The sequence below is a fragment of the Micrococcus porci genome, assembly GCF_020097155.1.
In the GTDB taxonomy this organism is placed as follows: Bacteria; Actinomycetota; Actinomycetes; order Actinomycetales; family Micrococcaceae; genus Micrococcus; species Micrococcus porci.
Window position 1 is genome coordinate 2,138,313 of sequence record NZ_CP083691.1, and the last position, 56,475, is coordinate 2,194,787.

Annotated in this window: 56 protein-coding genes and 1 tRNA gene (2 of these 57 running past the window's edge); 16 read left to right on the forward strand and 41 right to left on the reverse strand. The window is 74.0% G+C overall.

Annotated elements, in window-relative coordinates:
• On the forward strand, positions 1-1,075 hold the 3' portion of the coding sequence (locus tag KW076_RS10075) for an ADP-ribosylglycohydrolase family protein (RefSeq protein WP_224355208.1). Its footprint begins 50 nt before the window's first position; only the last 1,075 of its 1,125 coding nucleotides appear in the window; its start codon lies off the left edge, out of view; the stop codon is at positions 1,073-1,075.
• 29 nt (positions 1,076-1,104) lie between these two features.
• Here KW076_RS10075 and KW076_RS10080 read toward each other — a convergent pair whose 3' ends face one another.
• From KW076_RS10080 to clpS, 7 genes are read right to left on the reverse strand one after another with little or no spacing between them, the layout of a single operon-like run.
• Entirely contained in the window at positions 1,105-2,247 is a 1,143-nt protein-coding gene (locus KW076_RS10080; protein WP_224355209.1) for a 3'-5' exonuclease, read from the reverse strand.
• Positions 2,244-2,897: an RdgB/HAM1 family non-canonical purine NTP pyrophosphatase gene (gene rdgB, locus KW076_RS10085; RefSeq protein ID WP_224355210.1), complete on the reverse strand. Its 654-nt coding sequence runs from the start codon at positions 2,895-2,897 to the stop codon at positions 2,244-2,246. The genes KW076_RS10080 and rdgB overlap by 4 nt, the downstream gene beginning before the upstream one ends.
• Complete coding sequence (gene rph, locus KW076_RS10090) at positions 2,894-3,670, reverse strand: ribonuclease PH (protein WP_224355211.1); 777 nt, start codon at positions 3,668-3,670, stop codon at positions 2,894-2,896. The genes rdgB and rph overlap by 4 nt, the downstream gene beginning before the upstream one ends.
• Positions 3,671-3,690: 20 nt before the next feature.
• Entirely contained in the window at positions 3,691-4,503 is an 813-nt protein-coding gene (locus tag KW076_RS10095) for an MBL fold metallo-hydrolase (protein ID WP_224355212.1), read from the reverse strand.
• Positions 4,500-5,450, reverse strand: a complete 951-nt coding sequence (gene murI, locus KW076_RS10100) for a glutamate racemase (RefSeq protein ID WP_224355213.1) — start codon at positions 5,448-5,450, stop codon at positions 4,500-4,502. Before murI ends, KW076_RS10095 begins: the two co-directional genes overlap by 4 nt.
• Complete coding sequence (locus KW076_RS10105) at positions 5,447-6,181, reverse strand: DUF2017 family protein (protein WP_224355214.1); 735 nt, start codon at positions 6,179-6,181, stop codon at positions 5,447-5,449. The genes murI and KW076_RS10105 overlap by 4 nt, the downstream gene beginning before the upstream one ends.
• An 8-nt stretch (positions 6,182-6,189) precedes the next feature.
• Positions 6,190-6,501 carry an ATP-dependent Clp protease adapter ClpS gene (clpS, locus tag KW076_RS10110; protein WP_224355215.1) on the reverse strand — a complete coding sequence of 104 codons (312 nt, stop codon included), beginning with the start codon at positions 6,499-6,501 and terminating at the stop codon, positions 6,190-6,192.
• A 64-nt stretch (positions 6,502-6,565) separates the two neighbouring features.
• On the opposite strand from clpS, the gene KW076_RS10115 reads away from it, so the two are divergent.
• From KW076_RS10115 to KW076_RS10125, 3 genes are read left to right on the forward strand one after another with little or no spacing between them, the layout of a single operon-like run.
• The gene (locus tag KW076_RS10115; protein WP_224355216.1) at positions 6,566-7,915 is read left to right on the forward strand and encodes a nicotinate phosphoribosyltransferase; all 1,350 of its coding nucleotides are present in this window, start codon (positions 6,566-6,568) and stop codon (positions 7,913-7,915) included.
• Between the two features lies 1 nt (position 7,916).
• The gene (locus KW076_RS10120) at positions 7,917-8,609 is read left to right on the forward strand and encodes an isochorismatase family protein (RefSeq protein ID WP_224355217.1); all 693 of its coding nucleotides are present in this window, start codon (positions 7,917-7,919) and stop codon (positions 8,607-8,609) included.
• 59 nt (positions 8,610-8,668) lie between these two features.
• Positions 8,669-9,349, forward strand: coding sequence for an AAA family ATPase (locus KW076_RS10125; RefSeq protein WP_350354979.1), 681 nt, complete (start codon positions 8,669-8,671; stop codon positions 9,347-9,349).
• A gap of 41 nt (positions 9,350-9,390) precedes the next feature.
• Here the strand turns inward: KW076_RS10125 and KW076_RS10130 are convergent, their stop codons facing one another.
• From KW076_RS10130 to KW076_RS10160, 7 genes are all read right to left on the reverse strand, one after another.
• Positions 9,391-9,828, reverse strand: a complete 438-nt coding sequence (locus KW076_RS10130) for a hypothetical protein (RefSeq protein ID WP_224355218.1) — start codon at positions 9,826-9,828, stop codon at positions 9,391-9,393.
• A 2-nt stretch (positions 9,829-9,830) separates the two neighbouring features.
• A complete protein-coding gene (locus KW076_RS10135; protein ID WP_224355219.1) occupies positions 9,831-10,910 on the reverse strand; it encodes a DUF2599 domain-containing protein in 1,080 nt (359 codons plus the stop codon).
• Positions 10,911-11,008: 98 nt separating this feature from the next.
• The gene (locus KW076_RS10140) at positions 11,009-12,841 is read right to left on the reverse strand and encodes a DEAD/DEAH box helicase (RefSeq protein ID WP_434084319.1); all 1,833 of its coding nucleotides are present in this window, start codon (positions 12,839-12,841) and stop codon (positions 11,009-11,011) included.
• Positions 12,834-13,184, reverse strand: coding sequence for a DUF3039 domain-containing protein (locus KW076_RS10145; RefSeq protein WP_434084320.1), 351 nt, complete (start codon positions 13,182-13,184; stop codon positions 12,834-12,836). The genes KW076_RS10140 and KW076_RS10145 overlap by 8 nt, the downstream gene beginning before the upstream one ends.
• A 41-nt stretch (positions 13,185-13,225) precedes the next feature.
• On the reverse strand, positions 13,226-14,818 hold the full coding sequence (locus KW076_RS10150) for a Tat (twin-arginine translocation) pathway signal sequence (RefSeq protein ID WP_224355221.1): 1,593 nt from the start codon (positions 14,816-14,818) through the stop codon (positions 13,226-13,228).
• On the reverse strand, positions 14,809-15,579 hold the full coding sequence (locus KW076_RS10155) for an ABC transporter ATP-binding protein (RefSeq protein WP_224355222.1): 771 nt from the start codon (positions 15,577-15,579) through the stop codon (positions 14,809-14,811). The genes KW076_RS10150 and KW076_RS10155 overlap by 10 nt, the downstream gene beginning before the upstream one ends.
• A gap of 118 nt (positions 15,580-15,697) precedes the next feature.
• Entirely contained in the window at positions 15,698-16,651 is a 954-nt protein-coding gene (locus KW076_RS10160; protein WP_224355223.1) for a co-chaperone YbbN, read from the reverse strand.
• A 136-nt stretch (positions 16,652-16,787) separates the two neighbouring features.
• Here KW076_RS10160 and KW076_RS10165 point away from each other — a divergent pair, with 136 nt between their 5' ends.
• A complete protein-coding gene (locus KW076_RS10165) occupies positions 16,788-17,996 on the forward strand; it encodes an AI-2E family transporter (protein WP_224355224.1) in 1,209 nt (402 codons plus the stop codon).
• 42 nt (positions 17,997-18,038) lie between these two features.
• Here KW076_RS10165 and KW076_RS10170 read toward each other — a convergent pair whose 3' ends face one another.
• Positions 18,039-18,398, reverse strand: a complete 360-nt coding sequence (locus tag KW076_RS10170) for an Rv1322 family protein (RefSeq protein ID WP_224355225.1) — start codon at positions 18,396-18,398, stop codon at positions 18,039-18,041.
• Positions 18,399-18,439: 41 nt separating this feature from the next.
• Between KW076_RS10170 and nucS the strand changes: the two genes are divergently transcribed.
• Positions 18,440-19,135: an endonuclease NucS gene (gene nucS / locus KW076_RS10175; RefSeq protein WP_224355226.1), complete on the forward strand. Its 696-nt coding sequence runs from the start codon at positions 18,440-18,442 to the stop codon at positions 19,133-19,135.
• 11 nt (positions 19,136-19,146) lie between these two features.
• On the forward strand, positions 19,147-20,439 hold the full coding sequence (locus KW076_RS10180; protein WP_224355227.1) for an N-acetylglucosamine-6-phosphate deacetylase: 1,293 nt from the start codon (positions 19,147-19,149) through the stop codon (positions 20,437-20,439).
• Here KW076_RS10180 and KW076_RS10185 read toward each other — a convergent pair.
• The 20 genes from KW076_RS10185 to argS form a co-directional block, all read right to left on the reverse strand.
• On the reverse strand, positions 20,406-20,819 hold the full coding sequence (locus KW076_RS10185; protein ID WP_224355228.1) for a DUF2550 domain-containing protein: 414 nt from the start codon (positions 20,817-20,819) through the stop codon (positions 20,406-20,408). The genes KW076_RS10180 and KW076_RS10185 overlap by 34 nt on opposite strands.
• A 26-nt stretch (positions 20,820-20,845) precedes the next feature.
• Positions 20,846-21,118 (reverse strand): F0F1 ATP synthase subunit epsilon, encoded by a 273-nt coding sequence (locus KW076_RS10190; protein WP_224355229.1) that lies wholly within the window; start codon positions 21,116-21,118, stop codon positions 20,846-20,848.
• Positions 21,119-21,121: 3 nt separating this feature from the next.
• Positions 21,122-22,579 carry a F0F1 ATP synthase subunit beta gene (atpD, locus tag KW076_RS10195; protein WP_224355230.1) on the reverse strand — a complete coding sequence of 486 codons (1,458 nt, stop codon included), beginning with the start codon at positions 22,577-22,579 and terminating at the stop codon, positions 21,122-21,124.
• 50 nt (positions 22,580-22,629) lie between these two features.
• On the reverse strand, positions 22,630-23,523 hold the full coding sequence (locus KW076_RS10200) for a F0F1 ATP synthase subunit gamma (protein ID WP_224355231.1): 894 nt from the start codon (positions 23,521-23,523) through the stop codon (positions 22,630-22,632).
• Between the two features lie 83 nt (positions 23,524-23,606).
• On the reverse strand, positions 23,607-25,241 hold the full coding sequence (gene atpA / locus KW076_RS10205; RefSeq protein ID WP_224356834.1) for a F0F1 ATP synthase subunit alpha: 1,635 nt from the start codon (positions 25,239-25,241) through the stop codon (positions 23,607-23,609).
• Between the two features lie 97 nt (positions 25,242-25,338).
• Complete coding sequence (locus KW076_RS10210; RefSeq protein ID WP_224355232.1) at positions 25,339-26,151, reverse strand: F0F1 ATP synthase subunit delta; 813 nt, start codon at positions 26,149-26,151, stop codon at positions 25,339-25,341.
• Positions 26,151-26,705: a F0F1 ATP synthase subunit B gene (locus KW076_RS10215; protein ID WP_224355233.1), complete on the reverse strand. Its 555-nt coding sequence runs from the start codon at positions 26,703-26,705 to the stop codon at positions 26,151-26,153. The genes KW076_RS10210 and KW076_RS10215 overlap by 1 nt, the downstream gene beginning before the upstream one ends.
• 85 nt (positions 26,706-26,790) lie before the next feature.
• Positions 26,791-27,003 (reverse strand): F0F1 ATP synthase subunit C, encoded by a 213-nt coding sequence (locus KW076_RS10220; protein WP_135028225.1) that lies wholly within the window; start codon positions 27,001-27,003, stop codon positions 26,791-26,793.
• A 145-nt stretch (positions 27,004-27,148) separates the two neighbouring features.
• Entirely contained in the window at positions 27,149-27,949 is an 801-nt protein-coding gene (gene atpB, locus KW076_RS10225; RefSeq protein WP_224355234.1) for a F0F1 ATP synthase subunit A, read from the reverse strand.
• A gap of 211 nt (positions 27,950-28,160) precedes the next feature.
• Entirely contained in the window at positions 28,161-28,592 is a 432-nt protein-coding gene (locus KW076_RS10230; RefSeq protein ID WP_224355235.1) for a hypothetical protein, read from the reverse strand.
• Positions 28,589-29,722, reverse strand: a complete 1,134-nt coding sequence (locus KW076_RS10235; protein WP_224355236.1) for an MraY family glycosyltransferase — start codon at positions 29,720-29,722, stop codon at positions 28,589-28,591. The genes KW076_RS10230 and KW076_RS10235 overlap by 4 nt, the downstream gene beginning before the upstream one ends.
• Before the next feature lie 8 nt (positions 29,723-29,730).
• Positions 29,731-30,432 (reverse strand): L-threonylcarbamoyladenylate synthase, encoded by a 702-nt coding sequence (locus KW076_RS10240; RefSeq protein ID WP_224355237.1) that lies wholly within the window; start codon positions 30,430-30,432, stop codon positions 29,731-29,733.
• On the reverse strand, positions 30,429-31,361 hold the full coding sequence (gene prmC / locus KW076_RS10245) for a peptide chain release factor N(5)-glutamine methyltransferase (RefSeq protein ID WP_224355238.1): 933 nt from the start codon (positions 31,359-31,361) through the stop codon (positions 30,429-30,431). The genes KW076_RS10240 and prmC overlap by 4 nt, the downstream gene beginning before the upstream one ends.
• Complete coding sequence (gene prfA / locus KW076_RS10250) at positions 31,358-32,452, reverse strand: peptide chain release factor 1 (protein ID WP_224355239.1); 1,095 nt, start codon at positions 32,450-32,452, stop codon at positions 31,358-31,360. Before prfA ends, prmC begins: the two co-directional genes overlap by 4 nt.
• Positions 32,453-32,557: 105 nt before the next feature.
• Positions 32,558-34,609 (reverse strand): transcription termination factor Rho, encoded by a 2,052-nt coding sequence (rho, locus tag KW076_RS10255; RefSeq protein WP_224355240.1) that lies wholly within the window; start codon positions 34,607-34,609, stop codon positions 32,558-32,560.
• Between the two features lie 233 nt (positions 34,610-34,842).
• The gene (gene thrB, locus KW076_RS10260) at positions 34,843-35,796 is read right to left on the reverse strand and encodes a homoserine kinase (protein WP_224355241.1); all 954 of its coding nucleotides are present in this window, start codon (positions 35,794-35,796) and stop codon (positions 34,843-34,845) included.
• 4 nt (positions 35,797-35,800) lie between these two features.
• Positions 35,801-36,913, reverse strand: a complete 1,113-nt coding sequence (gene thrC, locus KW076_RS10265; RefSeq protein WP_224355242.1) for a threonine synthase — start codon at positions 36,911-36,913, stop codon at positions 35,801-35,803.
• A 3-nt stretch (positions 36,914-36,916) separates the two neighbouring features.
• Positions 36,917-38,263: a homoserine dehydrogenase gene (locus KW076_RS10270; RefSeq protein WP_224355243.1), complete on the reverse strand. Its 1,347-nt coding sequence runs from the start codon at positions 38,261-38,263 to the stop codon at positions 36,917-36,919.
• Positions 38,264-38,394: 131 nt separating this feature from the next.
• Complete coding sequence (lysA, locus tag KW076_RS10275; protein WP_224355244.1) at positions 38,395-39,867, reverse strand: diaminopimelate decarboxylase; 1,473 nt, start codon at positions 39,865-39,867, stop codon at positions 38,395-38,397.
• Positions 39,868-39,896: 29 nt separating this feature from the next.
• Positions 39,897-41,567: an arginine--tRNA ligase gene (gene argS / locus KW076_RS10280; protein WP_224355245.1), complete on the reverse strand. Its 1,671-nt coding sequence runs from the start codon at positions 41,565-41,567 to the stop codon at positions 39,897-39,899.
• 159 nt (positions 41,568-41,726) lie between these two features.
• Between argS and KW076_RS10285 the strand changes: the two genes are divergently transcribed.
• Positions 41,727-42,497, forward strand: coding sequence for a metal-dependent hydrolase (locus tag KW076_RS10285; protein ID WP_224355246.1), 771 nt, complete (start codon positions 41,727-41,729; stop codon positions 42,495-42,497).
• 22 nt (positions 42,498-42,519) lie between these two features.
• On the opposite strand, the gene KW076_RS10290 is transcribed toward KW076_RS10285, so the two are convergent.
• The 4 genes from KW076_RS10290 to KW076_RS10305 are packed head-to-tail and all read right to left on the reverse strand — an operon-like array spanning position 42,520 to position 45,940.
• Positions 42,520-43,701, reverse strand: a complete 1,182-nt coding sequence (locus KW076_RS10290) for a HesA/MoeB/ThiF family protein (protein WP_224355247.1) — start codon at positions 43,699-43,701, stop codon at positions 42,520-42,522.
• Positions 43,698-44,534 carry a thiazole synthase gene (locus KW076_RS10295; RefSeq protein WP_224355248.1) on the reverse strand — a complete coding sequence of 279 codons (837 nt, stop codon included), beginning with the start codon at positions 44,532-44,534 and terminating at the stop codon, positions 43,698-43,700. Before KW076_RS10295 ends, KW076_RS10290 begins: the two co-directional genes overlap by 4 nt.
• Positions 44,535-44,537: 3 nt before the next feature.
• On the reverse strand, positions 44,538-44,780 hold the full coding sequence (gene thiS, locus KW076_RS10300; protein WP_224355249.1) for a sulfur carrier protein ThiS: 243 nt from the start codon (positions 44,778-44,780) through the stop codon (positions 44,538-44,540).
• On the reverse strand, positions 44,777-45,940 hold the full coding sequence (locus tag KW076_RS10305; protein ID WP_224355250.1) for an FAD-dependent oxidoreductase: 1,164 nt from the start codon (positions 45,938-45,940) through the stop codon (positions 44,777-44,779). The genes thiS and KW076_RS10305 overlap by 4 nt, the downstream gene beginning before the upstream one ends.
• 145 nt (positions 45,941-46,085) lie before the next feature.
• Here KW076_RS10305 and thiE point away from each other — a divergent pair, with 145 nt between their 5' ends.
• Together thiE and KW076_RS10315 are read left to right on the forward strand one after the other, a co-directional pair.
• The gene (gene thiE / locus KW076_RS10310) at positions 46,086-46,829 is read left to right on the forward strand and encodes a thiamine phosphate synthase (protein WP_224355251.1); all 744 of its coding nucleotides are present in this window, start codon (positions 46,086-46,088) and stop codon (positions 46,827-46,829) included.
• Positions 46,830-46,918: 89 nt separating this feature from the next.
• Positions 46,919-46,994 (forward strand) — tRNA-Arg (locus KW076_RS10315).
• Between the two features lie 74 nt (positions 46,995-47,068).
• Here the strand turns inward: KW076_RS10315 and thiD are convergent.
• The gene (gene thiD / locus KW076_RS10320) at positions 47,069-47,998 is read right to left on the reverse strand and encodes a bifunctional hydroxymethylpyrimidine kinase/phosphomethylpyrimidine kinase (protein ID WP_286670218.1); all 930 of its coding nucleotides are present in this window, start codon (positions 47,996-47,998) and stop codon (positions 47,069-47,071) included.
• A gap of 119 nt (positions 47,999-48,117) precedes the next feature.
• On the opposite strand from thiD, the gene KW076_RS10325 reads away from it, so the two are divergent.
• From KW076_RS10325 to KW076_RS10345, 5 genes are all read left to right on the forward strand, one after another.
• A complete protein-coding gene (locus tag KW076_RS10325) occupies positions 48,118-49,275 on the forward strand; it encodes a YkvI family membrane protein (RefSeq protein WP_224355252.1) in 1,158 nt (385 codons plus the stop codon).
• Positions 49,276-49,454: 179 nt separating this feature from the next.
• Entirely contained in the window at positions 49,455-51,275 is a 1,821-nt protein-coding gene (gene thiC / locus KW076_RS10330) for a phosphomethylpyrimidine synthase ThiC (RefSeq protein WP_286670219.1), read from the forward strand.
• Positions 51,276-51,334: 59 nt separating this feature from the next.
• Positions 51,335-51,934, forward strand: coding sequence for a hypothetical protein (locus KW076_RS10335; protein WP_224355253.1), 600 nt, complete (start codon positions 51,335-51,337; stop codon positions 51,932-51,934).
• 93 nt (positions 51,935-52,027) lie between these two features.
• Positions 52,028-52,711 (forward strand): DNA-3-methyladenine glycosylase I, encoded by a 684-nt coding sequence (locus KW076_RS10340; RefSeq protein ID WP_224355254.1) that lies wholly within the window; start codon positions 52,028-52,030, stop codon positions 52,709-52,711.
• Positions 52,712-52,729: 18 nt separating this feature from the next.
• The gene (locus KW076_RS10345; protein WP_434084322.1) at positions 52,730-54,193 is read left to right on the forward strand and encodes an NAD-dependent succinate-semialdehyde dehydrogenase; all 1,464 of its coding nucleotides are present in this window, start codon (positions 52,730-52,732) and stop codon (positions 54,191-54,193) included.
• A gap of 101 nt (positions 54,194-54,294) precedes the next feature.
• Here the strand turns inward: KW076_RS10345 and putP are convergent, their stop codons facing one another.
• Positions 54,295-55,905, reverse strand: a complete 1,611-nt coding sequence (putP, locus tag KW076_RS10350; RefSeq protein WP_224355256.1) for a sodium/proline symporter PutP — start codon at positions 55,903-55,905, stop codon at positions 54,295-54,297.
• Positions 55,906-56,010: 105 nt separating this feature from the next.
• Here putP and hrpA point away from each other — a divergent pair, with 105 nt between their 5' ends.
• A protein-coding gene (hrpA, locus tag KW076_RS10355) for an ATP-dependent RNA helicase HrpA (RefSeq protein WP_255612571.1) crosses the window boundary here: on the forward strand, positions 56,011-56,475 show its 5' end (the start). It continues 3,618 nt past the right edge of the window; the window shows 465 of its 4,083 coding nt (coding positions 1-465); it begins with the start codon at positions 56,011-56,013; its stop codon lies off the right edge, out of view.

The following is a 56,475-nucleotide window of genomic DNA, read 5'->3' on the forward strand; positions in this document are numbered from 1 at the left end:
CGTCCTGGGCCTGCTGGCCGCCGGGGCCGCCGGCGACGCCCTCGGCTACGCCGTCGAGTTCGACTCGGTGGACCGGATCCTCGGCCGCCTCGGCGCCGCGGGGGTCACGGACGGCCCCGCCCTCGCCGCCGTCTCCGGCGTCTCCGCCCTGCCGGTCTCCGGTGACACGCAGATGACGCTCTACGTGCTGGACGGGATGCTCGAGTGGATCGAGTGGCAGAACGCGGGCCAGGCATCGGACCCCGCGGCGTGCGTGTGGCTGGCCTGCCTGCGCTGGCTGCGGACCCAGGACGGCGCGCTGCCCGACGGCGCCCCGCCCGCCCAGGACCGCTGGATCGACGCGCACACGGAGCTGCACGCCCAGCGTGCCCCGGGCATGGCGTGCCTGTCCGGGCTGCGCTCGTCCGGCATGGGGGTGGTGCCGGACCCGAAGAACCCGGACTCCAAGGGGTGCGGCGCGGTGATGCGCTCGGCGCCCTACGGGATGGTCCCGGGGCTGGAGGACCATCACGTTGCCTCGTTCGCCCGGCAGGGGGCCGTGCTCACCCACGGGCACCCCACGGGGTGGACGGCCGCGGCGGCGTTCGCGCTGACGGTCTCCGCGCTGTTCGACGGAGCGGAGCTGCGCGGCGCGCTGGAGCACCCCCGGACCTGGCTGGACTCCACCGGGGAGGACGGCGCCGAGACCCGCGCCGCCCTGGACGGCGCCCTCGCCGAGGCGGCCCGAGCCGTCGAGGCCGGGGACGACGTCGGCGCACCCGGCACGCTGCCGGCCTCCCTCGGGGAGGGCTGGGTGGCAGAGGAGGCCCTGGCGATCGCCGCCTACGCCGCACTCGTGGCCGAGGCCCGCGCGGAGGACCCCGCCGCGGCGCTGGGCCTGGCCCTGCGGATCGGAGCGAACCACGACGGGGACTCGGACTCCACGGCCGCCCTGGCCGGCCAGCTGGTCGGCGCCCGCCACGGCATGGCGGTGTTCGGGTCCAGGGGCCAGGACGCCGACTCCGTGCCGGCGTGGATCACGGAGCGCGAGGTGGTGGCCGAGGCCGCGCGTCGCTGGATCGCCGCCACCACCTGAGCGACGGCTGATCCGGTCGGCGGGCCGGGTCAGCGGGCCCCGGCCGGCCAGGCCCCGTCCACCATCTGCAGGAACTCCGCCTCGGACACCAGGGCGATGGCCTGGCCCTTCGCGCGGCGCTGCAGCGCCTCCCGGGTCTTGCGGTGCGTCACCGCGCCGCCCGGGTCGACGCCGCGCCCGGCGGGGTCGGTCGCCCCGGGGTCTACGACGACCCCGTGGACCTCCGGCGCCCCCACCAGCTCGGCCGGGTCGACGCCGTCGCCCACCACGAGCATCGTGGTGCGCCCGTTCACCCGGTTGGCGGTGGCGGCCCCGCGCTGGGCGGCCCGGTTCTTGGCCTCCTGCCGGGACATGCCGATCCCGCCGGTGAACACGACGACCTGCCCGTAGAGCGGGTGGCCGGGGTCGGCGTCGGCGGCCGGCTCGGGGTTCACGCCCTCGTCCGGCCAGCGCATGAGGTCGGGCAGGGTCCGGTCGTCGGCCAGGGGGATCGTGGCGTCGAAGAGCCCGGGCATGGTCCGGGCCTGCCGGGTCGCACGCGACTCCCGCCCGGTCCCGGCCGCGCGGGCCGTCAGCCGGCTGCGCCGCAGCCCCTGCGAGGCCAGCAGGGCGTCCACGGTCGCCTCCCCGGGCGGGCACACGCGGCGGGCCAGGTCCACGAGGATCGCGGCGCACGCCTCCGCGTCCGCGAGCGCGTCGTGGTGGCGGCCCGGGACGAACCCGGCCTCGCGCGCCGCGGAGGGCAGCGAGTAGGAGGGCAGGTCGTAGATCCGCCGCGCGAGGGTGAGGGTGCAGGCGTAGTCGTGGGCGGGCACGTCCCGGCCGGAGACCTCCAGGCCGGACTCGATCACGCCGAGGTCGAAGCCGGCGTTGTGCGCCACGAGGACGTCGTCCCCGGCGAACGCCGCGAACGCATCGTACACCTCGGCGAACCGCGGGGCGTCGACCACCCGGTCCGCATGGATCCCGTGGATCCGCACGTTGCGGGGGTCGAACCGGTCGAAGCCCGCGGGCGGCCGCATGAGCCACACGGCCCGCGACGCGGGCAGGCCGTCCCGGACGCGCACGGCGCCGAGCTGGCAGGCGGAGCCCCGGAACCCGTTGGCGGTCTCGAAGTCGATCGCCGTGAAGTCCAGCCCCGGCTGCCGCACCGGGGCGATCCCGGCGGTCACGAGTCGGCGGAGAGCGCGGCCACGAGATGCGGCAGCAGGGCGCGGAAGGCCTGCCCGCGGTGGCTGATCGCGTTCTTCTCGGCGGAGCTGAGCTGGGCCGTGGAGCGGTCCTCACCCGCGGGGCGCAGGATCGGGTCGTAGCCGAAGCCGCCGTCCCCGACGGGCTCGCGCAGCAGCATGCCGGGCATGCGTCCGAGCTCCACGTGGTCGCCGCCCCGCGGCGTGGCCAGGGCGGCCGCGCAGACGAAGGCCGCCCCGCGGTGCTCGTCCGGGACGTCCCCGAGCTGGGCCAGCAGCAGCTCCAGGTTCGCCTTGTCGTCGCCGTGGCGCCCGGCCCAGCGGGCCGAGAAGATCCCGGGCGCGCCGCCCAGGACGTCCACGGCCAGGCCGGAGTCGTCGGCGACGGCGATCAGCCCGGTGTGCGCGGCCACGGCGCGGGCCTTCTTGAGGGCGTTCTGCTCGAACGTCACGCCGTCCTCGACGACGTCCGGGGCGCCCACGGCGCCGGCGTCGACCACGGCCGTCTCGACGTCCAGCGCCGGCAGCGCCTCGGCGAGCAGGGAGCGCAGCTCGCGGACCTTGCCGGCGTTGTGGGTCGCCAGCACCACGCGGGCCCCGGCCGGGGCGACGGGGGCGGTCGGGGTGCTCACGCGCGGCCCGCCACGTCACCGGCGAGGGTCTCGGCCTGGATGCGGGACAGCTCAGCGGTGCCGGCCAGGGCCAGGTCCAGCAGGACGTCCAGCTCGGCGCGGCGGAACGGGACTCCCTCGGCGGTGCCCTGGACCTCCACGAAGTCGCCGGAGCCGGTGACGACGACGTTCATGTCCGTCTCCGCCTTGACGTCCTCCACGTAGGGCAGGTCGAGCATGGGGACCCCGTCGATGATGCCCACGGACACCGCGGACACGGAGTCGGTCAGCACCCTGGCATCCTTCTTCAGGATGCCCCTGCCCTGGGCCCAGGCCACGGCCTCGGCCAGGGCCACATAGGCGCCCGTGATGGAGGCGGTGCGGGTGCCGCCGTCGGCGTCGAGGACGTCGCAGTCGAGCACGATCGTGTTCTCCCCCAGCGCGGAGAGGTCGATCACGGCGCGCAGCGAGCGGCCGATCAGGCGGGAGATCTCGTGCGTGCGCCCGCCGATGCGGCCCTTGACCGACTCGCGCTGGCTGCGCTCGTTGGTGGCGCGCGGGAGCATCGCGTACTCGGCGGTGACCCAGCCGGTGCCCTCTCCCTTGAGCCAGCGCGGCACGCCCTCCGTGAAGGAGGCGGTGCACAGGACGCGGGTGCCGCCGAACTCGATCAGCGCGGAGCCCTCCGCCTGCCGCGAGAACCCGCGGGTGATGGTGATGGGGCGCAGCTCGTCGACGGCGCGGCCGTCCTGGCGGGTCACGGACGGGGAGGTGCTCGGGGAGGACTCGGTCATGGCCCCAGTCTAGGACGGGCTCAGAGGCCGTAGCTCAGCCCGGAGACCGCCACCGCGAGCGGCCCGACGTAGGCCTCGCGGGCCTCCTGGGCGCACCGCTGCGGGTCGTTCCACACCGGCAGGTGCGTCAGCAGCAGCTTCCGCGCGCCGGCTTCGGCGGCCATCTGGCCGGCGCGGCGGCCGGTGAGGTGCACGCCGTCGATGTGGTCGTCGCGGCCCTCGTGGTACGCGGCCTCGCAGAGGAACAGGTCGGCGTCGCGGGCCGCCTCCACGAGGCCGTCGCAGGTGTCGGAGTCCCCCGAGTACGCGAGCACGCGGGTCACCGGCTCGCCGTCGGGGCCGGGCTCGGTGGTCTCCACGCGGATCGCGTAGGCCTCGTCGATGGGATGGCGCACCGCGAACGGGGTGAGGCGGAACGGCCCCAGCCCCTCGGTGCGGCCGGCCTCCCACGCGCGGAAGTCGAAGTCCTCCTGCATGCCCGGCTCCGGGTCCATGCCGTACGCCTCGGCGATGCGCGTGGCCGTGGCCGCGGGCCCGTACACGGGGATCCTCCCGGCGTCCCAGCCCTCGGGGTTCCAGCGCACGGCCACGTGCAACCCGCACAGGTCGATGCAGTGGTCCGGGTGGAGGTGCGAGAGCAGCACGCCGTCGATCTGCTCCAGCTCGATGTGCCGCTGCAGCACGCCCAGGGACCCGTTGCCCAGGTCCAGGAGGATCCGCCAGGGGCGGGTGCCCCCATTCCCGTCCGGGCCGTCGGCGGTGACGAGGTAGCAGGACGCGGGCGAGCCCGGCCCGGGGAAGGAGCCGGAGGCTCCGATCACGGTCAGCTTCATCGGGCTCCGTCCTCCTCCATCTCGGCGCGCAGCCGCGCCAGCACGTCCGGCGTCAGCGCGGTGAGCGCCGCGGTGGGGTACCGCTCGCGGATCTCCTGGATCTGCCGCACCGGTCCCACCTCGGGGCCGAGGAACCGACGCGCGAGGGCCGCGAAGTGCTCCGGGTCGCCCGTGGCGGCGAAGCGGTGCTCGGGGGCGGCGGCGGAGCCGGCCGCCGAGTGCGGGTGCTCCAGGCCGTGGCGCACCAGGGCCCGGTACAGGTCCTTGGCGGTCTCCTCGGCGGAGGAGACGAGCGTGACGTCCTCCCCCATCACCAGGGAGAGCGCGCCGGTGAGCAGCGGGTAGTGGGTGCAGCCCAGGACCATGGTGTCCACGCCGGCGGCCTTGAGCGGGGCCACGTACTCCTCCGCGGTCTCCAGCAGCTCGGGGCCCGTGGTGATGCCGGCCTCCACGAACTCGACGAACCGCGGGCACGCCACGGACGTGATCTGCAGGTGCGGGGCCGCGGAGAACGAGTCCTCGTACGCGCGGGAGCCCACGGTGGCCTGGGTGCCGATCACGCCGACCCGCCCGTTGCGCGTGGCGGCGACGGCCCGTCGCACGGCCGGCTGGATGACCTCGACGACGGGGATGCCGAGCCGGCCGGTGTAGCGCTCCCGCGCGTCGCGCAGCACGGCCGCCGAGGCGGAATTGCACGCGATGACGAGCGCCTTGACGCCGGCCTCCACGAGCTCGTCCATCACGCCCAGGGCCAGGGCGCGCACCTGGGCGATCGGCCGCGGCCCGTACGGGGAGTGCGCCGTGTCGCCGACGTATATGATCGGCTCGTGCGGCAGCTGGTCCATGATCGCGCGGGCCACGGTCAGCCCGCCCACGCCGGAGTCGAACACGCCGATCGGCGAGGAGGGGCCCGCCCCCGTCTGCGCGGTGTCTGCGGTCGCGCTCATGCGCGCTCCTCCTCGTCGGGGCCGGCCGCGCCCTCGAGGGGCAGCTCGGAGAGCATCTCCGCCATCAGGGTCTCCTGCAGCCAGGTGGTGAAGTTGTACAGGAGGGCCATCGTGGCCTCCACGTCCTGCGCGTCGCGCCAGTCGTCCACGGCGTGGACCCGGGCGGCGTCCTGCTCGGTCTCGATGCCCAGCCGGGCGGCGAGCACCAGGCGGACGTCGTTCAGCGCCCGCCCGAAGGAGACGGCGTGCTCGTGGGGCACGGTGACCCGCACGGAGCGCAGCGCCTCGAGGGCGCGGCGGGCGTCGGCGAGCTTGGCGGCGGTGAGCGCGTCCTCGGTGAGGGCCCGCTGGCGGGCGCGCTCGGCGGGCTCGGCGTGGGGCATCGCGTCCGGCAGCAGGCGGGCGACCGCGGGGTCCTCCGGCGCGGACCGCTCGGCCACGGGGTCCGCGACGAGGTCCAGCCCGCCCACGAGCGCCCAGAACGCGGCGTCGTGGGGGGTCTCCTCCCCCGGCCCGACGGCGTCGCCCGGCCGAGCGTCGGCGACCGGCTCGGCCCCGGCCTCCGGGGCGTCCTCGGCGGTCCCCGCGTCGCTCCCGGGCGGGGCGACCTCGTCCTGGCGGTTCTCCAACAGGGTCACCACGTCCTTCACGAGGCCGCGCAGCAGCCGCAGCTCGGCGTCCTCGAGCTCGGCGACGTACCCGCGCCGCGTCCAGCGGAATCGCTGTGCCATGCTCCTCCTCAGTCCTCGGCCTGTTCCAGGGTGGCCCACAGGCCGAACCCGTGCATCGCGGTCACGTGCCCCTCGGCGACCTCACGGGAGCCGGTGAACACCACGGACCGTCCGCGCTCGTGGACCTCGAGCATCAGGGACTGGGCGCGCGCCGCCGAGTAGCCGAAGTGCGAGCGGAACACGTACGCCACGTAGCTCATCAGGTTCACGGGGTCGTTCCACACCACCACATGCCACGGGCGGGCGGCGGCGAGGTCCTCGCGCGGGCGCTCCAACAGCGCGGTGTCCGCGCCGGGGGCGGGGGGGGCGGGGTGAGGCATGCCCTCCAGTCTACGGAAGCGCGGGGCCCCTGACGGGGCAGGGGCCGTCCGCTAGCCTGACGAGGTGACCCAGAACGCCTCCGCACCCGCCCCGTCCGCCGCGCCATGGCACGTGCCCACGTCCCTGATGACGGACCACTACGAGCTCACCATGCTCTGCGCCGCCCGCCGGGCGGGCACCGCCGAGCGCCGCAGCCGGTTCGAGCTGTTCAGCCGCCGTCTGCCGGACGGGCGCCGCTACGGCGTCGTCGCGGGCACAGGCCGCATCCTCGAGGGCCTCTCGCGCTTCCGCTTCTCCACGGCGGAGGTGGACTTCCTCGCGGACCACTCCGTGGTGGACGACGCCACCCTGCAGTGGCTGGCCGACTTCCGCTTCTCCGGCGACATCACGGGCTACGCCGAGGGCGAGGTCTACTTCCCGCACTCCCCCGTGCTCCAGGTCGAGTCCACCTTCGCGGAGGCCTGCATCCTGGAGACCTACCTGCTCTCCATCCTGAACTACGACTCCGCCGTGGCCTCCGCGGCCTCCCGCATGGCCTCCGCGGCCCAGGGCCGCCCGTGCATCGAGATGGGCGCCCGCCGCATCCACGAGGAGGCCGCCGTGGCCGCCGCCCGCGCCGCGGTGATCGCCGGGTTCGCCGCCACCTCCAACCTGGAGGCCGGCCGCCGGTACGGCGTGCGGACGGTCGGCACCGCCGCGCACTCCTTCACGCTGCTGCACGACTCCGAGCGCGCGGCGTTCGAGGCCCAGGTCGCCGCCCTCGGCCGCGACACCACCCTCCTCGTGGACACCTATGACGTCGAGCAGGGCGTGCGCACGGCCGTGGAGGTGGCCGGCCGCGCGCTGCGCAACGTGCGCCTGGACTCCGGGGACCTCGTCCAGCAGGCCCACGAGGTCCGCGAGCTGCTCGACTCCCTCGGCAACACGGAGACCGGGATCATGGTCACCTCCGACCTCGACGAGTACGCGATCGCCTCGCTGCGCTCGGCGCCGGTGGCCTCCTACGGCGTCGGCACCCGCCTCGTGACCGGCTCCGGCGCGCCGACCGCCTCCATGGTCTACAAGCTCGTGGCCCGCCAGGACGACGACGGCACCTGGGTCGACGTGGCCAAGGCCTCCTCCGGCAAGGCCTCCCACGGCGGCCGCAAGGACGCCGTGCGCCGCCGGGACGCCCGCGGCCGCGCCGTCGCCGAGCTGGTGGGCGTGAACCGCGCGCCCGCGGCCGACGCCGACGACCGCCCCCTGCTGCACACCTTCGTCAAGGACGGCGAGCTGCAGGAGGGCTGGACCGGACCGGAGGCCGTCACGCGGGCCGCCGAGCGCCACGCCGCCTCCCTCGCGGAGCTGCCCCGGGCCGCCGCCCGTCTGCAGCCCGGCGAGGCCCTCATCCCGACCATCTTCCAGGAGGACTGACATGAGCGAGCAGAACCGCGCCCTCGTGATCGTGGACGTGCAGAACGACTTCTGCGAGGGCGGCGCCCTCGCCGTGGCCGGCGGGGCCGACGTCGCCGCGGCGATCGCCGACCACGTCAACGAGGCCCGCGAGGACTACGCCGCCGTGGTGACCACGCGCGACTGGCACGTGGACCCGGTCGGGCACTTCGCCGCCGCCTCCCTCGAGGACCGCGACGCCGAGCCGGACTACGTGCGCACGTGGCCCGTGCACTGCGTGGCCGGCACCCCGGGCGCCGAGCTGCACCCGGGCCTGTCCGCCGAGGACCTCGAGATCGACGCGGAGTTCCTCAAGGGCCAGCACTCGGACGGCTACTCCGGGTTCGACGGCCACGCCGGGGACCCGGACGCGGTCCGCTCCGGCGACGAGGCGCGGGCCGCGGCCGGCCCGTACGGGGCCACGCAGGGCGCGGCCCACGCCGCCGACGGCGGCCTCGGGCTCGACGAGTGGCTGCGGGAGCAGGACGTGGACGCCCTCACCGTGGTGGGACTGGCGACGGACCACTGCGTGCGGGCCACCGTCCTGGACGGCCTGGAGGCCGGGTACGAGGTGACCGTGCGCACGGACCTGGTGGCCGGCGTCGACGACGCGGCGGGCGAGGCGGCGTTGCACGAGATGGAGGCCGCCGGCGCGCTGCTGCGCGCGGGCGACTGAGGGCCGTCCCCGTGCCGGAGGTCGGGATCGACGCGACGCCGACATGGCCCGTGCGTCAGGTGTCCGAGCACCCGCGCGCGCCGATGCCCCGGGAGAGCTGGCCGGCCACCGTGCCGGCCATCGCCCAGGTGCTGGACGCCGGGCTCGATCTCGGCCCGGCCACCGTGCTGGTGGGTGCCAACGGGGCCGGCAAGTCCACGCTCGTGGAGGGGATTGCCGAGGCGTTCGGCCTCAACGCCGAGGGCGGCACGCGGAACGTGCGGCACGAGACCAGGAGGACCACCTCGCCGCTGGCAGGGCACCTCCTGCTCACCCGGTCCGCGGGTGCTCCACGGGGCGGGGTCTTCCTGCGCGCGGAGACGATGTACGGGCTCTTCACCCACCTCGAGCAGAACCTGATCGGCGACGTACTGCACGAGCGCAGCCATGGCGAGGCGTTCCTCGACTACCTGCAGGAGCGGGCGGGGGTGCGCGGCCTGTGGGTGTTGGACGAGCCCGAGTCGGCCCTGTCCTTCGACGGGTGCATGGCCCTGCTGGTCCTGCTCGCGGATGTGCTCGAGGGCGGCTCCCAGGTGATCCTGTCCACCCACTCGCCGTTGCTGGCCGCCCTGCCCGGGGCGCAGATGCTCGAGGTCGGCCCGTGGGGCCTGCGGGACACCGCGTGGGAGGATGTCGAGGCCGTGCAGCACTGGCGCCGCTTCCTCGACTCCCCGGAGCGGTACCTGCGCCACCTGCGGTGACCGGCGGCCCCCGTCTACGAGGACGGGGGCCGCCGTGGACTTCACGTCCAGTCGCGGTCGTGGAAGAGCACGTCCACCGCATGACGCACCTGGTCCCGGTCGTATTTGCCGCCGGAGAAGTCGACCAGGACGCGGTCGTTCCGGCGCGCCTCGTCCCCGAGGACGACATGCCAGTATTCGGCGTCCCCCTCATGGCGGAACCCGACGAATCGACCGACCTCGGTCTCCCACGCGGAGAGGCAGTTGACAGGTGGACACACCTCGTCGGTGACCTCCCGCGGAGCGATCTCGGCGAAGACGCCCCCTCGCATCCTGTCAGCGAGGCTCGATGGACGGGAGAACAGACCGAGATGCGCGAGAAGGAGCAGAATGCCTCCCATCGCGACCACCGCCAGGACCACCGCTACCGCGCGCCGTGCCGTGAATCCTCGTGGTCCGTGAACGACCGCGCCGTCAGTAGTGGTCAGTGCGCCGTTCACGATCACACACCTCCATTCGAGTAATTCCAATTGCATCGATGGTTGGCGAGATTCGTCGTCCACGGCACCGTCAGATTCGGGCGGATGCGCTCAAGATTCCACTGCCCTGCAGCGACGGCCCCCAGCGCATGGCATGCGTATTGAGCATACATGCTGGCTTTCCCATAAAAGGCATCTCGAATGTCCTGCCCTCGGCTCAAGACCTCAGAAAGACCGGACGTGTTCAGAATCTGCTGGCCCTTCGCCGGACCCCCGACCGATGCCCCGGAATAGACCGACCATCCCCAGGCAGATAGAGAAGCATTGACCCGCGGGTGGTCCCTATAGGTGTCCTTGTAAACATGACCGAAGAGATTGATCCGCAACCACGGGTCAGCCGTCACCGGATACGCAAAAGATGAGTCGTGTTCCACGACCCGCGTCAGAGTGGCGCCATCGATCTCATAGTGCGTAGGGACGTCGTTCCCCACGGCATCCTTGGCCCACGCGGGAGCAATGCCACCCACCATGTCACCCTGGGCGTCGAGAATGAGGACGGACGTGCCGACCATCTCCAGGTGACCCCCCTCCGGGATATCTACGGTGTACTCGAACCGCGTCGGGGCGCCAGGAGTGTCGATGACCGTATGGGCCTGAACCGTCCCGTCGTCCCGGAGCACAGGGACGTAAGTGAACTCCTCCTCCGGTGATGCATAGGCAGCGATGCCACTCACCGGGTCCAGGACCACCGATTCAAGGTCATCGGCGCCGTCCAGTCCGAGCCCGATCATCTCGTCGGGCTTGTCGACGTGCTGCATCAACGCACGCCCGCCGTCATCAAGGTCCAGAACAGCTTCGGTCTTCTGATGGACGACACCCGCGGAATCCGCATCACGGGACGCCGGCGCCACCACAGCCTCGCTGAGCTGATCGTTGGCCTGAAAGACTGTGGCCACATCACTCGAGACCTGCGCCTCTTTCGTGTCGGACACCGAGTGCACCCCGGTGACCCCACTCAATACCAGGGCGAACGCCCTCCCATTGCGATGTATCGCATGATCAGCCGCCTTGCCGAGAATCGTGCCGCGCACCCTGCGTGGCACGTAAGGTGAACGTACGTAACCGATCAGCGGGACACCAGCGACTTTTGTACTGAACTCAAGCTCTGTCTTTGCAAAGGACTCTTACGGACGAGTAGCCGTCACCGACGCCCGACGAACCACCCGCGCAGCGTCTCCAGGCGCTTCTCCAGCTGCTCGCGCGAGGCCTGGGCCACGGCCGGCCCGCCGGAGATCTCCCGCAGCCGGTTGTGGATCACACCGTGGGGCTGGCCGGAGCGCGCGGACCACGCCGAGACCGTCGTCGAGAGTTCGGCCCGCAGCTCCTTCATGCGCCGGTGGTCGACGACGTCGCGGCTCTCCTTCGGGGCGGCGGCGGGCTTGCGACGGATCTGCTCGTTCTGGCGCTGTCGCAGCAGCTCCGAGACCTGCTCGGCGTCCAGGAGGCCGGGGATGCCGAGGAAGTCCAGCTCCTCCTCGGATCCGACGTCCCCGCCGAGGCCGAACTCGCCGCCGTCGAACAGGACCTTGTCGAAGCTGGCACGGGACTCGAGCGCCTCGAACGAGGCCCGCGTGAGGGTCTCCGAGCCGCGCTCGGCCCGGTTCGCCTCCGCGATCAGGTCCTCCTCGGGGGCCTGGGAGAGGTCCTCGAGCTCCTCCACCGTGACCGCGCCCTCCCGGCGGTCCAGGGCGTGGTCCCGCTCGAGCTCCATCTCATTGGCCAGCAGCATCAGCTGCGGCACGGAGGGCAGGAACACGGAGGCCACCTCGCCGCGCCGCCGCGAGCGCACGAAGCGCCCCACGGCCTGGGCGAAGAACAGCGGGGTGGACGTGCTGGTGGCGTACACGCCCACGCACAGGCGGGGCACGTCCACGCCCTCGGACACCATGCGCACCGCCACCATCCACCGCTCGTCCGAGGCGGCGAACTCCTCGATCCGGTCCGAGGCGCCCTTGTCGTCCGAGAGGATCACGGCCGGCGCCTGGCCGGTGACCGCCTGCAGCTGGGCCGCGTAGGCGCGGGCGTCCTCGTGGTCGGAGGCGATCACGAGGCCGCCGGCGTCGGGGATGCCCCGGCGGATCTCGGTGAGGCGCCGGTCCGCGGCGCGCAGCACCGAGGGGATCCACTCGCCCGCCGGGTCCAGCGCGGTGCGCCAGGCCGAGGCGGTGATGTCCTTGGTCGCGGCCTCGCCGAGCTGGGCCTCCATGACCTCGCCGGTGGAGGTCTTCCACCGCATCTGGCCGGAGTAGGCCAGGAAGATCACGGGCCGCACGACGTGGTCCCGCAGGGCCGGCCCGTAGCCGTAGGTGTAGTCCGCCCTCGAGCGCTCGAAGCCGTCCTCGCCCCGCTCGTACCGGACGAACGGGATGTAGGCGTCGTCCGAGCGGAACGGGGTGCCCGTCAGGGAGAGCCGGCGGCTGGCGGGCTCGAACGCCTCGCGGATGCCCTCGCCCCAGCTGCGGGCGTCGCCGCCGTGGTGGATCTCGTCCAGGATCACGAGGGTCCTGGCGGCCTCGGTGCGGTTGCGGTGCAGGACCGGCTTGTTGGCCACCTGGGCATACGTCAGGGCGACGCCGCGGTACTCGGGGCCGTGACGCCCGTCGGCGTTCTTGAAGTTCGGGTCGATCGCCAGGCCCACGCGGGCGGCGTTGTCCGCCCACTGCCGCTTGAGGTGGTCGGTGGGGGCCACCACGGTGAGCCGCTGCACCACGCCGGAGTCCATCAGGATCTTGGCCACGCGCAGGGCGAAGGTGGTCTTGCCCGCGCCCGGGGTGGCCACCGCGAGGAAGTCCTGCGGCGCCTCGCGCAGGTACTTCTCCAGCGCCTCCTGCTGCCACTGGCGCAGCTTGGGGGCGGTGCCCCACGCGGCGCGCTCGGGCAGGGCCGGCGGGAGGTCCTCGCCGACGTGGAACAGGTCCGGCTGGATGCCGTCCGGGGTGGGGGCGCCGCTCGTCTCGGAGCGGCCCTCAGCCACGACCGCGACCGAAGAACCCGCCGCGCCGGCCGCCGCCCGAGCCGGCGTCGTCGCCGTCCTGGGGATCGCGCAGGCCGTCGTAGATCTCCTGGCACAGGGGGCAGACGGGGAACTTGTTCGGGTCGCGGCCGGGCACCCACACCTTGCCGCACAGGGCGATCACGGGCTCGCCGGACAGCGCCGACTCCATGATCTTCTCCTTGCGGACGTAGTGCGCGAAGCGCTCGTGGTCCCCGGGCTCGACGTCCTGGAGCTGCTCTTCGCGCTCCAGCACGGAGGTGCCCCCGCCGGAGGGGGACAGCGGGTCGTTCTGGAACGGATCGGAGATGCTCATGGCCGTCATCCTACCGAGGACGACGCCGGCCGGCGGGCCCGCCCCGGGCCTCACCAGGACTGCACGGCCTGCAGGGTCTCGGCCTGGGCGCGGTCGTACCAGGCGGCGCCGGCGCGCACCCCCAGCCACAGGGCGAGGGCACCCCAGGCGAGGCCCACGGCGAGCGTGACCCAGCTCCAGACGGCCGCGCCGGTGACCAGCAGCACCACGAACGGCACCGCCATGGGCACGAGCAGGACGAGCGTGACGAGCAGGGACGTGCCCTGCACGAGCATGATCCGCATGGCCGCGCCCTGCGGGGTCTTCAGCGGGCTGTCGCCCGGCTTCGGCACGGGGTAGACCCACCGTGCGGAGACCAGGGCGCTCAGCCCCAGGCAGGCCCCCAGGACGCCGAGGGACACACCCAGGATCGCCGGCAGCACGGACCAGTCGCCGTGCATGGCCACGGTGGCCAGGGTCACCCCCGCGACGACGGGCAGCGCCCAGCCCAGCAGGCCCATGACGCGGCCGAGGCGGTCGTCGATCCCCTTCACGCCCGCGAGGACGTGGAGGTGGAAGGCCGTGTGGTCGTAGGCGATGTCCGCGGAGAGCGAGTAGCCCAGGGCCCACGCGGTGACGGGACCCGCCGCCAGGAGGATGGCCGTGGCCCCCTCGGGCCCGCTGGTGCCCATGAACCACAGGAGCACGAACATCAGCGGGACCGTGACCAGGGACGCCATGTAGCGCGGGTCCTTGAACCAGTACAGCTGCGCGCGGGCCGCGATCGCCGTGCGCGCGGACGTGGCCGGTCGGCCCAGCCAGCGCAGGTCCGTGGCGCGGTCCCCGCGCGGGGCGGCGGAGTCCGTGGAGCCCACCGCGGCCGGCTCCACGGTGCGGCGGATGGCGAGCATCCAGAGCGCTGCGGCGGCCACCGCCCACGCCAGGGCCACCAGCAGGCGCAGCCCGGCCAGCCCCCAGCGCCCCTCGGCCGCGGCCCAGCCCGCGCCGAGGCCGGCGCCGAAGGGGGTCCACACGGCCGCGTTTGCCAGCACGGGGCCGAGCCACAGCAGGTCGTCGATGGACTGCATCACCCGGGACAGCGCCACGCCGCCCAGCATGAGCGGGATGAGCACGAGCAGGGAGATCGCCTCCCGTACGCGGCGTCGGCCGGTGAAGGAGGACATCAGGCCGGTCACGCCGTAGCCCAGACACACGGCGGTGACGGCGCTGAGCACGGCGCCCACGGCGGCCGCCGCGAGCGCGGCCGGGGTGTCCCACCAGGACGCGGCGACGCCCAGCAGGCCCAGCAGCGTGAGGGCGCCGATCGGCGTCGTGAAGGTGGAGAGCAGCAGGCCGGCCACGAGGGTGCGGGCGGGCACCGGGAAGAGCACGAAGCTGGACGGGTCCAGGGTGGCGTCCACGCCCGTGACCAGCGGGGGCAGGATGGTCCACAGCAGCACGACGACGGCGGCGACCAGCACGGTGACCGCGCCGCGGACCGGGAGCTCGGCCTCGGGCAGGCCCACGACCAGCGCGGCCACGGCCATCGCCGCCATGCCGAAGAAGTACAGGGCGCCGAGGACCGACAGGACCAGGGTCAGCGTCGACCTGCGCCAGCCGTTGAGGGTCAGCGCCCAACGCAGGCGGGTGAGGGTCAGAGCCACGCCAGACCCTCCCCCGTGTGGCGGCCGCCGACGAGGTCCACGAAGCGCTCCTCCAGGTCCCGGCCGGCGCGCACCTCCTCGAGGGTGCCGGCCGCGCGCAGCACGCCCCCGGCGATCACGGCCACGTGCGAGCACATGCGCTGCACGAGGTCCATGACGTGGCTGGAGACGATCACGGTGCCGCCGCGCCCCACGTAGTCGTGCAGGATGTCCCGGATGTTCGCGGCGGAGACCGGGTCCACGGCCTCGAACGGCTCGTCGAGGACGAGGACGTCCGGGGCATGCACCATGGCGGCCGCCAGGTTGACCTTCTTGGTCATGCCCGCGGAGTAGTCCACCACGAGCTTGCGGCCGGCCTCCTCGAGGTCCATGACGCGCAGCAGGTCGGCGGTGCGGACGTCGACGGTGTCGCGGTCCAGGCCGTGGAGCAGGCCCGCGTAGGTGATGAGCTGGGCGCCGGTCAGGCGGTCGAAGGTGCGGACGCCGTCCGCGAGGACGCCGACGCGGCGCTTGGCCTCCAGGGGCTGTTCCCAGACGTCCACGCCGTGGATCCACACGCGCCCGGCGTCGGGGCGCAGCATGCCCGTGGCCATGGACAGCGCCGTCGTCTTGCCGGCGCCGTTGGGGCCGACCACGCCGAAGAAGGAGCCCGCGGGGACCTCCAGGTCCAGTCCGGCGAGGGCGACCTTCTCGCCGAAGCGCTTGGCCAGCCCCCGCGTGACGAGGGCGAGGTTCGGGTCCGGGGCATCCTGGGCACGCATGTCACACACGCTATCCGCACGCCTGAGGACGCCGCCTCCGCCCTGGGTAGGACATCGTGCGGCACCATCGGCCAGGCCTCGACCGTCCTGGGACTCGATTCCCCGCGACCCCGGTGGCTCAGTACAGCGCGGCGGCGAGGCGACGCCGGGAGGCGTGCACGCGCGGGTCCTCGGAGCCGACCACGATGTAGAGGTCCACGAGATGGGCGCGGGCCGCCTCCCGGTCCTCGCCGGGATGGGCGGCCACGAACCGGACCAGCCGGGCGAAGGCGTCCTCCACGTGACCGCCGAGCACGTCCAGGTCGGCCACGGCGGTCTGGGCGGCGAGCTCGTCGGGGCGCTCGGCGGCGGCGGCACGCACCGCGGCGGCATCCATGTCCCGGGTGCGCAGCATCAGGCGGGCGGCGGAGAGGCCCTGCCGGGCTGTCTCGTCCGCCGGGCTCTCCTTCAGGGCGTCCTCCCACGCGGCGACCGCGCCGGGCAGGTCGTCCGCGGCGAGGGCCTCATGGGCGCGACGGTGCAGCGGGGGCACGGGGGCGGGCTGCGGCGCGGCCGCGCCGTCGCGGGCCGGGGCCAGGGCGGGGACCCGCCCGGCGACGCCGTTCTGCCGCGCCACCTCGAGCAGCTGGCCCATGAGGCCGTCGAGGGCCTCCTGGGGCAGCTCCTGGTTGGCCAGCGGGACGGGCTGGCCGGCCACGACCGCGACGACGGCGGGGCCGGCCCCGATCCCGAACGCCTGCAGCAGCTGCGGCTCGGCGACGACGTCCAGACGCGCCATCACGACGGTCCCGGCCTGGGCGTCCGCGGCGTCGGCGAACTGGGTGGAGAGGGCCTCCGAGGTCGCGTCTCCCGGCACGTGCAGCACCAGGATCACCGGCACCTGGGTGGAGAGCTGGACGAGCTGCTCGAGCAGGCGGGAGTCGGCGTCGAGGACGGCCCAGGAGGCGGGCTCGCCGGGGGCGCCGGCACCCTGTGCACCCGCCCCCTGCGCGCCGGGCGCGGGGCGCGGGGTGCGCAGGGAGGAGAGGTCCACGGCCCCGCGCAGGGACGGGGAGGAGGGCTGGGAGGTCATGGCGGGTCCTTCCGGTCGACGGGCGGGGCCGGTCGCGGCGGCGGCCGCCCGGCTCCTGACTCGCCACCACGGTAGCCCCCGATACGGCGCCCGCGGGGCCCACGGCGGCCCCGCGCCCCTGCCGTACGCTGTCGGCGTGGACCACATCGAGGACTCCCCCGCCCCGTCCGGCCCGTCCCGCGGCGCCCGCCGCCTGCGCCTGGGCTCGCTGGTGCGCCGTCGGGAGGCGTTCCTGCCCAACGAGAGAGTGGACCCGCTGCCCCCCGGCTCCCCCGACGCGGCCCCCGCGGAGCCCGAAGTGCCCGAGTTGGCGCTCCGCGCCCCCGTGGCCGCCGGCTTCCTGCTGACCATGGGCGTCTGCCTCGCCGCCGTGCTCGTGTGGGTGGTGCTGGAGAACACGCAGCTGCTCGTGTGGATCGCCGCCGCCCTGTTCATCGCGCTCGGCCTGGACCCCGTGGTCCGGCTCGTGGAACGGTGGGGCGCCCCCCGCTGGGTCGGCGTCCTGCTCGCCGCCCTCGGGCTGGCGGCGGTGGCGGGCGCCGTCGTCGGGATGCTCGTCCCGGCGGTCGTGCAGCAGTCCACCCAGCTGATCACCGGCCTGCCCGACACGATCACCCAGATCATGGCCACCCCCTGGTTCCGGGAGGTCGACCGTCAGCTGCAGATCCAGCACGCCGTGCAGTCCTGGCTGGACGGGCTGACCAAGGACGGCGCGGCCGTCACCCAGCTCTTCGGCGGCCTCGTCGGCATCGGCCAGACCGTGATGAACGCGGTGTTCTCCACGATCGTCGTCGTGGTCCTCGCGCTCTACTTCCTGGCGTCCCTGCCGCACCTGAAGTACTGGGGCTACCGCCTGGCACCCCGGTCGAAGCGCCTGCGCGTGGAGGCCCTCGGCGAGGAGATCACCTTGTCCGTGGGCCACTACGTCATGGGCCAGACGGTGGTGGCGGTGCTCAACGGCACGGTCGCGTTCATCGCGCTGTCCGTGGCCGGCGGCCCGTTCCCCGTGCTCCTGGCCTTCGTGGCCGCCGTGATGGCGTTCATCCCGCTGGTCGGCGCGCTCATCGGCGGGACGATCCTCACCGCGGTCTGCCTGCTCGAGTCCTGGCAGGCGGCGGCGCTGTTCGCGGCGATCTACTTCGTCTACCTGCAGATCGAGGCCTACGTGGTCTCCCCGCGCGTCATGGCCCGCGCCGTCGCCGTGCCGGCGGCGGTGGGCGTCATCGCGGTGATCGCCGGCGGCACCCTGCTCGGCGTGCTCGGCGCCCTCATGGCCATCCCGACGGCGGCCGCCGTCCTGCTGATCGTCCGCGAGGTGCTGATCCCCCGGCAGGACGCCCGCTGAGTCCCCGGACGGCCGACGGCGATCGGTCCGCCGGCGGGGCCCTCAGCGGGAGGCGCGCGTGCGCCAGCAGGTGGGGTGCCAGTGGCGGCGGTCCGCGCCGGCGTCCTCGTCGCCCATGATCCAGTCCGAGCGCCAGGCCACCAGGTGCGCCTGCCCCTGCCGGATGGTCCGCCCGCAGCCGGGGCACGTGTAGTCCTTCACCGCCCGCCAGGAGGGGATGTCACGGACGTGCCAGCCGCCGTCGGACCCGGACTGGTGCGAGTAGCCGGGGTCCATGCCCAGCAGCTCCTCGAGCGGATCGGCCCGGCCGGGCCCGGGGCGGGAGCGCCGGGAGGCGCCGCCCGCGGCGCCCTCGCCCCGGCGGGGGGCGGCGGAGCGGCGGGGGCGGTTGGAGCGCGGCATGGTCACCATGCTGGCACACCCCCGGCCCCTAGACTGGGCCGGTGCGTCTCGTCATTGCCCGCTGCTCCGTCACCTACGAGGGGCGACTCAACGCCCACCTGCCCTCCGCCACGCGCCTGCTCATGGTCAAGGCGGACGGCTCCGTGCTGGTCCACTCCGACGGCGGCTCCTACAAGCCGCTGAACTGGATGTCCCCGCCGGCCACGCTGCACGTGGAGGAGCCCACCGAGGAGCAGGCCGCGGCCGGCGTGACCCAGGTGTGGCGGGTGCAGGCCAAGAAGTCCGACGACCGGCTCCTGGTCCTGCTCGAGGAGGTCCTGGCGGACGAGACCCACGAGCTGGGCGTGGACCCGGGCCTGGTCAAGGACGGCGTGGAGGCGGACCTGCAGCGTCTCCTCGCGGAGCAGATCGGTCTCCTCGGCGACGGGCACACGCTCGTGCGCCGCGAGTACATGACCGCGATCGGCCCCGTGGACATCCTCGCCAAGGGCCCCGGCGGGCAGACCGTGGCGGTGGAGCTCAAGCGCCGCGGTGACATCGACGGCGTCGAGCAGCTCACGCGTTACCTCGATCTCATGAACCGCGACCCCCTGCTCGCCCCCGTGACCGGCGTCTTCGCAGCCCAGCAGATCAAGCCGCAGGCCCGCACCCTCGCCGAGGACCGCGGGATCCGCTGCGTCACCCTCGACTACGACGCGATGCGCGGCGTGGACGACGCCGACGCCCGCCTGTTCTGAGCCGCCCGGCCATGACGGCGTCGGCCCTGCTCCGCACGACCGCCCCCTGGGTGGGGGCGGATCCGGGCGCCACCCCGGTGAGGGTGAGCGCCGTGTGGTCCGCCGGGCCGGACGGAGCGCTCCTCGTCTGGGCCGGGCTCGCCGAGCGGGTCCCGCAGGAGCTCTGGGAGACCGCGGTGGACGCGCCCGCCCTGCGGCTCAGTCCGGCGCTGACCTCCCACCACGTGCACGGCGGCGCAGGCGTGGACCTCGCCACTTCCCCCGCGGCGGACGTGCGGTCCTGGCTCGCGGCGCAGCGGCAGGCGGGCGTCGGGGCGGTGGTCGGGTCCCTGCCGACGCTCGCGGAGGACGCCCTCGCCGCGGCCCTGGACCGCCTGCGTCCCCTGTGGGCGGAGGGCCTGCTGGCCGGGGTGCACCTGGAGGGGCCGTTCCTCTCCCCCGCCCGCGCGGGGGCCCACGACCCCGCCCTGCTCCTGACGCCGCCCTCCCCCGCCGGCCGACGGGTGCGCGCCCTGATCGCCGCCCAGCCGGAGGGCTTCGTGCGCACGCTCACCCTGGCCCCCGAGCTCCCCGGCGCGGACGCGCTGACGCGGGAGCTGACAGGTACCGGCGTCGTGGTGTGTCCGGGGCACACGGATGCCGATGGGGCGACGACGCGCGCCTGGCTCCAGACCGCCGACGACGCGCGGGCGGCCGCGACCGCGGCGGGCCTCCCCGCGCCCACCCCGGTGGCGACGCACCTCTTCAACGGGATGCGGGGCTTCCACCACCGCGCCCCCGGGCCGCTGCCGGCGCTGCTGGGAGCCGCCCGCGCGGGCCGGGCCCGCCTGGAGCTCATCGGCGACGGCGTCCACGTGGACGACGAGGTCCTCACCGCGATCCTGGGCGACCCCGGCCTGGCCCCCGCGGCGTGCCTGGTCTCCGACGCCGTCGCGGCCACCGGCGCGACTCGGGGCACCGCGCACCGGCTGGGATCTCTCCCGATCCACGCGGCCCAGGACGGCCCGCGGGTCGGCGCCGATGAGCCGACGGGCCCTGCCGAAGCGGCCCTCGCCGGAGGGGCCGCCGACCTCCCGGAGATCGTGGGACGCCTCCTCCACAGCGACCTGGACCCCGACGCCGTGCTGCGCGCCGCCACGCACGTCCCCGCACGGACGCTGGGCGGGAGCCACGCCGTCCCCGTGGGGACCCCGGAGACGACGGAGCACGCCGCCCCCGGGGGCGACGTGCTCGTGTGGGCGCCAGACGGCGCCGTGACGGTGCTGCGGTCTCAGGCGGCGCCGGGCGGGCGCCACCACGACTGACCGGCCTGCGAGGGGCCGGCCTCGGTCCAGGCGCGGACGGCGCCGGCGACGTCGTCCTCCACCTCCAGGTCCACGGCGTCGTCCGAGCGCCCGGAGGCGTCCGTGATGCGCAGCCGCGTGTGGCCGGCCTCCGCGGCGGGCAGTCGGTCGACCTCCAGGCGCCAGCGCTCGGCGGACCACAGCCGACGCTCGGGCAGCAGGTGGTGGGACAGGACCAGCTCGTGCGAGCGGAAGCATCCGACGACCCGACACCGACGCCCGCCGTCCGTGACGAGGACCCCGGCGAAGCGCCCGGGTCCACGCACGAGGGCCCGGTGCCGTGCCCATCCGGCGAGCGCCAGCAGTGCGAACACCGCCAGCGCCCCGGAGAGCAGCAGCACCGGGCCCCTCATGTCTCGGCCTGAGATCAGGCCGCCGCCCCGCCCAGCTGGGCGGTGGCGGCCGCGATCACCACGCGGTCGTCGTCGACGGAGAAGAACCCGCCGTTGGCCTGCGCCGTGATCGTGCCGCCGTCGGTGGCGCGCACCACGACCTCGCCGTCGCCGAGGACGGCGAGCATCGGGGTGTGGCCCGGCAGGATGCCGATCTCACCGTTGATCGTGCGCGCCGAGACGGCGGACGCGGTTCCGGTCCAGATGGACTTCTCCTCGGAGACGATCTCCACGTTCAGCTCAGCCATGGATCAGCCCTCGGCCTGGATCTTGGCCCACTCGCGCTCGACGTCGTCCAGGCCGCCCACGTTGTAGAAGGCCTGCTCCGCCACGTGGTCCAGGTCGCCGTCGGCGATGGCCTTGAAGCCCTCGACGGTGTCCTTGATCGGCACGGTCGAGCCCTCGACGCCGGTGAACTGCTTGGCGGTGTAGGTGTTCTGCGAGAGGAACTGCTCCATCTTGCGCGCACGCGACACGGTGATCTTGTCCTCCTCGGAGAGCTCGTCCACACCGAGGATCGCGATGATGTCCTGCAGCTCCTTGTTCTTCTGGAGGATCTGCTTGACGCGGGTCGCGACGTCGTAGTGCTCCTGGCCCACGTACTGCGGGTCGAGGATGCGGGAGGTCGAGGCCAGCGGGTCCACCGCGGGGTACAGGCCGCGGGACGCGAGGTCACGGGTGAGGTTGGTGGTCGCGTCCAGGTGGGCGAACACGTTGGCCGGGGCCGGGTCCGTGTAGTCGTCCGCGGGCACGTACACGGCCTGCATCGACGTGATGGAGTGGCCGCGGGTGGAGGTGATGCGCTCCTGCAGCACGCCCATCTCGTCGGCCAGGTTCGGCTGGTAGCCCACGGCGGAGGGCATGCGGCCCAGCAGCGTGGAGACCTCGGAGCCGGCCTGCGAGAAGCGGAAGATGTTGTCGATGAAGAGCAGCACGTCCTGGTTCTGCACATCGCGGAAGTACTCCGCCATGGTCAGCGCGGACAGGGCCACGCGCAGACGCGTTCCCGGCGGCTCGTCCATCTGGCCGAACACGAGGGCGGTGTCCTTGAGGACGTCCGCCTCGTCCATCTCGACCCAGAGGTCGTTGCCCTCACGCGTGCGCTCGCCCACGCCGGCGAACACCGAGGTGCCGCCGAAGTTGCGGGCCACACGGGTGATCATCTCCTGGATGAGCACGGTCTTGCCCACGCCGGCGCCGCCGAACAGGCCGATCTTGCCGCCCTTGATGTAGGGGGTCAGCAGGTCGATCACCTTGATGCCGGTCTCCAGCATCTCGGTGGAGCCCTCGAGGGCGGCGAAGGACGGGGCCGGGCGGTGGATCGGCCAGCGCTCCTGGACGTCCAGCTCGGAGATCGGCATGTCCAGGGTCTCGCCGAGCACGTTGAAGAGGTGACCCTTCACGGCGTCGCCCACGGGAACGGAGATCGGGGCGCCGGTGTCCTGCACGTCGGCGCCGCGGACCAGGCCGTCGGTGGACTGCAGGGAGATCGCGCGGACCATGTTGTCGCCCAGGTGCTGGGCGACCTCGAAGGTCACGACGCGGGTCTGGCCGGCGAGCTCGACCGTCGCGGTCAGCGCGTTGTAGATCTCGGGCATCGCGTTCGCCGGGAACTCGGCGTCGATCACGGGGCCGATGACGCGGGCGACGCGCCCGGTGGCGCCGGCGGTGGGGGTGCCGGTGCCCTGGTCGGTGAAGGTGGCAGTCATCTCTCTCACTTCTATCGTGTGTGGATGGCGGGTCTGATGAGTCGAAGGGCTCAGGAGTTGTTGAGCGCGTCCGCGCCCGCGATGAGCTCGGTGAGCTCCTGGGTGATCTCGGCCTGACGGGCGTTGTTCATCCGGAGCGTGAACTCCTTGATGAGGCTCGAGGCGTTGTCACCGGCCGACTTCATGGCCCGCTGACGGTTGGCCAGCTCGGAGGCGGCCGACTGGAGCATGGCGTTGAAGATGCGCGACTCGATGTACTTCGGCAGCAGGGCGTCGAGGACCTCGTCCGCATCCGGCTCGAACTCGTACAGCGGCAGGACCTCCTCGGGGGAGACCACGTCCTGCTCCACGACCTCGAGGGGCAGCAGGCGGATCACGTGGGGGTTCTGCTTCACCAGCGAGACGAACTCGGTGAAGACCACGTGGATCTCGTCCACGCCCCCGGCGGCGGTGTCGGTGAGGAAGGACTCCACGAGGATCGTGCCGATCTCCTGGGCGCGCTCCGCCTTGGGGGCGTCCGTCTGACCCGTCCAGAGCTGCTTGTACTCGCGGCCGCGGAAGTCGAAGTACGTCTGCGCCTTGCGGCCCACGACGTAGACGTCGACGTCCTTGCCCTCCTCGTGCAGGGCGGTGAGCAGCTGCTCGGCCTTGCGCAGGACGTTGGCGGAGTACGCGCCGGCCAGGCCGCGGTCCGAGGACATGATGAGCACGGCGGCCCGGGTGGGGTTCTCCGGCTCGGTGGTCAGCACGTGGTCGATGTCGTGCTGGCTGGACACGGCGGTCACGGCGCGCGTGATCGCGTTCGCGTACGGCAGCGACTGGTTGACCCGCTCACGCGCCTTGGTGATGCGGGACGTGGCGATCAGCTCCATCGCCTTGAAGATCTTCTTCATCGACGTGGTCGATGCGATCTTCTGACGGTAGACCCGGATCTGGGCTCCCATGATGGTCCTTTCCGTGGCGGGAGGGCGGCCCGGCGCCGTCCCCGTGGGGTCCGACGCCGGACCGCTCCCTCACCGCAGCGCGGTCAGCGCTTCTGCTTGGTGATCTGCTCCTGCACGACCTGGTCCTGGCCGATCGCGGCGTGCTCCTCGTGGCCGGCGGCGACGCCGTCGTGGCCCGAGGCCTGGAAGCCCTTCTTGAAGGCGTCGATCTCGCGCTCCAGGGCGGAGACCGTCTCGTCCTCGAGCTTGCCGGTCGAGGCGATCTCGCCCAGCACCACATCCTTGCGGCGCAGGTGGTCGAGGAACTCGCGCTCGAAGCGCAGCACGTCCTCCACCGCCACGTCGTCGAGGTGGCCCTTGGAGCCGGCCCAGATCGCCACGACCTGGTCCTCGACGGGGTACGGGGAGTACTGCGGCTGCTTGAGCAGCTCCATCAGGCGCTCGCCGCGGGCGAGCTGGCGGCGGGTGGCCGGGTCCAGGTCGGAGGCGAACATCGAGAACGCCTGCTGGTCGCGGTACTGCGCCAGGTCCAGCTTCAGCGTGCCGGAGACCTTCTTCATGGCCTTGACCTGCGCGGCGCCGCCCACGCGGGACACCGAGATGCCCACGTCCACGGCCGGGCGCTGGTTGGCGTTGAAGAGGTCCGACTGCAGGAAGATCTGGCCGTCGGTGATGGAGATGACGTTGGTCGGGATGTAGGCCGACACGTCGTTCGCCTTGGTCTCGATGATCGGCAGGCCGGTCATGGAGCCCGCGCCCATCTCGTCCGAGAGCTTGGCGCAGCGCTCGAGGAGGCGGGAGTGCAGGTAGAACACGTCACCCGGGTAGGCCTCGCGTCCCGGCGGGCGGCGGAGCAGCAGCGACACCGCGCGGTAGGCCTCGGCCTGCTTCGACAGGTCGTCGAAGATGATCAGGACGTGCTTGCCGCCGTACATCCAGTGCTGGCCGATGGCCGAGCCCGCGTAGGGCGCCAGGTACTTGAAGCCGGCCGGGTCGGACGCCGGGGAGGCCACGATGGTGGTGTACTCCAGGGCACCGTGCTCCTCCAGGGTGGAGCGCACCGCGGCGATGGTGGAGGCCTTCTGGCCCACGGCCACGTACACGCAGCGGACCTGCTTGTCCACGTCGCCGGTCTGCCAGTTGGCCTTCTGGTTCAGGATGGTGTCCACGGCGATGGCGGTCTTGCCGGTCTGACGGTCGCCGATGATCAGCTGGCGCTGGCCGCGGCCGATCGGGATCATCGCGTCGATGGCCTTCATGCCCGTCTGCAGCGGCTCGTGCACCGACTTGCGCTGGGTCACGGTGGGCGCCTGCAGCTCGAGGGCGCGGCGGCCCTCGGCCTCGATCGGGCCCAGGTCGTCCAGCGGGTGGCCCAGCGGATCCACGACGCGGCCCAGGAAGCCGTCGCCGACCGGCACGGAGAGGATCTCCCCGGTGCGCTGGACCTCCATGCCCTCGCGGATGTCCTGGAACTCGCCGAGGACGACGACGCCGATCTCACGGGCGTCGAGGTTCTGGGCGAGGCCGAGGATGCCGTTGGAGAAGCGCAGCAGCTCGTTCGCCATGACGGAGGGCAGGCCCTCCACACGGGCGATGCCGTCCGCCGCGGAGATGACGCGGCCCACCTCGGTGCGCGTGGTGTCCGACGGTTCGTACGATGCCGCGAAGTCGTTCAAGGCATTGCGGACATCGTCGGCGTTGATGGTCAGTTCGGCCATCTGCAGTCCCTGCTCTCTGTGCTTGGTGATCATCGACGTGACGATGATGCTGGTGGTCTGTGTGGTCCGTGGGACGGCCCGACCGGCGTGAAGCCGGTCAGGCCGCCATCCGGCGCTGGAGGTCGTTCAGTCGGCTGGCCATGGAGCCGTCGATGACGTCGTCCCCGACCTGCACGCGGATGCCGCCCACCACGGTGGGGTCCACGTTCACGTCGAGCACGAGGTCGCGTCCGAAGGCGCGGCGCAGGCCGGCGGCGAGCCGCTCCCGCTGACCGTCCTCGAGCGGACGGGCGACCGTCACCTCGGCGATCCACTGACGCTGACGCGTGGCGACGACATCCGCGTAGGAGCGCAGCGCCGTGGCCGGCTTGACGCCGCGGCCGTCGGTCACCGCGCGCTCGACGAGCAGCACGGCGGCCGGGGAGGCCTGGGCGCCGAGCAGTCGCCGCGCCAGCCCCGAGCGGGACTCGCGCGGGGCGCGCTGATCGGTCAGGGCGCGCTCGACCTCGTGCGAGTCCTGGAAGACGCGCTGGAAGCCGAGGAGCTCGCCCGAGAGGGCGGCCAGGCCGGCGTGACCGCCACGGGCCGCCTCGCCGGCGGCCGCGTCCGCGGCCACCGCCTCGAGGGCGTCCCCGAAGTCACGCTCGGCCGACCAGCGCCGGCCGGCCAGGTCCTTGAGGACCTGCAGGGCACCGGGGCTCACCCGGCCGCCGAACAGGGAGTCCAGGACGCCGTGGCGGCGCTCGGTGCTCCAGGCGGGGTCCGTGAGGGCACGCCGCAGCGCGCCCTGCTGGTCCACGACGTCCAGCGCCGCGAACAGCTCGCGTGCCAGCGCGACGCCGCCCTCGTCCAGCACCGTGCGGACCGACTCCAGGGAGGCGGTCAGCGAGTCACCCGATGCGCCCGTCATCATTCGGACACACCCGCGCTCTGGTGCCGGTCGAGGTCAGCGAGGAAGCGGTCCACCACGCGCTGCGAGCGGGCGTCGTCGTCGAGGGACTCGCCGACGATCTTGCTCGCCAGGGTGGTGGCCAGCGTGCCGACCTCGCCCTTGAGCTGGGCGGCGGCCTGCGTGCGCTCGGCCGCGATCTGCGTCTGGGCCTGCTCCGTGATGCGCGCCGCCTCGGCCGCGGCGCGCTCGCGCGCCTCCGCGACGATCTGGGCGCCCTCGGTGCGGGCCTCCTCGCGGATGCGGTTGGCCTCCTGGCGGGCGTCCGCCAGCTGGCCCTCGTAGTCCGCCATCATCTTGTTCGCCTCGGCCTGGGCCTTCTCGGCCTTCTCGAGACCGCCCTCGATGGCCTCGACGCGGTCCGTGTAGGACTTCTCGAGGGCCGGGACGACGAACTTGACGACGATGAACATCAGGACGGCGAAGCCCACCGTGGTGACGAGGATCTCCCACGGGTTCGGGACGAGCGGGTTCGCACCCTCCGCCGACGCGAGGATCAGTCCATTGCTGATCATGTTCTAACCATCCTTCGTTCGGGTGTCCTGTCTGGCGTGGGCCGGGCCGCCGCGGACACGGCGGCCGGCCCTGGCAGGGACAGGATCAGTTGATGACGAAGGCGAAGACCAGGCCGAGGATGGCCAGGGCCTCGGCGAGCGCGAAGCCCAGGAGGGCGATCGGCTGCAGGATGCGCTGGGCCTCGGGCTGGCGGGCGACGCCGTTGATGTAGGCGGCGAAGATGAGGCCCACGCCGATGGCGGAGCCGATGGCGGCGAGGCCGTAGCCGATCATGTTGAGGGAGCCGGAGATTTCCATGGTGCTTCCTTTCACGGGGCCGGAGGGTTCCGGCCGAGTTGGGGGGAGGTCTCTCTTCCCGGGCCCGCGCGGGCCGGGAAGGAGTCTGTGCGGGAGGTCCCGCCCCGGGTCCGGACGTCCGTTCAGGACGCGCCGGCCGGGAAGATCAGTGGTCGTTCGCGTCGATGGCGCCCTGGATGTACAGGGCGGTCAGCAGCGTGAAGACGAAGGCCTGGAGGTACATCAGGAGGATCTCCAGGAGGTACAGGGCCACGGAGGCGAGGATCACCAGCACACCGGTGCCGGCGAGCAGGGGGTTGCCGGTCTGCGTGATGAGGAAGGCCGCGCCCGCGCCGGCGAGCATGACGATCATGTGGCCGGCGAGCATCACGGCCATCAGACGCAGGGAGTGCGTCAGCGGGCGCACGATGAAGTTCGAGATGAACTCCAGCGGCACGAGCAGCGGCAGGATCCAGCCCGGGACGCCCGAGGGGACGACGGCCAGCTTGAAGTACTTCACGCCGTGGTGCTTGACGCCCACGCCGATCCAGATCGCGTAGACGATCAGCGCGATGGCGTACGCGGAGCCCGCGTGGGAGAACGAGGGCATCTGGAGCAGCGGGATGGCGCCGAAGAGGTTGTTCAGCAGCACGAAGAAGAAGATCGCGAAGAGCAGCGGCACCCACTGCTTGAAGTGCTTCTCGCCCATGACGTCGCGGCCGATGCCGTTGCGGACGAAGGCGTACCCGGACTCGGCGATCCACTGGGCGCGGCCGGGAACGAGCTTCGGCTTGCGCATGGCCCAGGCGAAGAAACCGGTGATCAGCACGACGGAGAGCAACACCAGCAGCATCTGCTTGCCGAAGCCCGTGCCGTACTCGGCGCCCCACGGCAGGAGATCCGGCAGGTGAGCGTCCGAGACGGACGGGGGCACGAATTCTGCGTTGGCCAGCACGAGGGGTAGCACGCGGTTCCTCTCCGAAGTGGTGCGCGACCGGCCCGCGGGCCCGGCCCTCGCACCGGACCTGGACCCGCGACGAGAGGGGACCGGAGAGCCTGGGAAGAGGACATCGAGCGGCGCACGAGGACCGTCGGTGTGTTCGCCGTAGACGATACCAAACGGGCGGCCGTGCTCCCTACCGCGATGCCGGTGAGAACGCGACCCTCGGCGCCTCGCGTCAGTCGGCGTAGATGCCGCGGCGGGTGCGTGCGAAGACGAGCACCTCGACGGCCTGCCACACGACGACGCCGACGAGCGCGCCGACCGCGACGGCCGTGCCGGACATCCACTCGGGCATGCGCAGGGTCGCGAGGAGCAGGGCGTAGAGCACCAGCTTGACGACGAACGCCCCCACGCTCAGGGGCAGGGCCGCCGCGCGGGCGCGGTCCCAGGCCACGGCCGTCGTCGCGCCCGTCAGGGCGGAGAGCACCAGGACCGCTCCCCCGCCGGTCAGCGCCGACAGACCCGCGGGACCGCCGTGGAGGACGGCGGCCACGGCCCCGCAGGCGAGCACGCCGACGGCGGTCGCGGCGCAGCACCAGCGCAGGATCCCCCACCATCCGGCGCGGTTCTCCCAGCGGCGGCGGGCAGGTCGGGCAGAGGCGGTCACGGCTGGTCCTTCGGCTGGGCGTCGGGGCGGGAGGCGGGCCGGGCGGCACGGGCGCGCAGGGGGTGCACCGTCAGCCAGGTGGCCACGGCCAACCCCGCGGCGGCGAGGAGCAGGACCACGGCGTCGTCGGCGAAGTTCAGGGAGAGCACGCCCCAGGCGACGATGAACGACCACAGCCACAGCACCCGGACGGCCTGGGCGTGCGTGAAGCCGCCGTCGACGAGACGGTGGTGCAGATGACCGCGGTCCGCGCCGAACGGACTCTCCCCGTGCGCGGCCCGGCGGATGACCGAGATCGTCAGGTCCGCCAGCGGAAGGGCCAGCACGGCGATCGGGAGCAGCACCGGCATGTAGGCCGGGACGTTGCGGAAGCGGAACCCCTCCAGGGCGTCGAGGTCGGCGGTCACGGCCACCGCCGCCGTCGAGAGCAGCAGCCCCAGCAGGAGGGCTCCCGACTCCCCCATGAAGATCCGCGCCGGATGGCGGTTGTAGGGCAGGAACCCGGCGCACGCCCCGATCAGCAGGGCCATGAGCAGCGTGGCCAGGTTGGAGTAGTCGAACTGGTCGATGGTGCGCGTCAACAGGTACGAGTACACGAAGAACGCCGAGCCGCCGATCAGCGCGACGCCGGCCGCGAGGCCGTCCAGGCCGTCGATGAAGTTGATGGCGTTCATGGTCAGGACCACGACGAAGACCGTGAGCGCGACCTGCACGGCCTCGCTGCCCACGTGGATCCAGCCCACGGGCAGGGCCGCGATCCGGATCCCTCCCAGCGCCACGGCGAGAGCGGCGAGGCTCTGGCCGCCGAGCTTGGCCCACCAGCGCAGGTCCACGAGGTCGTCGACGACGCCCAGCACCAGGATGATCCCGAGCGCGGCGAGCAGCCCGCGCATGGCGGAGGCGTCGGTGAAGATCCCCCCGAGGAACGGGACGGTACCCGCCACGGCGAGGCCGGCGAGCACGGCCGCGACCATGGCGACGCCCCCGAGCTTCGGCACCGGGGCGCGGTGGACGTCCCGGTCCCGGTGCGGCGTGTAGGCGCGTGCGCGCACCCCGACGCGCCGCACCCACGGGGTGAGCGCCAGGCACGTCAGGGCCGTGACGGCCGCGACCAGGAGGTAGGCGCGCACGCGGGGGCTCAGGCCTCCGGCGCGGCCGGCGGCGTGGTGAGCTCGGCGGGCACGGGCGGCTCCTCGCCCTCGGCGACGAGGTCCGGGACCACCGCGCGGAGGGCCTCGAGGGAGACGGCGCCCTGCCGGGCGACCCGGAAGGGGGTGACGGTGCAGTCCACGATGGTGGAGGGCTCCTGGGTGGCGCGCTCACCGCCGTCCAGGTAGAGGGCGACGGACTCGCCCAGCATCTCCTCCGCACCGCGGGCGGTCGTGGCCGCCGGCATCCCCGTGCGATTGGCGCTGGAGACGGCCATGGGGCCGACGGCGTACAGCAGCTCGCGGGTGACGGCGTCGTCGGGCACGCGCAGGGCGACCGTGCCCCGGGTCTCGCCGAGATCCCACGTCAGCGTGGGCTGGGAGCGCAGGATCAGGGTGAGGGCGCCGGGCCAGAAGCGTTCGGCCAGCTCCTCCGCGGCCTCGGGGACGTCGTAGGCCAGCCCCGCCATGACGGAGCGGTCCGAGATCAGCACCGGCGGGGGCATGGTGCGGCCGCGGCCCTTGGCGGCCAGCAGCACGGCCACGGCCGTCGGGGAGAACGCGTCCGCGCCGATGCCGTACACGGTGTCCGTGGGGAGGACCACGCAGGCGCGGTCGGCCAGCACGGCACGCGCGCGCTCGACGGCGGCGGTCAGGTCGGAGGGGTCGGAGACGTCGATGAACTCACTCACGGCTCCATTCTCCCATCCGAGGGCGGCGCGACGAGGGCACCCGTCCGCACGGCGGCCAGGAACCGCTCACGGCCGGTGTGGTCCGGCAGCACCCGGACGTCCTCGAAGCGACCCCCGAGGCGGGCCTCCGCGGCCAGGGCCTCCCCTTGCGCCTCGTGGTGCTCCATGACGAGCCGGCCCCCGGGTCGCAGGAGGCCCGCGGCGCGGGCGATGATCCCCCGGGGGATCCGCAGCCCGGCCGCGTCCCCGCCGTAGAGGGCCGTGGGCGGATCCGCGAGCGCCTCGGCCTGGACGGGCAGCTCCGCGTCCGGGACATACGGCGGATTGGAGAGGACGACGTCCACGGTGCCGTCCAGGTCCGCGCACGCGACAAGGGCATCGCCTTGTCGCAGGTCCACTCCGCGCGGCTCGAGGTTCCGTCGGGCCCACGCCAGGGCCGCGTCCTCCCGCTCGACGGCCGTCACCGCCACGTCGCGGTGGCGCTCCTCGGCCCAGGCGGCCACTGCGGCGGCGATCGCCCCCGAGCCCGTGCACAGGTCGACCACCCGCGCCGGCCCGTCCAGCACGGCCAGCGCCCGGATGCCCTCCTCCACCAGCAGCTCGGTCTCCGGCCGCGGGACGAACACCCCCGGGCCCACCTCGAGCGTGAGCCCGTGGAACGCGGCCGCCCCCGTGATGTGCTGCAGCGGCTCGCGCACGGCCCGGCGCTCCACCAGGGCTCCGAAGGCCTCCGCCTGCCCGGGGCCGGGCGCGGCCCCCGCGAGCACGCGGGCCAGCAGCGTGCCGCGGTCCCCGCCCAGCAGGTGGGACAGCAGCAGCTCCGCATCGGCCCGCGGGGAGTCCACGCCCGCGGCCCGCAGGGTGGCCGCGGCCTGCCGCAGCAGCGCCGACCAGTCCGCGGGCGGCGTCGCCGGTCCGGACGAGGTCACCGCGCCTCCTCCCCCAGCCGCGCCAAGCGACGCTGCTCGTCGAGGGCGACGCAGGAGTCGATCACCGGGTCGAGCGCCCCGTCCAGGACAGCGTCGAGGTTGTGCGCCTTGAAGCCGGTGCGGTGGTCGGCGATGCGGTTCTCCGGGAAGTTGTAGGTGCGGATCCGCTCGGAGCGGTCCATGGTGCGCACCTGGGCCGAGCGCGCGGCCGAGTCCTCCGCGTCCCGCTCCGCCCGCTGTCGCTCCAGCAGGCGCGAGCGCAGCACCCGCAGCGCCGCCTCCCGGTTCTGGATCTGCGACTTCTCGTTCTGCATGGACACGACGATCCCCGTGGGCAGGTGCGTCAGGCGCACCGCGGAGTCGGTGGTGTTGACGGACTGGCCGCCCGGCCCGGAGGAGCGGAACACGTCCGTCTTGAGGTCGTTGGGGTCGATCTGCACCTCGTCGGGGGCGTCGGCCTCGGGCAGCACGAGCACGCCGGCGGCCGAGGTGTGGATGCGCCCGGCGGACTCCGTGACCGGCACCCGCTGGACGCGATGCACCCCGCCCTCGTGCTTCAGGCGGGCGTAGACGCCCTCCGCCGGGTCCTGGGCGGAGCCGCGCACCGCCACGTGGACGTCCTTGAAGCCGCCCAGGTCCGAGTGGGTGGCCGAGAGGACCTCCGTCCGCCAGCCCCGCGACTCCGCGTAGCGCAGGTACATGCGCAGCAGGTCGCCGGCGAACAGCGCGGCCTCCTCGCCGCCCTCGCCGCCCTTGATCTCGAGGATCACGTCGCGCCCGTCGTCCGGGTCCCGCGGGATCAGCAGCCGGCGCAGGCGCTCGGCCGCCTCGTCCGCGGCGGCCTCCAAGGCGGGCACCTCCGCGGCGAAGGCGGCGGCGTCCTCCCCCGGCGCCGCGGCCAGCTCCCTCGCGTCGTCCCGGTCCGCCACCGCCTGCTCCCACTCCCGGTGGGCCGCGACCACCGCCCCCAGCTCCGCGTACCGCCGCCCCACGCGGCGGGCGCGGGCGGCGTCGGCGTGGAGCGCGGGGTCGGAGAGCTGGCCGGCCAGCTCGCGGTGCTCGGCGAGCAGACGCTCGACGGACTCGAACACGGTGCCTCCTGGTGACGGGTCGGGGTGGCGGGACGGGGCGGACGACGACGGCCCCGCCGCCGGACCGCGCGGGTCCGACGGCGGGGCCGCACGGTCAGGCGGGACTCAGTCGTCGCCCTTGGAGCCCAGCGTGGTCTTGGAGACCAGCATGAGGAACTCCGCGTTGGACGCGGTGTCCTTGATCTTGTTGGTGAGCAGCTCGAGGGCCTGCTGGGTGTCCAGGCCGGAGAGGACGCGGCGCAGCTTCCACATGATCTTGACCTCCTCCGGGGAGAGCAGGACCTCCTCGCGGCGGGTGCCGGACGCGTTGACGTCCACCGCCGGGAAGATGCGGCGCTCGGCGAGCTGCCGGGACAGCCGCAGCTCCATGTTGCCGGTGCCCTTGAACTCCTCGAAGATGACCTCGTCCATGCGGGAGCCGGTCTCCACCAGGGCGGTGGCGAGGATGGTCAGCGAGCCGCCGTTCTCGATGTTGCGCGCGGCGCCGAAGAACTTCTTCGGCGGGTACAGCGCGGCCGAGTCGACGCCGCCGGAGAGGATGCGGCCCGAGGCCGGGGCGGCCAGGTTGTAGGCGCGGCCCAGGCGGGTCATGGAGTCGAGGAGCACGACGACGTCGCGGCCCATCTCCACGAGGCGCTTGGCGCGCTCGATGGCCAGCTCCGCCACGGTGGTGTGGTCCTCGGCCGGGCGGTCGAAGGTGGAGGCGATGACCTCGCCGGCCACGGAGCGCTGCATGTCCGTGACCTCCTCGGGACGCTCGTCCACGAGGACCATCATCAGGTGCACCTCGGGGTTGTTCCGGGTGATGGCGTTGGCGATGGACTGCAGGATCATCGTCTTGCCCGCCTTGGGCGGGGAGACGATCAGGCCGCGCTGGCCCTTGCCGATGGGGCTGATGAGGTCGATCACGCGCGGGCCGACCAGCTTGTGGTCGGACTCCAGGCGCAGGCGCTCGGTGGGGTACAGCGGCACGAGCTTGCCGAACTCCACGCGCTGCGGGTTCTCCTCCGCCGGCTGGCCGTTCACGGTGGTGACCTTGACCAGCGCGTTGAACTTCTGGTTGCGGCCGCCGCCGGAGTGCGGCTTCTCGCCCTCGCGCGGGGCGCGGATCGCGCCGACGACGGCGTCGCCCTTGCGCAGGCCGAACTTCTTGACCATGGCCAGGGAGACGTAGACGTCCTTCTCCCCCGGCAGGTACCCGGAGGTGCGGACGAACGCGTAGTTGTCCAGCACGTCGAGGATGCCGGCGACGGGCTGGAGGACGTCGTCCTCGGTCACCTCGACGTCGTCCACCTCGGGCCCGCGGGAGCGGCGGTTGCGCCCGCGGTCGTTGCGGTTGCGGCGGTTGCGGCCGCGGCGGCCGTCCTCGTCGCGGTCCTCGCGCCGCCCGTTGCCGCGGTCGCTGCGCTTCTGGCCGTCGCCGCCCTGGCCGCGACCGGACTCCTCCTCGCGGTCCTCTCGGCGGCCGCCCTGGGAGCGATCCTCACCCTGGCCGTTGGCCCGCTCGCCGTTGGCCCGCTCGCCGTTCTGGCGGTCCGCGTTCTGACGCTCGCCGCGGTCGCGGTCGCCGCGGCCCCGGCGGGAGCGGGAACGGCCCTCGGCGCGCTCCTCGTCGCCGTCCTGCTCGCGACGGGTCTCCTCGCCGGCGCCACGGCCGGACTCCTGCTTCTCGTCCTGCGCGCCGTCCTGCTGCTCGTCGCGCGCGGCGCGGTCGCCGCGCCGACGGCGGGAGCGGCCCGAGCCGGCCTCCTGGGCGCCGGACTCGGCGGACGCCTCGGCGCGCGCGGGGGCGTCCTCGGTCTCGGCGGCGGGCTGCTCGTCGGCGGGGGCCTGCGTGGCCTCGGCGGGCTGGTCGGCGGCCACGGCGCCGTCGGAGTCGGCGCGGCGGGAGCGGCGGCGTGAGCGCGGGGCCTGCTCCGCGGCCGGGGCCTCGGCGGCCTCCGCCTGCGCGGCCGGGGCGGCGGCCGCCTGGGCCGCGGCGTCGCGGTCGGCCACGGAGCCGCCGCGCTGGTGGTCGGAGATCGCCGCCACCAGGTCGGACTTGCGCATGCGCGAGCCGCCGGTGATGCCGAGCTGGGAGGCCAGGGCCTGCAGCTGGGCGAGCTTGAGAGAGGCCAGCCCGCCGCCGGCGGTGGTCTGGTCGGGGGATTCGGTCACGAAGGTTCCTTCTCCGTCGTCAGCAGCCGCGCGGCGCGTCACGCGCGGCGGGCTGAGGTGGGCGCCCGGTCGGCGCGCGCAGCGGCGAGCCTGAGAACCGGGCCTGTGGTCTTCCCTGGCGGCGCCTCCCCGAGCCCACGCGCAGTCACTGCGTGGCGGGGGCGGAGGCACCGGAACTCGATCGGCCGGGACGCGGCGACGCGCGGCGCACGACGGGCGTGCGGGGCGGCCGGTCAGCCGTGATGGAGTGGCTCCACCCTAGCACCCTCGGCCGCCACGCCGGGCACCAGCACGCGCCACGCGGCCCCGGTCTCCGGCGCCAGGGCGCGCATCGCCTCCGCGGCGCGCTCGGCATCGGCCGGGGTCGGGGCCAGCACCAGGACGGTGGGCCCGGCGCCCGAGACGACGGCGGCGTGGCCCTGCTCCCGCAGCCCCCGCACCAGCGCGGCCGAGGGCGGCATGGCGGAGGCGCGGGCGTCCTGATGGAGCCAGTCCCTCGTCGCCGGCAGCAGGAGGTCGGGGCGGGAGGCCAGCGCGAGCGTGAGGAGGGCGGCACGGCCCGCCTGCTCGGCCGCGACGGCGTGCGGCACGGACTCCGGCAGGGCGGCCCGGGCGGCATGGGTGGACAGCGTGACGTCCGGGATGCCGATCACGGGGGTGATCTGCGGGTGCAGCGCGACCGCGGCCGTGGCCCAGCCGGGCCCGCCGTCGCGGTGCCAGGAGACGGACGCCCCTCCGGAGAGGGCCGGGGCGACGTTGTCCGGGTGGCCCTCGCGGCGGGCGGTGACGTCCAGCAACTCCGCGGCGGAGAGCCGCTCGTCGGCGGGCAGCAGCGCCTCGGCGGCGAGCACCGCGGTGACCACGGCCGCCGCCGAGGAGCCCAGACCGCGGGCGTGCGGGATGCGGTTCACGGCCGTCAGCGCCAGCCCCGGGGCGCGGAACCGGCGCCGGGTCAGGTGCGCGTGGGCGAGCCGGAGGACCAGGTGCTCCCCGTCCGTGGGGAGCTCCGCGGCCCCCTCCCCCGTCACGACGGCCGTGTCCGGTCCGTCCACGACGGTCAGCGTCACCTCGTCCCGCAGCTCCAGGGCCAGGCCCAGGGCGTCGAAGCCGGGCCCCAGGTTGGCCGAGGTCGCGGGCGCCAGGACGCGGGCGCCGGTGCCGGGGGTGAGGTCGCGCAGCTCACGCATGGGCTCAGGTCAGCCCCAGCGCCTCGGCCACGGTCACCACGTCGAACGGCACCGAGCGCGGGGTCACGTCGTCGCCGTCGGCGCCCTTGAGGGCCCACTGCGGGTCCTTCAGGCCGTGGCCGGTGACGGTGATGACCCACGTCTTGCCCGCGGGCACGTTCCCCGCGGCGTGGTGCTTGATGAGACCCGCGACGCCGGCCGCGGACGCCGGCTCCACGAACACCCCCTCCTTGGAGGACAGCCAGCGGTGCGCGGCGAGGATCTCCTCGTCCGTGACGGAGTCGATCATGCCGCCGGAGGCGTCGCGGGCCGCGGTGGCCTGGTCCCAGGACGCCGGGTTGCCGATGCGGATCGCGGTGGCGATGGTCTCCGGCTCCGTGACCGGGTGGCCCAGCACCAACGGGGCCGCGCCGGCCGCCTGGAAGCCCCACATCACCGGGGTCTTGGTGGCCACGGCGGGCAGCTCCTCGTCCGAGGTGCCCGGGTGCGGGTTCACGTAGGGGCGGGAGTACTCCTGGTAGCCCTTCCAGTACGCGGTGATGTTGCCCGCGTTGCCCACCGGCAGCAGGTGGTAGTCGGGGGCGTCGCCCAGCAGGTCCACGACCTCGAAGGCGGCCGTCTTCTGGCCCTCGATGCGCGCCGGGTTCACCGAGTTCACCAGGAACACCGGGTAGTTCTCCGAGAGCTTGCGCGCGATGTCGAGGCAGTTGTCGAAGTTGCCCTGCACCTGGAGGATCTCCGCACCGTGCGCCACGGCCTGGGACATCTTGCCCATCGAGATCTTGCCCTCGGGCACCAGCACGGCGCACGTGAGCCCGGCCTGCGCGGCGAACGCGGCCGCCGAGGCCGAGGTGTTGCCGGTGGAGGCGCACACCACGGCCTTCGCGCCGTTCTCCACGGCGGCCGTGATGGCCATGGTCATGCCGCGGTCCTTGAACGAGCCCGTCGGGTTCATGCCCTCGAACTTGACGTAGACCTCGCCCTCGACGAGCTCGGACAGGTGCGGTGCCCGGATCAGGGGGGTGCCGCCCTCGCCCAGGGAGACCACGCGGGTGTCCTCGGTGACGGGCAGGCGGCCGGCGTACTCGCGGATGACTCCGCGCCAGACGTGGGCCATGGGTCAGTTCCCTTCGACTCGCAGGACGGACGCCACCTCGTGCACGGCGTCCAGGGTGGTCAGCTCGGCGACGACGTCGTCGAGGTCGCGCTGGCGGGCGCGGTGGGTGATCAGGCGCAGGGAGGCGCCCGCGGCGTCGTCGGCGCCCTGCACCTGGCGGAGCGTCTCGATGGACACGCCGTGCTCCTCGAACACGCCGGCCACGCGGCGCAGCACGCCGGGCTGGTCGGCGACGCGCAGCACCACCATGCAGGAGGTGCGCGCCTCGGAGACGTCGAGCGCGGGCAGCGCGGCGACGGGGGTGCGCAGACGGGCCGGGCCGCCGCGGACGATGCGCTGGCCGATCGCGACGGCGTCGCCCATCACCGCGGACGCCGTGGGCGCGCCGCCGGCCCCGGGGCCGTAGAACATCAGCTGACCGGCGTTCTCCGCCTCCACGAACACGGCGTTGTAGGCGCCGCGCACGGAGCCCAACGGGTGCTCGCGGGGGATGAGGGTGGGGTGCACGCGCAGGATCGCGCCCGCCGTGCCGTCCCGGGCGGTGTCCCGCTCGGCGATCGCCAGCAGCTTGATGACGTAGCCGGCGTCCGCGGCGGCCGCGTTGTCCTCGGCTGTGACCTCCGTGATGCCCTCCACGGAGACCTGGTCCAGGGTGTAGGACGAGCCGAAGGCCAGCGTGGCCAGGATGGCCGCCTTCGCCGCGGCGTCGAACCCGCCCACGTCCGCGGTGGGGTCCGCCTCCGCGTAGCCCAGGCGCTGGGCCTCGGCCAGGGCGTCAGCGAAGGAGGCGCCCTCCGTGTCCATGCGGTCGAGGATGAAGTTGGTCGTGCCGTTGGCGATGCCCATGACGCGGTTGACGGTGTCGCCCGAGAGCGAGTCGCGCAGGGGCCGCAGGATCGGGATCGCGCCGGCGACGGCGGCCTCGAAGCTGAGCTGGGCGCCGGTCTCGGAGGCGAGGCGGTAGAGCTCCTCGCCGTGCTCGGCCAGCAGGGCCTTGTTGCCGGTCACGACGGACGTGCCGACCTGGAGGGCGCGGCGGATCAGCGAGCGGGCGGGCTCGATGCCGCCCATCAGCTCGATGACCAGGTCCGCCCCGTCCACGAGCGCCTCCGCGTCCGTGGTGTACAGGGAGGGGTCGGCCTGCCAGTCGCGCACCGCGGCGGTGTCCCGGACGGCGATGCCGGTGAGCTCGAGGCGCACCCCGACGCGGTCCGCGAGGACGGCCGCGTCCTCGGTGAGGATGCGCGCGGCCTGGGACCCCACGGTGCCGCCGCCGAGCAGCGCCACCCTCAGGGCGTCGCGGGCGGGAGCGGGCGCGGTCTGCGCAGCGGATGCGGTGGGCTCGGCCATGGTCCTCCGTCGGTCGGGGCGGGTGCGGTGGGCGCGGCGCCGTCGCGGACGACGCCGGGCGCGGCCCCCAATCTATCGGCCTGGGCGGGGGCCGCGGCCCGCGCGTCGGGCCGTGACCGGGCGCCGACGGTTCAGGCCGGGTTCTGCGGATCGACCTCACGCCGCAGCAGGTCGTCCAGGGTCTCGCGCCGGACGATCTCCCGCGCCTCGCCGTCGCGCACGGCCACCACGGCCGGGCGCAGCAGGGCGTTGTAGTTGGAGGACATCGAGTGGGTGTAGGCGCCCGTGGCGGGCACCGCCAGCAGGTCGCCGCGGGCCACGTCCTCCGGCAGCCAGACGTCGCGGACCAGGATGTCCCCGGACTCGCAGTGCTTGCCCACCACGCGGGACAGCGCGGGAGCGGCGTCCGAGGTGCGGGAGGCCAGCGCCGCGGTGTAGTCCGCGTCGTAGAGCACCGGGCGCGGGTTGTCCGACATGCCGCCGTCCACGGCGACGTACCGGCGCGAGGCGGTGCCGTCGTCGGGAGCGTCCACGTCCACGGTCTTGGTCACGCCCACGGAGTAGAGGGTGAGCCCGGCGGGGCCGGAGATCGCGCGGCCCGGCTCGATCGAGATCCGCGGGCACGTCAGGCCCAGCCGCTCCACGGCCTTCTGGACGTCGTCCGCGAGCGCGTCGGCGATCTCCGCGGCCGGACGGGGCTCGTCCACCGCGGTGTAGGCGATGCCGTGGCCGCCGCCGAGGTCCAGCTCCGGCAACTCGACGCCGTGCTCGTCCTTGACCTCGGCGAGGAACCCCAGCACGCGCTCGGCGGCCAGGCCGAAGCCGTCGGCCTCGAAGATCTGCGAGCCGATGTGGCAGTGCAGGCCGAGGAGGCGGATCGAGTCCGCCTGCAGGGCGGTCCGCACGGCGACGGCGGCCGGGGCCACGCCGGCCTCGTTCCCGTCCCGCCCGGTGGCGGACGGGGTGAGGGAGAGCCCGAACTTCTGGTCCTCGTGGGCTGTGGCGATGAAGTCGTGTGTGTGGGCGTGCACACCCGGCGTCACGCGCAGCATCACGGGGGCGATCTGCCCGCGCTCGGCCGCGAGCGCCGCGAGGAATTCGAGCTCGTCCACGGAGTCCACGATGATCCGGCCGACGCCGGCGTCCAGGGCCGTCGCGAGCTCCGCGGCGGACTTGTTGTTGCCGTGCAGGCCGATGTGCTCGGGCAGCACGCCGGCGCGCAGGGCGATGGCCAGCTCACCGCCCGAGGCGGTGTCCACGCGCAACCCCTCCTCGGCGGCCCAGCGGGCCGTGGAGAGGGTGAGCATCGACTTCCCGGCGAAGTACACGTCGGCGCCGCCGCAGAGCGACTCGAAGGCCGCGTCGAAGCCCTCGCGGAAGGCGCGGGCGCGGGCGCGGAAGTCGTCCTCGTCCAGCACCAGCACCGGGGTGCCGAACCGCTCGGCCAGCACGGAGGCGGGCACGCCCTGCACGGCGAGCTCGCCGGCCGCGTCCCGGGCCACGCCCGAGGACCAGACCAGCGGCGCCAGGGCGTCGGGGTCCGCGGGCGCCGGCAGCCAGGCCGGGGCGAGCGGGTGGGCGGACTGCGGGGCGGTCTCGGTCACGGTCTCCTCCAGGTTCACGGAGCCGGCGTTCACATGGTCTCCGGCGCGGACACGCCGAGCAGTCCCAGGCCGTTGCGCAGCACCTGGGCTGCGGCGTCGTTGAGCCACAGGCGGGTGCGGTTGACGTCCTCGACCGGGGCCGGGGTGCCGTCCTCGAGCGGGACGGGCACGATGCGCTGGGCGGCGTACCAGGAGTGGTACGCGCCGGCGATGACCTCGAGGTGGCGGGCCACGCGGTGCGGCTCGCGCAGGCGCGCCGCCGAGGCCACGACGGCGGGGAACTCCGCCAGCTGGGCGAGCAGCTCGGACTCGGTGGGGTCGGTCAGCAGCGACGCGTCGAACGCGCAGCGGTCCACCCCGTGCGCGGCGGCCGTGCGGGCGGCGCCGCAGGCGCGGGCGTGCGCGTACTGCACGTAGTAGACCGGGTTGTCGTTGGTCTGCGAGCGCAGCAGCTCCGGGTCGATGGTGATGGGCGAGTCCGCGGGGTAGCGGGCCAGGTCGTAGCGCAGGGCGTCCTTGCCCAGCCACTGGACCAGGTCCTTGAGCTCGATGATGTTGCCGGCGCGCTTGGAGAGCTTGGCGCCGTTCACGGAGATCAGCTGGCCGATGAGGATCTCGATGTTCTCCTCGGGGTCGTCGCCGGCGGCCGCGGCGATCGCCTTGAGGCGCCCGACGTAGCCGTGGTGGTCCGCGCCCAGCAGGTACACCTTCTCCTCGAAGCCGCGGTCGCGCTTGTCCAGGTAGTAGGCGGCGTCGGCGGCGAAGTAGGTGGGCTCGCCGTTCGCGCGGATCATCACGCGGTCCTTGTCGTCCCCGAAGTCGGTGGTCCTCAGCCACACGGCGCCCTCGCGGTCCTCCACGTGGCCCTGCTCGCGCAGGCGGTCCACGGCGGCCTGGATGGCGCCGGACTCGTGGAGGCGGGTCTCGGACGTGAACACGTCGAAGTGCACGTCGAACGCCGCCAGGGTGTCCTTGATGTCCTGCATCTGCAGCTCGTAGGCGGCCTGGCGGACCACGGGGCGGGCGGCGTCGTCGGTCAGCTCGCGCACCTGCGGGTGGTCGGTCGCGACGGCGTCGGCCAGGTCCTTGACGTAGGCGCCGGGGTAGCCGCCCTCGGGGACGTCGCGGCCGGCCATGCGGGCCAGGACGGAGTCGGCGAACACGTTCATCTGGTTGCCGGCGTCGTTGATGTAGTACTCGGCGGTGACGTCCGCGCCGGAGGCGCGCAGCAGGCGGACGATCGCGTCGCCCAGGGCGGCCCAGCGGGTGTGGCCGATGTGCAGCGGGCCCGTGGGGTTGGCGGAGACGAACTCCATGTTCACGGTGTGGCCGGCCAGGGCCTCGTTGCGGCCGTAGGCCTCGCCCGCCTCCACGATCTGCCGGGCCAGTTCGCCCGCGGCGGCGGCGTCGAGGGTGATGTTCAGGAAGCCGGGGCCGGCGACGTCGACCGTCGCCACACCGGGCTGCTCCCCCACGCGCGAGGCCAGGGCCGAGGCGAACTCGCGCGGGTTCATGCCCGCCTGCTTGGCGAACTGCAGAGCCACGTTGGTGGCCCAGTCCCCGTGCTCGCGGCTGCGGGGGCGCTCCACCTTCACGCGGTCCGCGGACAGCTGCTCGCGCAGCTCGGCGGGGAGCTCGCCGGCGTCGACGGCGGCCAGCAGCTGGGCATGGATCAGGGCGGAGAGTTCTTCGGGCTTCACCCGCGCAAGTCTACGGATCCGGGCGCGGGGGTGCGCGCATGCGTCCGGCGGCGCGGGGGCCCGGGGAGCCGCACGGTGGCGTCCGGCCTTAACGTGTCCAGGCCCTCCCGTAGCGTCGGCGGGCCCCCGCCCCGCCTTCCCCCAGGAGCACGACCGACCATGATGGGCCCCTCCCACGCCGTGACCGGAGCCGCCGGCTGGCTCGCGCTGACCGGACCGCTGGCCGACCTCGCGGGGGTGTACGTGGGACCCCAGGTGCAGCTGGTGGGGGCGCTGACCACCGCGGGGGCGGCGTTGATCAGCGACTGGGACCACCCGCGTGCGACGATCGCCACGGCGCTGCCCCCGTTGAGCACGGTGCTGGCGCGGTTCATCCGCCGCGCGGCGGGCGGGCATCGGCGGGGGACGCACTCGTTCGTGGGGCTGGCGGCGTTCACGGCCGTCACCTGGGTGCTGACGCCGCTGACCGTCACCGTGGGCTCCGTGACCTTCTCGGCCGGCCAGGGCGTGGTGGCCGCGTTCCTGGCCGCGGTGGCCGCTCGGATCCTGCGCGTGGCCCCGGGCCCGGTGACCGGCTGGGCGGTGGGGCTGGCTGCCGGCGCGCTCGCCGGGACGACGGCGCCCGGCGCCACCTGGCTCACGGTCTCCGTGGCGCTGGGCGTGGGGCTGCACATCGTCGGGGACATGCTCACGACGCGCGGGGTGGCCCTGCTCTGGCCCGCCCTGCCGGACCCCCCGGTCCCCACCCCGTTCTGGCTCCCCGGCGGGCGGTTCCGCCTGCCCCTGCTCGGCCGGGCGGGGTCCTGGCGGGAGTGGGTGGTGGCCACGGCGTGCACCGTCTACGTCGTGGGGGCGGTGTCGGCCGTCGTCCGCGCGCTGCTCGCGGCGGCCGACCCGGCGGCGTGGCCGCTGCCGGGGCCGTTCGCGTAGCGGGGCGGGGCCGCCGCCGGGGTCAGTTCCGGTCCGCCCACGCGGCGTGGCCGCCCGCCAGGGAGAGCACGCGGTCCGCCGCCTCCGGCGCGGCGGCGACGACGGCCTCCCGCGCCCGCGCGGACCGTGCCCCGGCGGCGCAGTAGACCACCACGGTGCGGCCCGACTCCGGCGAGTGCGCGGCCGGGTCGGCGAGCACCTCGTCGAGGCGGACGTGGCGGTCCTCCGCGGCGGCGGGCGCCGAGATCCGGGCGAGGCCGCGCTCCCAGTCCTCGCGGACGTCGAGGAGGGTCAACGCCGCGGCGCGTTCCGGGTCGGCGAGCAGGGCGGCCAACCCGGCCGGGGTGATCTCCCCCGACTCGACGGGGTCCGCCCCGCCCCGCGGCACGGTGTGAGCGGACAGGTCCGTCACGGACGTCCGCTCCGGGTCCGGCACCAGGCGCAGGGTGCTGAACCGCATGGTGAGGGCGTCCACGGACAGGAGCCGGCCGGTGAGGGGCTCCCCCACCCCGGCCAGGAGCTTGACCGCCTCGGCGGCCATGAGGGAGCCGACGATGCCGGGCAGCACGCCGAGCACGCCGGCCTGCGCGCACGTGGGGACGTCGCCGGGTTCGGGCTCCTCCGGGAACACGTCCCGGTACAGCGGCCCGCCGGGGGCGAAGACGCTCACCTGCCCCGCGAACCGCAGGATCGCGCCCCACACGACGGGCACCCCGGTGATCTCGCCGGCGTCCGCCACGAGGTAGCGCGTGGCGTAGTTGTCCGAGCCGTCCACCACCAGGTCGACGGCGCCCACGAGTTCCAGCGCGTTCGCCGCGGCGAGCCGCTGCCGGTGCTCCACCACGCGGATCTCCGGGTGCAGCCCGCGCATCGTCTCGGCGGCCGAGGCGGTCTTGGGACGGCCGAGGTCGGTCTCGACGTGGATCACCTGGCGGTGCAGGTTCGAGCGGTCCACCACGTCGTCGTCGACGACGTGCACCTCCCCCACCCCCGCGGCCGCCAGGTAGGTGAGCACGGGGGCGCCGAGCCCGCCCGCGCCGACGACGAGCACGCGGGAGCGCAGCAGCGCCAGCTGAGCCTCGGGGCCGAAGCCGTCCAGGCCCAGGTGGCGGGCGAAGCGCTGCAGCTGGGTGTCGGAGAGCTCATCCAGCGAGTGCGGCGCCCGGTCCTCGGGGACGAGCGGCTCCCCCGCCGGCCGGCTCACGCCCGCTCCTCGGCTCCGCCGATCCGCCCGGCCATCGGGGAGGACGCCAGGGCGTGGAGCCGACGCGGGATGCGCCCGGCCCGGTGCGCGTGGTAGCCGGCCTCGAGCGCGAGGCGGCAGGCGTGCGCCATGCGGGCCGGCTCGGCGGCGCGGGTGATGGCGGAGGCCGCCAGGACGGCGTCGCAGCCGGCCTCCATGGCCAGGGCGACGTCCGAGGCGGTGCCGACGCCGGCGTCGAGCACGACCGGCACCCCGGCGCGCGAGACGATCAGCTCCAGGTTGGTCCGGTTGAGGATCCCCAGCCCGGAGCCGATGGGCGAGCCCAGGGGCATGACCGCGGCGGCACCCGCGTGCTCCAGGCGCAGGGCCATGGCCGGGTCGTCCGAGGTGTAGGCCAGCACGGTGAACCCGGCGGCGGCCAGCTGCTCCGTGGCATCCAGGGTCTCGACGACGTCGGGCAGCAGGGTGCGGTCGTCGGCGATGACCTCGACCTTGACGAGCTCGGTCTCCAGCGCCTCCCGGCCCAGACGCGCGGTGAGGACGGCGTCCCGGGCGGTGCGGCAGCCGGCGGTGTTGGGGAGCACGTCGATGCCGAGCCGGTCCAGCAGGGCGATCAGCCCGTCGCGGGCGTCGGTGGACCAGCGGCGCAGGGCCACGGTCGTGAGGGTCGTCTCCGAGGCGACCAGCGCGCCCTCCAGCGCGGCGAGGTCCGTGATGCCGCCGGTGCCCATGATCAGGCGGGAGGACAGCTCGTAGCCGCCGATCCGCAGGGGCGGGACGGCGGTCGACGCCTCCCGGGCGCGGCGGCGTTCGGTCGTGTCGTGCGGCGCCACCGCTCAGCCCCCCTGCACCGCGGTGACGACCTCGACGGCCTCGCCGCCGGCCAGCGTCCGGGCGGCCCAGGCCGAGCGGGGCACGACCTCACCGTCCACGGCCACGGCCACGCCGAGTCGTCGCCCGTCAGCGGCGGCGCCGTCGTCGCGGACCGTGCGTCCGGTCACGTGCTCGACGACGTCGCGCACGGTGGGCCCGTCCAGCTCGGCGGGTTCCCCGTTGAGGGTCAGGGGGAGGGCGCTCATGCGGTCTCCTTCGGCAGGGCGGTCAGCAGGTCGAGAACTCGCCCGGCCGCCCACGGCGCGAGCAGGATCCCGTGGCGGTGGAAGCCGGTGGCCACGACGACAGGGGCGCCCGGCACGACCTCGACCCGCGGGGCGTCGTCGGGGGTGCCGGGGCGGGCGGCGGTGGTGACCTCGGCGAGCTCGCACTCGCGGACGGCGGGAAGGATCGCGGCGGCGTCGGCCAGCAGGTCGAGGACGGACCCGGCCGACGTGCCGGCGAGGCCGTCCTCGCGGGCCGACGCGCCGACCACGAGGGTCCCGTCCGCGCGGGGCACCAGGTAGACCTGCCGCCCGTGGACGAGACCGCGGACGGTGCGGGTGATCAGGTGGTCCTCCCCCGGCAGCAGCTGCTCGGGCCGCACGCGCAGGCGCAGCACATCCCCGTGGACGGGGCGCAGCGGCACCTCGGCGGTGGCCGCCCCGCCGATCCCGCGGTGGCCCAGGCCCGCGGCGAGGACCGCGCCGTCGGCGGTGAGGATGCCCCCGTCGGCCAGCGTGAGCCCCACGCCGGAGCCCACCGGGTCGGCGGACGTGACCGTGCCGGACACGAGGCGGGCGGCGGGGCCGGCGCCGGCGGGCAGGGGGCCGCCGTCGGGACCGGCCTCGGCCACGAGGGCCGCCAGGCAGGCCGCGGCCGCCCGGCGGGGGTCGACCTGGTGGTCGTCCGGGGCGTCGAAGCCCGCGGCCAGGCCGGGGGCCAGCGCGGGCTCGGCCCGGCGCAGGGCGCGGACGGCGACGGGCTCCACCCGGCGGCCGAGCGCGGACGCGTGCGCGAGCACGTGCTCCCACGCGAGCACGTCCGAGGGATCCGCCGCCACGATCCACGAGCCCTCGGTGCGGAAGCCGGTCCCGACGTCGGAGAAGCCGGCGAGCAGATCCACGAGCAGGGGCCAGCCCTTCCAGCCGGCGTGCAGCAGCGGGGCGAGCGCGTCCTGGCTGAACTGCGTCTCGGCGAGCGGGGCGAGCATGCCCGCGGCGGCGTGGGTGGCGCCGGCCACGGCGTGTGGGCGCCCGGCGGTGTCCAGTTCGGGGGCGATCAGGGTGACGGCGTGGCCTGCCGCGCGCAGACGCACGGCGGCGGTGAGGCCGATGATCCCGGCCCCGACGACGGCCACGTGCACGGACCGGTCCTCCTCACGGCGGCATGACCCGCATCGAGTGGTGATGGTCGGCCGCGCCGGCGCGGTGCGCCCCTGCGGCCCTCTCAGCCCGGCGTGTGCGGCCCGGGCTCCCATGGAACTGCGGCCAGTCTGCCACAGTGGGCGCATGCACTCCCCCGATCCGCTCCTGATGACCGCGGCCGGCCGCGACGACGGCGACACCGGCCCCGGCGCGGGCCGCCGCGCCCGCCTCGCCGCCTCCCGGCTGTACGTCTGCACCGACCTGCAGCGGTTCCTGCGCCCGGACGGCACGCTCGACACGGCCGCGTTCGGGGGCTTCTGCGCGGCGGCGTTCCGCGGCGGGGTGGACCTGATCCAGGTGCGGGACAAGGCCGTGGACGTGGCGGTCGAGCTGGCCGCGTTCGCCGTGCTCATCCCGCTGGCCCGGGAGCACGGGGCGCTCTCGGCCGCCAACGATCGCGCCGACGTCGCCGCCCTGGCCGGGGTGGACGTGTTCCACACCGGCCAGACCGACCTGACCACCGCGCAGTGCCGCGCCCTGCTGGGCCCGAACGTGGTGCTCGGCCGCTCGTGCCACACCCCGGACCACGTACGCGCCGCCCGCGCGGAGGACGGCCTGGACTACTTCTGCACGGGACCGGTGTGGGCGACGCCCACGAAGCCGGGCCGGGCCGCCGTCGGACTGGGGCTGCCAACCCTCGCCGCGCGCCTGGACGCGGAGGACCCGGCGGGGGCACGGCCGTGGTTCGCCATCGGCGGCGTCGACGCGGAGCGGCTGCCCGAGGTCCGCGCGGCCGGCGCGGGGCGCATCGTGGTGGTGCGGGCCGTGACGCAGGCGGCCGACCCCGAGGCGGCGGCCCGCGAGCTGCGGGCGGGACTGCCGGCCTGAGCCGCCCGGGGGCCGCCCCGCCTCCGGGGGACGGCGATGGTGTAGAGTCGTCGAGTCCGCAGCGAGCCCCGTGCTCCGCCGCGACCCCCGCCTCCGTAGCTCAGGGGATAGAGCGCCTGCCTCCGGAGCAGGAAGTCGTAGGTTCGAATCCTATCGGGGGCACCACCTTCGGGCGGCCGTCAGCAGATGGCCGCCCGTCGTCGTCTCCGGAGCGGATCGCCCCGGCGCCCCGGCGGCTCTCAGCCGCGCCGGGCGTGGCCGTGGTCCACCGGCCCGTGCCACGTCGGCCTGGTGCGGTCCCCCACCGCGAGCGCCTCGCCCGCGACCATCGCCTGCGCCAGCCAGGGCTTGGCGCGCTCGATCGCGTCCTCCCAGCCGAGCCCGCCGGCGGCGAGCGTGGCCAGGGCCGCGGACAGGGTGCAGCCGGTCCCGTGGGTCGCCCCGGACTCGACCCGGGGCCCACGCACCTCGTGGACGGAGCCGTCGGGACGCACGAGGGCGTCCGGCACCCCTCCTTCGGCGTCGGGGTCGTCCCCGGCCTCGGCCCCCTCCGGGTCGGCCCGCGTGAGGTCGGCGAGGTGCCCGCCCTTCGCGAGCACCGTCACAGCGTGCGCGGCGGCCAGCTCCCGCGCGGCATCCAGCGCCGCGGCCCAGGAGTCGAGCGGCCGCCCGGCGAGGCGCGCGAGCTCGGGCAGGTTCGGCGTCACCAGGTGCGCCGCCCGCAGCAGCCTCCCCCACGCGGCGTGCGCCTCGGCGTCGCCCACGGGGGTGAGGGCGTGTCCGCTGGTGGCCGCCATCACCGGGTCCACCACGACGACGGCGGGCCGGGCCTCCTCGAGCCAGTCGGCGACGACGCGCATCAGCTCGGCGGTGCCGAGCATGCCGACCTTGACGGCGTCGACCGCGATGTCGGAGGCCACCGAGTCCAGTTGCGCGCGCACGACCTCCGCGGGGAGCGGGTGGACGGCCTGCACGCCCTGGGTGTTCTGCGCGGTGATCGCGGTGATCGCGGTCATCCCGTAGCCGCCCCACTCGGCGATCGTCTTGAGGTCGGCCTGGATGCCGGCGCCGCCGCCCGAGTCCGAGCCGGCGATGCTGAGCACCCGCGGCACGGCGGGCCCCTCGGCGGCGGGGGAGGACGAGGGCGGAGTCGAGGGCGAGGGGGCCATGCCCCGGTTGTACCCGGAGGGGGCTCCCGCCGTCACCGCCCGGAGACCGAGCGATCTCCCGCCGCGCTCCGTGACGTCCCCTCCGGGCCGCCGGGCGGACCCGTGAGAGTCTGGAGGGCATGTCCCATGTCGCTCAGAGCACCCACGAGAACAGGCCCGCGCAGGACGGGGGGAACGGCCTGCGGCCGATGTCGGCCCTCGGCATCGCCGCCACCTTCATCGGCACCACGATCGGCGCGGGGTACGCCTCGGGCAACGAGATCCTGCAGTACTTCGTCAGCTTCGGGCTGTGGGGCGGCACGGGGGCGCTGGTGATCGCCGGCGTCCTGTTCTTCCTGCTCTCGGCCATCGTCCTGAAGATGGCGCAGCAGCTGCGGACGACGGACATCCACCGGCTGGTGAACCCCACCAGCTCCCGCATCCCCACCTGGTTCGCGGACCTGTGCATCACCGCCTCGCTGCTGGGGACGCTGGTGATCATGTTCGCCGGCGCCGGCGCGGCCCTGGACACGTGGCTCGGGCTGCCCGCCTGGGCGGGCGCGGCGCTCATGGCGGCCGTCTGTGTGCTCACCGTGCTCGGCGGCATCTCCGGCCTGGTGAAGGTCCAGGGCCTCGTGGTGCCCCTGATCATCCTCGTCGCCGTGGGCGTGGCCTGGTGGGGCCTGACCCATCCGGGGGCGGGCGCCGACGACGTCGCCTCCCTGGTCACCTCGTCCCCGCTGATCAACACCTGGTGGATGTCCGGCATCCTCTACGTCGCCTTCAACTTCCAGCTCGCCTACGCGGTGCTGGCGCCGATCGGGAAGGGCAGCTCGTCGCCCGGGACGAGCCTCGTGGCCGGCGCGGGCCTGGGGGCGATCGGCCTGGTGGTCATGGCCGGGGCCATCATGGCGGCCATGGGCGCGCACGCCACGCTCATCGGCCGCGCCGAGCTGCCGATGGTCGAGCTGGCCGGCATGGTCGCCCCCTGGGTGGCGGCCGTCTACACCGTGATCCTGCTCCTGGCCCAGTTCACGACGGCGGTGTCCTGCCTGTTCGGCGGGGTCGAGCGCATCGCCCTGCTCTCCCCGCTGCGCGACGTGCCCGGCTGGCTGATCGCCGTGGTCACCGCCGTCGTCGCCGTGCTGCTCTCCAGCGTGGGCTTCTCCGACCTGGTGGGCATCGTCTACCCCGTCCTCGGGTACGCGGGCATCGCCATCGTCGCGATGCTGATCGCCACGTGGATCCTGGACCGCACGCTGGTGCGGCGCCGGGCGGCGCGCGCCGACCGCGCGTGACCGGGGACGACACGCGGGAAGGGTCGACGCCGGGGGTGGTCGGGCTCACCCGCGCGTGGTAGCGTCGCACGCATCCCACGGGAGCCCCACGGCAGGGGGCTGAGACCGGGCTGAGGCCGTCCGGACACCGTCTGAACCTGTCCGGGTCATGCCGGCGAAGGAAGAAGGAGCGTGCGGCCGTGTCCGCGTCCCACCACACCCCTGTCCCCCCGCAGTCCGAGGCTGTCCCGACGGCCGAGGAGAACTACCCCACCCACCGCCTGGGCTGGCTGGAGGACGCCGAGCACGGCATCCGCGTGCCCGTCACCCACGTCCACCAGGACGACTCCCCGGACGGCACCCCCAACCCGCCGTTCGCGGTCTACCGCACCATGGGTCCCGGCTCCGTCCCCGAGCGCGGGCTGCCCGCGCAGCGCGCCGAGTGGATCGCCGCGCGCGGCGACGTCGAGGAGTACGAGGGCCGCGAGCGTGACCTGCTCGACGACGGCCGCTCGGCCGTGCGCCGCGGCGCCGCCTCGCAGGAGTGGGCCGGCGAGCGCCGCCCCCCGCTGCGCGCCAAGGAGGGCGCGCGCGTCACCCAGATGCACTACGCCCGGCGCGGCGAGATCACCCCGGAGATGCGCTACGTCGCCCTGCGCGAGGGCGTGGACGCGGAGCTGGTGCGCTCCGAGGTCGCGGCCGGCCGCGCCATCATCCCGGCGAACGTGAACCACCCCGAGTCGGAGCCGATGATCATCGGCAAGGCGTTCGCCGTGAAGGTCAACGCGAACATCGGCAACTCGGCGGTGACGTCGTCGATCGCCGAGGAGGTCTCGAAGCTGCAGTGGGCCACCCGCTGGGGCGCGGACACCGTGATGGACCTGTCCACGGGCGACGACATCCACACCACCCGCGAGTGGATCCTGCGCAACTCCCCCGTGCCGATCGGCACCGTGCCGATCTACCAGGCCCTCGAGAAGGTCGGCGGCGACCACCAGGCCCTGACCTGGGAGATCTTCCGCGACACCGTGATCGAGCAGTGCGAGCAGGGCGTGGACTACATGACCGTGCACGCCGGCGTGCTGCTGCGCCACGTGCCGCTGTCCGCGGACCGCGTGACCGGCATCGTCTCCCGCGGCGGCTCGATCATGGCCGGCTGGTGCCTGGGCCACCACAGGGAGAACTTCCTCTACGAGAACTACGACGAGCTCTGCGAGATCTTCGCCCGCTACGACGTCGCGTTCTCCCTGGGCGACGGCCTGCGGCCGGGCTCCGTGGCGGACGCCAACGACGCCGCCCAGTTCGCCGAGCTCGACACGCTGGCCGAGCTGACGGAGCGGGCGTGGGCGTACGACGTGCAGGTCATGGTGGAGGGCCCCGGCCACATCCCGCTGCACCTGGTGCGGGAGAACGTGGAGCGCCAGCAGGAGCTGTGCAAGGGCGCCCCGTTCTACACGCTCGGCCCCCTCGTCACGGACGTCGCCCCGGCGTACGACCACATCACCTCGGCCATCGGCGCCACCGAGATCGCCCGCTACGGCACCGCGATGCTCTGCTACGTCACGCCCAAGGAGCACCTGGGCCTGCCGAACCGGGACGACGTGAAGACGGGCGTGATCACCTACAAGATCGCCGCGCACGCCGCCGACGTCGCCAAGGGCCACCCCGGCGCCCGCGACCGCGACGACGCGCTGTCCACGGCGCGCTTCGAGTTCCGCTGGCGCGACCAGTTCGGCCTCGGCCTGGACCCGCAGCTCGCCGAGGAATACCACGACGAGACGCTGCCGGCCGAGCCCGCCAAGACCGCGCACTTCTGCTCGATGTGCGGGCCGAAGTTCTGCTCCATGCGCATCAGCCAGGACATCCGCAGCGAGTTCGGCGGCGAGTCCGAGCAGGCGCGGATCGCCGAGGCCGGCATGGCTGCCAAGTCCGCGGAGTTCCGGGCCGCCGGCGGGTCCGTGTACCTGCCCGAGCCCTCGATGCGCCGCCCCGAGGGCGACGCGGCGCTCGCGGCGGACTGAGAGTCCACGCGGCCGTGCCGCGGGGCGGGGTGGAAGGTCGGCCGTCGAGGCTCCGTGCCATGAGCACCTCCCCCGCGCGCGGCGCGAACCTGAACGCCATCGCCGAGGCCACCGGCCTGACCTTCGAGGACTGGGCCGCGTGGCTGGACGCCCGCGGTGCCCGGGACCTGACGGTGCACGCGGAGATCGTGGGGCTGGTCCTGGAGCGGATGCGCTCGGGTGAGACGGCCGAGGTGGGCAGCCCCGAGTGGTGGGCGCAGGGCGTCACCGTGGCTTACGAGCAGCACATCGGCCGCCGGCGGCCCGGCCAGCGCGCGGACGGGACCTTCGCCGTCACCGCCTCCCGCATCCTGGAGGGCACGCGGGAGGAGGTGCACGCCCGCGCCGTCGGGGCGGTGCGGGCCGCGCTGTCCGACGGGGGCGCCCTGCGCGGCGTGGGCCTGGCGAAGGAGCCCACCGAGTCCGCCACCGCCACGCGGCTGTTCTGGCGGGCGGTGCTCGCCGACGGCACCCGCGCGGAGCTGGCGACCGAGCCCAGGCCGCAGACGGCGGGGAAGCCGGCCAAGGCCGCCGTCGTCGCGACGCACTCCAGGGCGGCCTCGGCCGAGGAGGCCGCGGCGTGGAAGGCGTTCTGGAGGAACCTGCCGGCGGCGCTCTGACTCCTCCTCCACAGAGGACGCGGGTCCGCGTCCACTCCACAGCTCCGCCGCCTCCGCCGTGCCCGCGCCCTCGGCCCCTCGTACGCTCGGGGCATGGATGAGGAGAACTCGGAGGCGGCCGGGCTCGTGCTCGGCGCGGACGGCAGGGCGCGCGCGGCCTGGGCGGCGGCCGACCCGCTGCTGCGGGACTACTACGACGCCGAGTGGGGGCTGCCCGTCACGGACGAGCGCGGGCTCTTCGAACGGCTCACGCTCGAGGCCTTCCAGTCCGGACTGAGCTGGCGCACGGTGCTGGCCAAGCGGCCGCGCTTCCGGGAGGTGTTCGCCGGCTTCGACCCGGACGCCGTCGCGGCCTTCGGCGCGGTCGAGGTCGAGGCGCTGATGGCGGACGCCGGGATCATCCGCAACCGCCGGAAGATCGACGCGGCCCTCGCCAACGCGCGGGCCGTCGTCGGGATCCGGGACGAGGTCTTCGCGCCGCTGCACCCGGGCTCCCCCGGGGCCGGCCCGGCATGGGACGGCGAGGGCGACCGTCCCGGCACCGGACTGCCGGGCCTCGTCTGGGCCCACCAGCCCGCCCAGACCCCGACCCCGCGCACGATCGGCGAGGTGCCGTCCGCCTCCCCCGAGTCCACGGCCCTCGCGAAGGCGCTCAAGGCGCGCGGCTGCCGGTTCGTCGGCCCCACCACGTGCTTCGCCCTGCTCGAGGCCGCCGGCGTCGTGGACACCCACCTGGTCAGCTCGTGGCGAAGAGGGGCCTCTGGGATCTGGGCGTGAGGGCGGCCGGCGAGCACGATGGCACGCAGAACACGAACGACGAACCGAGCAGGAAAGGGTGACATCGTGACCACCACGACCTCCGCCTCCCAGGGATACCGCACCATCAACCCCGCCACCGGCGAGCTGATCAAGCAGTACGACAACGCCACGGACCAGCAGGTCCAGGACGCACTGGCCGCCTCGCAGGCCGCCTACGAGCAGTGGGCGGCGACAACGGTCGCCGAGCGTGCCGGCGTCGTCAAGCGCATCTCCGAGCTGCTCGCCGAGCGCTCCAAGGACATCGCCGCACTCATCACCACCGAGATGGGCAAGTCCCTCGGCGGTGCGATCGGCGAGGTGCGCTTCAGCGCCCAGATCTTCGCGTACTACGCGGACAACGCCGAGGAGCTGCTGGCGGACCAGCCGATCAAGGACTTCTCGGGCCAGGAGGCCTTCCTCGAGAAGCTGCCGCTCGGCCCGCTGCTCGGCGTCATGCCGTGGAACTTCCCCGTGTACCAGGTGGCCCGCTTCGCGGCGCCCAACCTCGTGCTCGGCAACACCATCCTGCTCAAGCACTCCGAGATCAACCCGCAGACCGCCCAGCTGCTGCAGGACCTCTTCGAGGAGGCCGGGCTCCCGGCGGGCGTGTACCAGAACCTGTACGCCACCCACGATCAGATCTCCACGATCATCGCGGACCCGCGCGTGCAGGGTGTCTCCCTGACCGGCTCGGAGCGCGCCGGCGCGTCCATCGCAGAGCAGGCCGGCCGCCACCTCAAGAAGTGCGTGCTGGAGCTCGGCGGCTCGGACCCGTACATCGTCCTCTCCGCGCCCGATGCCCGCCAGGCCGCCCGCGAGGCCCTGCAGACCCGCATGGGCAACTGGGGCCAGGCCTGCAACTCCAACAAGCGCATGATCGTCATGGAGGACCTGTACGACGAGTTCGTGGACGAGCTCGTCAAGCAGTCCACGGCACTGAAGCCCGGCGATCCGACCTCCCGTGACGAGGACGTCTACGGACCCCTCTCCTCGGAGTCCGCCGCGGACGGCCTCGCCGCCCAGATCCGGGACGCCAAGGAGGCCGGCGCCACCGTCGTGGGCGGCGAGCGCCTCTCCGGCCCCTCCGGCGAGGGCTTCTACGTCTCCCCCGCCGTGATCACGGACGTGGACCAGGAGAACCCGGCCTACTCGCAGGAGCTGTTCGGCATGGCCTCCGTGGTCTACAGGGTGTCCTCCGCCGAGGAGGCCGTCGCCCTGGCCAACGACTCCCAGTACGGCCTGGGCGGCGCCGTGTTCTCCACGGACCTGGACGAGGCCAAGCGCGTGGCCGAGCAGCTCGAGGTGGGCATGGCCAACGTGAACCTGCCCTCCGCCCAGGGGGCCAACCTGCCCTTCGGCGGCGTCAAGCGCTCGGGCTTCGGCCGCGAGCTCGGCCCGTTCGCCGTGGACGAGTTCGCCAACAAGCGCCTCTACGCGGTCAAGGGCGACCTGCAGGGCTGAGTCGGCCCCGCACCCGCCCGCGGTGCCGCACCCCGCACGGCGACGGCCCCCGCCCCGGAGATCCGGGCCGGGGGCCGTTCCGGCTGTCCAGGGTGGGCCGGTCAGGCGCGCGGGGCCGCGGTGGACCCGCCCACGGCGCCGGTGGAACCGGTGAGCGCGGTGGGCTCGCGGCCGGCGACGATGTCGGCCGCGCCCGTGAACTCGCCGCTGATGTGCTCCTGCACGTGGTCCGGACGGCGCGTGAGCCGCGAGACCACGACGCCGGCGGCCAGCGCCGCCACGAAGCCTGGCAGCAGCTCGTAGAGGCCGAACCAGTCCCACGTGTCCGCGGAGGCCGTGGACCAGAACCAGGCCACCGCCGCGCCGACGACCATCGCGGCCATGGCGCCCCACGAGGTGAAGCGCTCCCAGTACAGGGCCAGGAGAATGACCGGACCGAAGGCCGCGCCGAAGCCGGCCCAGGCGAAGGAGACGAGCTCCAAGACGCTGGCGTCCGGGTTGAGGGCCAGCAGGCCGGCGATGAGCGCCACGACGAGCACGCCGATGCGGCCGAGCCAGACCATGGTGCGCGGGGAGCCCCGGCGTCCGCGGAGCATGTAGAGGTCCTCCACGAGCGCCGAGGAGCACACGATCAGCTGTGAGGAGAGCGTCGACATGATGGCCGCGAGGACGGCGGCGAGCACGAGGCCCGCCACGAAGGGGTGGAACAGGATGGACGCGAGCACCAGGAACACCGTCTCGGGGTCGTTCAGCTCGGTGCCTGGGTTCGCCTGGAAGTAGGCCAGGCCCACCAGGCCGACCATGACGGCGCCGAACACGGACAGCACCATCCAGCCGATGCCGATGCGGCGGGCGGCGGCCGCGTCCTGAGGGGTCCGCAGCGCCATGAAGCGCACGATGATGTGCGGCTGGCCGAAGTAGCCCAGGCCCCAGGCCAGCGAGGACAGCACGCCGATCCGCGTGGCGTTCTGGAACAGGGAGAAGCGGTCGGCCTCGGGCCCGACGGCGGCGTCGGCCGCGCGGATCCCCTCGAGGACCTGGTCCCAGCCCCCCATGGTGGCGATCACGGCCACGGGGACCACGAGGAGCGCCAGGAACATGAGCACGCCCTGGGCCACGTCCGTCAGCGACGCGCCCAGGAACCCGCCGAACAGCGTGTACAGGACGGTGATGCCCGCCACCACGACCATGCCGGTGAGGTAGTTGACGCTCACGCCCTGCGCGTAGATCGAGTCCGGGCCGAACGTGGACTCCACGAACTTGCCGCCGGCCACCATGCCGGAGGAGACGTAGAAGGTGAAGAACACCAGGATGATCAGGCCCGCGACGATGCGCAGGATGTGGGTGTGGTCCTTGAACCGGTTCTCGAGGAAGGTGGGGATGGTGATCGAGTCGCCGGCGACCTCCGTGTAGGAGCGCAGCCGCGGGGCCACCACCTTCCAGTTGACCCAGGCGCCGACGATCAGGCCGATCGCCATCCACCCCTCGATCAGGCCGGAGGCGTAGACGGCGCCGGGCAGGCCCATGAGCAGCCAGCCGGACATGTCCGAGGCGCCGGCGGACAGTGCCGCCACGCCGGGCTTCATGTCGCGTCCCGCGAGCATGTAGTCGTCGAGGTCGTTGTTCCTGCGTGCGGCGTACAGGCCGATGGCGATCATCGCCACGAAGTACAGCCCGATGGCCGCCAGGAGGAAGGCGGTGTTGGAGTCCATGCGGGCATGATTCCACAGGGCAGGAGGGGCTCATGTCGCACGTCACAGAGCCGGCGCACGACGTCGGGGTCGCCCGGCCCCCTCGCCCGTAGACTGGTCCGCGCCATGACCGACTTCCCTCAGCCGCCCGCGGCCGCCCCCGTCATCACCTTCCCCGCGCACCTGCCCGTGGCCGAACGGCGCGAGGAGATCATGGACGCGGTCCGCGAGAACCAGGTGGTGATCGTGGCCGGCGAGACCGGCTCGGGCAAGACGACGCAGCTGCCCAAGATGCTGCTGGCGCTCGGGCTGGGCGGGGCCGGCGTCGTGGGCCACACCCAGCCGCGGCGCATCGCGGCCCGCTCCGTGGCGGAGCGCATCGCCGAGGAGCTCGGCGAGGACGTCGGCCGGACCGTGGGCTACCAGGTGCGCTTCACGGCCCAGACCTCGACGCGCACCCGGGTGAAGGTCATGACGGACGGGATCCTGCTGGCCGAGATCCCCCACGACCCGGACCTGCGGAAGTACTCCGCGATCATCGTGGACGAGGCCCACGAGCGCAGCCTGAACATCGACTTCCTGCTGGGCTAC

Coding starts and splice junctions, on each gene's coding strand:
- rph (WP_224355211.1), bottom strand. CDS start 3,670: ATGACCGAGTCCTCCCCGAGCACCTCCCCGTCCGTGACCCGCCAGGAC.
- KW076_RS10095 (WP_224355212.1), bottom strand. CDS start 4,503: ATGAAGCTGACCGTGATCGGAGCCTCCGGCTCCTTCCCCGGGCCGGGC.
- murI (WP_224355213.1), bottom strand. CDS start 5,450: ATGAGCGCGACCGCAGACACCGCGCAGACGGGGGCGGGCCCCTCCTCG.
- KW076_RS10105 (WP_224355214.1), bottom strand. CDS start 6,181: ATGGCACAGCGATTCCGCTGGACGCGGCGCGGGTACGTCGCCGAGCTC.
- clpS (WP_224355215.1), bottom strand. CDS start 6,501: ATGCCTCACCCCGCCCCCCCCGCCCCCGGCGCGGACACCGCGCTGTTG.
- KW076_RS10120 (WP_224355217.1), top strand. CDS start 7,917: ATGAGCGAGCAGAACCGCGCCCTCGTGATCGTGGACGTGCAGAACGAC.
- KW076_RS10145 (WP_434084320.1), bottom strand. CDS start 13,184: ATGACGGCCATGAGCATCTCCGATCCGTTCCAGAACGACCCGCTGTCC.
- KW076_RS10155 (WP_224355222.1), bottom strand. CDS start 15,579: ATGCGTGCCCAGGATGCCCCGGACCCGAACCTCGCCCTCGTCACGCGG.
- KW076_RS10160 (WP_224355223.1), bottom strand. CDS start 16,651: ATGACCTCCCAGCCCTCCTCCCCGTCCCTGCGCGGGGCCGTGGACCTC.
- KW076_RS10170 (WP_224355225.1), bottom strand. CDS start 18,398: ATGCCGCGCTCCAACCGCCCCCGCCGCTCCGCCGCCCCCCGCCGGGGC.
- KW076_RS10180 (WP_224355227.1), top strand. CDS start 19,147: ATGACGGCGTCGGCCCTGCTCCGCACGACCGCCCCCTGGGTGGGGGCG.
- KW076_RS10190 (WP_224355229.1), bottom strand. CDS start 21,118: ATGGCTGAGCTGAACGTGGAGATCGTCTCCGAGGAGAAGTCCATCTGG.
- atpD (WP_224355230.1), bottom strand. CDS start 22,579: ATGACTGCCACCTTCACCGACCAGGGCACCGGCACCCCCACCGCCGGC.
- KW076_RS10200 (WP_224355231.1), bottom strand. CDS start 23,523: ATGGGAGCCCAGATCCGGGTCTACCGTCAGAAGATCGCATCGACCACG.
- atpA (WP_224356834.1), bottom strand. CDS start 25,241: ATGGCCGAACTGACCATCAACGCCGACGATGTCCGCAATGCCTTGAAC.
- KW076_RS10210 (WP_224355232.1), bottom strand. CDS start 26,151: ATGACGGGCGCATCGGGTGACTCGCTGACCGCCTCCCTGGAGTCGGTC.
- KW076_RS10215 (WP_224355233.1), bottom strand. CDS start 26,705: ATGATCAGCAATGGACTGATCCTCGCGTCGGCGGAGGGTGCGAACCCG.
- KW076_RS10220 (WP_135028225.1), bottom strand. CDS start 27,003: ATGGAAATCTCCGGCTCCCTCAACATGATCGGCTACGGCCTCGCCGCC.
- thrB (WP_224355241.1), bottom strand. CDS start 35,796: ATGCGTGAGCTGCGCGACCTCACCCCCGGCACCGGCGCCCGCGTCCTG.
- thrC (WP_224355242.1), bottom strand. CDS start 36,913: ATGGCCCACGTCTGGCGCGGAGTCATCCGCGAGTACGCCGGCCGCCTG.
- KW076_RS10270 (WP_224355243.1), bottom strand. CDS start 38,263: ATGGCCGAGCCCACCGCATCCGCTGCGCAGACCGCGCCCGCTCCCGCC.
- KW076_RS10285 (WP_224355246.1), top strand. CDS start 41,727: ATGATGGGCCCCTCCCACGCCGTGACCGGAGCCGCCGGCTGGCTCGCG.
- thiS (WP_224355249.1), bottom strand. CDS start 44,780: ATGAGCGCCCTCCCCCTGACCCTCAACGGGGAACCCGCCGAGCTGGAC.
- thiE (WP_224355251.1), top strand. CDS start 46,086: ATGCACTCCCCCGATCCGCTCCTGATGACCGCGGCCGGCCGCGACGAC.
- thiD (WP_286670218.1), bottom strand. CDS start 47,998: ATGGCCCCCTCGCCCTCGACTCCGCCCTCGTCCTCCCCCGCCGCCGAG.
- KW076_RS10325 (WP_224355252.1), top strand. CDS start 48,118: ATGTCCCATGTCGCTCAGAGCACCCACGAGAACAGGCCCGCGCAGGAC.
- KW076_RS10335 (WP_224355253.1), top strand. CDS start 51,335: ATGAGCACCTCCCCCGCGCGCGGCGCGAACCTGAACGCCATCGCCGAG.
- KW076_RS10340 (WP_224355254.1), top strand. CDS start 52,028: ATGGATGAGGAGAACTCGGAGGCGGCCGGGCTCGTGCTCGGCGCGGAC.
- KW076_RS10345 (WP_434084322.1), top strand. CDS start 52,730: ATGGCACGCAGAACACGAACGACGAACCGAGCAGGAAAGGGTGACATC.
- putP (WP_224355256.1), bottom strand. CDS start 55,905: ATGGACTCCAACACCGCCTTCCTCCTGGCGGCCATCGGGCTGTACTTC.